This window comes from Gordonia sp. 852002-50395_SCH5434458 (assembly GCF_001665905.1).
Classification (GTDB): domain Bacteria; phylum Actinomycetota; class Actinomycetes; order Mycobacteriales; family Mycobacteriaceae; genus Gordonia; species Gordonia jacobaea.
In genome coordinates this window covers 1-56,704 of the sequence record NZ_LZTC01000021.1, presented here as the reverse complement: position 1 = coordinate 56,704, position 56,704 = coordinate 1, and the positions used below count along the sequence as shown (strand labels likewise).

Here is a 56,704-nt window from a genome sequence, read left to right as displayed (position 1 = left end):
AGGTCGCTACAGTAGAAACCGCCCACGGGTGGGGAATTTCAGTGAGCACACCTGGGGAACTTTCTTGAGCCTCGTCAAGACCGCGATGATGTGCTGGCGACCGGTGATGACCTGATTCAGGTACCCGATATAGGGCACCGAGTACCAGACCTTGCCCTTGATCTGCACGGCGCGAGCGGGAGCGGGATCGGTTGTCGGGTTGTTGTCGCCCTTCATCGTGAACAATCTCTCGCCCCGGCCGTCCTGGCCGACGCCGACGATGCGGTGGGTCACCACGTCGGGCTGACCGGAGCGCAGCTGATAGGTGATGACGTCTCCGGTATGCAGTGTCGCGGGGTCGACGGTCTTTGCCACCACGAGCGTTCCCGGTGGCATATGCGGCCGCATCGACGACGTCATGATGGTGTACGGAGTGGTCCCCGCGAGACGCGGGACGACGACGACTGCCGCCAACAGACTGACGGCGGCGAACAGAAGGAGCCAGCTCAGGATCAGTCTGAGCATGCCCAGTGGACCAGAGCCGGAGTCGACGTCCTGGTCCGAATCGGGTTGGTCGGTGTCGCGGCGGAGCGTCGAAGGTGATTCGACACGTGACGAATGTGTTTCATCGGTGATGGACATCGTTCTCTCCGCTTACATATCGGATACTGACTGGTCGTGGGTGGGGACTGACCGGGCAGAACGCAATTGTGCGTTCTGCCCGGTCAGTCCTGCAGCGCGATCCCTCCCCAGTTCGCGCGCCGCGGAAGCGGATTTTGCCAAAGGCAGAACCCGCGAGTCTCAGGACTGGTTGGGTGCTTGTACCTGATCGAGGTGCAGGCTGATGTTGTTCAGGTTGAGCGTGTCGGTCTGGCTCGCGTTGGTCGCAGATGCGAACGGAAGTTTGAGCGTGACCACCACGGTGTAGGCCGACGCCCCGCCCGTCGGGCTGATGGCCAGCGACGTTCCACTCTGGGTGATATCGGTCGCCGATGCGTCGCCGCTCTTCTTGGCCGAGATGGTCTTTGTTGTTTCTGAGGCAAGAGATCCGGACGACGTGAATGCCGTTGTATCCGCGTAGAGTTTCGCCTTCAGGTTGTCACCGGTCGCGTTGATATTCACGGTCGTGGTGTACGTGAGAGTGTCACCCGGAACGAACTTGAATGACGTCGGATTGATGGCACCGTTCTGGTCGGTCCATGTTCCCGTGTCTTTGTTCATCGAGAGCTGGCCCGAACTGATGGTCGAGCCGCCGATCGCCGTGCTGTCGTTCCAGTATGCGAGCGAGCCGAGCCCGCCGAGAAGAAGAACTGCCGCGCCCCCCGCAGCAACTGCGCCCTTGGTCTGTTTCTTCATTGTTGCTCTCTGCATCGATTGGTCACCTCGGGGATTCCGTGGTGTGGTGATGCTTTTCTAGCCTGCTGGTGCCAGTTGCACAACCAATGGTTGTCTATCGAGCCTCAAGCTCAACTTGATTACAGGTGTTCACTGACCGCCCAGTAGGGCGACCCGGGGCGCTCGGTGAAGGTGCATGTTTCCGCAGATCATCGGCGCTAAATCGCTTTCATTCGCCGAAGTTTGCGATTAATGATGTCGAATGGGTATGGCATTGAATGTTGTCGCATAGATGTGATGCAGATCATGAACGGTGTGTCCGATTTACCCATTCACGCACGTGAGCGGCCATCGATGTGGATTTAATAATTGATGAAAGTCGCAAGCCGTTTGCCGTATCTGCGAGCGTCTGCGGATTAGTGGAACGCCTTTGGTGGGTACCGCGTGATGGCGAACACGAAAGCGCGAATTGATTAGTTCTGGCGTACGATCCATTGCCGAAAGCCGCAGACCACAGAATCCAAGTAGCGCTTTCGGGGGAGAATAAAATGAAAAAGCATGGCGTACGAAGCTCGGGGGAGTTTCTGACCGCGCGGTCAGGAAAGCTGTTCGTGTTCTTATTGTCGGTCGCTTTGGCGACGGTGGTCTCTGTCGTTGCCGGGATCGTCGGTGGCGGGGCACAGGGCGACGCGTCGCCGCCTCCGGCGTCGAATCGGATAGATTTCCACACCGCGGTGAAGGGCGACGATGTGGTGCTGACGGTTGGTTCCGGTGCTCTGCGAGTGGCAGGTGATCAGATTCAGATCGTCGACCGGAACGGCAAGGTGGCCGCCAGTGCGCCACTGAAATATGAAGTGGCGCAAGATATTTACAAGCTCGGCGTCGAACTTCACAGCAGCGTGGCGCGACTGCACGTCAACCGGTCGTCGATTTCTCGTGCGACGTCGCTCGCGCCGCACCGCGCAGCCGAGACGACGGTTGTGGTCACATCGACGCCGCCAACGTCGGCGACGTCGGACGCGGACGCGCGCGCCGACAAACTGGATAAGGCGATCACTCGGATGGGGACTGAATTGTCACTCGGAATGGCCATCGGAACGTCGGTTGGCACGATTCTCGGTGGTGTTCTCGGCTGTCTTATCGGGCTGACCGCAGGTATCGTCGGATGTTTGCCGGGGCTCATGTCGGGTGCGACAGCCGGTGCCGTCGCTGGATCGGTGGTCATCGGCGGGGCCGCGATCGTCGTGTCGGCGATCGTCTTCGGGATGACGATGAGCGAGCCGAGGCCGAAGGCGGAGCAGTCACCGCGGCCGACTACTCAGGTGCCGACAGCAGCACCCTCGTCTGGGGCGACCTCGTCTCGCTAGCCGACGAGCCACGCATTCGGTGCGCAGACGAGTGGGACGTCGGCCCCGAGGGCACGCAAGACGATCGACGTCGCGCGGGGCGAATAGCTCATCGAGAAATGATCGGACGTGTCCTGGGGGCAGCCGTCCTGCAGCGTGATGTTGCGGGTGTTCTTGGTGCCCGTGGGGAAGAACGTGCTGGAGTAGGGGGTGGTGACCTCGTCGTAGCGGGTGCCGACGATCGTGTATCGGATGTCGCCGAGGGCGTAGACACCGCCGCTGTTGAGTGTCTTCAGAAATGGCGAGTTGTAGATCTGCTGGGTGCCCGAGACCCCGACGCCGAGTGCGAGGGGTCCCAGGATGTCGACACCGAGATCGTTGATGGTACGTCCGAGTGCGCCGATGCCATTGAGTGTTGTGCCGTTGTTGGTTGCACCGAGAGTCACGACATTGGCGACCTTGGCCGCGCCGCCGTCGAATCGCAGGTACTGGCGGGTCGAGATGCCGCCCATCGAGTGGCCGACCATGCTGACTTTGGCTGCGCCGGTCGACGCGAGGACCTTGTCGACGAAGGTCTTGATCTGGTTTGCCGATTTCACGATGTCGCCGGTGCCGTACACGCCGGGGAATGCCGCTGCTACGCCACCGCCTTGAGAGGGCGGCTGTATTCCGTAGTCGAGTGCGTAGACGCAGAAGCCTGCCTGCCGGAGCGCGGGGGAGATCATCGACCAGTTGCTGTAGGCGTTCTCCCACGTTCCGTGGACCAGCACGACGGGATTGCGGCCGGCCTGGGGTTTGCACGACCAGTCATTCGCACCGGCGGGCGCCACGTTGGGGTTCGACAGGCTGTGCGCGAAAGCCGCGGGGAACGTAGTCTGCTTCGGCCCGTTGCCGGTGGGGATGAGCCAGCGACTCTCGCCGTTGAGCAGGAAGGTCTCGGCGCGGGCCGGGGTGGGCGAGGCATCGGAGATGTAGTCGGCGAGCTGTTGCTGCGGGGCGGCCGACGCGATACCTGCGGAGTTCGCGGCAAGCGAGATACACGCGGCGACCGCGGCGACAGCCGTCGTCAGCAGGCGGGTTCGGGAACGACGTCGATGAGACGATGTGGTCACGTGCGAACCTCTCAGCCAGGTGTTGCCGGTCATAGCGCAGGCGAGTGGAGCGTAGCTCACCGGTCACGATCCCTGACTCCCACCGGTTCCCAGCCTCGGCGTGACGTGCGGTCACCTGGGGTGGGCAGTCGGTCGCGACTGCGGTACACGATGTACGGCCGGAACAGGTAGTGCACCGGAGCGGTGAACATGTGCACGAGACGGGTGAACGGGACGAGTGCGAACAGGGTCAGACCGATCAGGACGTGCACATGGAAGCGCAGCGGTGCTGCCTCCATTGCGCGAATGTCGGGTTGCAGCACGAAGATCGACCGAAACCACGGCGAGACAGTCTGGCGATAGTTGACCCCGGGTCCACTGGGATCGACTGCACCGACAACTGTGATGTAGGTTCCCGCGATCAGCGCGCATACCAAGACCAGATACATCAGCTTGTCGTTGCGGGTCGTCGCCATGAACACCGGGCCGGTGGTGCGACGTCGATAGATGAGCAGGCCGACGCCGAGCAGAGTCGCTGCCGCGGCGAGGAGACCGAAAAAGCCTGCGCCCCAGTGGTACATCGTCTCGGAGACGCCGAGTGCGTCGGTCCAGGACTGTGGGATGACCAGACCGACCGCGTGTCCGACGATGACCACGAGGATTCCGTAGTGGAACATCGGCGAGGCAATCCGCAGTAGCCGCGACTCGTAGAGCTCCGATGATCGTGTGGTCCACCCGAACTTGTCGTAGCGGTAGCGCCAGATCGTGCCGCCGATGAGTATGAGCAGTACGAGATAAGGCAGTACGCCCCACAGGAAGACGTCCATCACGGCTCACCCCTCGCAGGTGTCGCAGTCAGCGGCAGTAGGCGCGAATCGTAGGGCTCGAGGCCAACGGCCTCGACGCCGAGCGCCGGCGTCATCGCGCGCGCAGCCTGTCGGTCTACCGGCGATTCACCGGGCAGCGTCGAGCAGATCGCCGTGAGCACAGCGGTGTACGGAGATCGACGGTCGCGCAACGCGAATCGGATCAACTCGAGCGCTGGGCGATACTTCTCCAGCATCTCTTGTCCCGCGTCAGCGTCGACACGCGCCGCGAACTCCAGGACGATCGGCAGGTGGTCGGGCAACTCGCCGTGGAGGTCGACGACAAAGCCGCTGCTCCGATAGAGCGCTTTGAACTCGCCGAGTGCGGCTCCACGCCGTCGGGTGTCGCCATCGGTCCAGTACGAGAGATACAGCGTGTGCTTGCGTGACAGGTCGAATGTGTCGACGTAGTCGTCGACCAAGGTGGGGAGCGGCGTGGACTCGATATGGTCGACGAAGGTCAGTAGCTCACGAGTGGATGGGTGATCGGGCTGTTCGCATAATGCTCTGCGCAGCAGTGAGCTTCGGTCGATGAACTGATCGTCGGGGTAACTCAGACACCATGAGGAGACCTGCCACGTCACGCGATGATCGGCCGCAGTCGTGCGGCGAGGCCACCTCACGACGACGCCTTCGAGTCGCCGGTGTCGTCGGACGCGCGGCGGTCGGGGAACAGCCCTTCGGGCGAACCGTTACCGTCCCAGTTCAGCAGATTCGTGCGATTCGCGAGGCGATGTGAGCTGGTCGCGGTGTCGGTCGTCTGGCGTTGCTTGAGCGCGTGAAAGGTCTCCACCGACACCGGGGTCGGGGTTCCGCTCGCTTCACCGAAGGGGCCGGACTCGTACATGCCGGGCCCGTCCTCGTAGTCGAGGGAGCACGCCATCTCGTCGAGCTGTTCGGCCTGCTCGAGATGGGCCGTCGGAATCACATACCGCTCTTCGTATTTGGCGATCGCCATCAAGCGGTACATCTCGTAGACCTGCTCTTCGGACATGCCGACAGAGGCGGGGATGTCGGGGTCGGGTTCGCGGCCGAGTGTGATGTCGCGCATGTAGGCGCGCATCGCCGCGAGTTTGCGCAGGACGCCGTCTATTACCGAGGTGTCGCCCGCACTGAACAGTTCGGCGAGGTACTCGACGGGGATTCGCAATGCGTCGATCGCACCGAACAGGGTGCCCGCGTCCTCAGCGTCGTGGCCCTGGCCGCTGAGTAGGTCGACGATCGGCGACAACGGCGGCACGTACCAGACCATTGGCATGGTGCGGTACTCCGGATGCAGCGGCAGCGCGACGCGGAACTCCTTGGCCAGCGCATAAATTGGCGATCGACGTGCCGCATCGAGCCAGTCCTCGGGAATGCCTTCAGCCCGCGCCCCGGCGATCACGTCGGGGTCGTTGGGGTCGAGGAGCAGGTTGAGCTGGGCTTCGTAGAGGTCGGTGTCGTCTGGTGTGGAGGCGGCTTCGGTGACAGCGTCGACGTCGTAGAGAAACAGTCCGAGGTATCGGAGTCTGCCGACGCAGGTCTCGGAGCAGACGGTCGGCTGCCCGACCTCGATACGCGGGTAGCAGAGCGTGCACTTCTCGGCCTTGCCCGTTCGATGGTTGAAGTAGATCTTTTTGTACGGGCAGCCGGTGATGCATTGGCGCCACCCGCGACACCGGTCCTGGTCGACGAGGACGATACCGTCCTCGCTGCGCTTGTAGATCGCCCCGGACGGGCACGACGCCATGCATGAGGGATTCAGGCAGTGCTCGCAGATGCGGGGCAGATAGAACATGAACGTCTGCTCGAAGCTGAACTTGACGGCGTCTTCTGATTCACGACGCAGCTTCTCGACGATCGGATCGAGCGCGCCCAATTCCGGTGCGCCACCGAGGTCGTCGTCCCAGTTCGCCGACCATGTGACCTTCGTGTCGTCACCGGTGAGCAGCGATTTCGGCCGCGCAACAGGGAAATCGTCGCCAAGCGGGGCGTCGATGAGCATCTGGTAGTCGTAGGTCCAGGGCTCGTAGTAGTCGTAGATGGTGGGCTGAACGGGACTCGCGAAGAGCGTCAACAACTTCTGCATCCGGCCGCCTGTGCGCAGCCGCAGCTTTCCCTTGTTGTTCAGATGCCAGCCGCCGCGCCACTTCTCCTGATCCTCGTAGCGTCGCGGATAGCCTTGTCCCGGACGCGTTTCGACGTTGTTGAACCAGACGTACTCGGTGCCCGCCCGATTGGTCCACGCCTGTTTGCACGTGACAGAACAGGTGTGGCAGCCGATGCATTTGTCGAGGTTCATCACCATGCCGACCTGTGCCATGACCCGCATCAGTACGTCACCTCCTGGCTGCGCTTGCGTATCGTCGACACCATGTCACGCTGATTTCCCGCGGGGCCGAAATAGTTGAATGCGTAGGACAATTGGGCGTAGCCGCCGATCAGGTGAGTGGGTTTGACCAGAAGTCGGGTGGCGGAGTTGTGCATTCCGCCGCGACGACCCGTCGCCTCCGATTTCGGGACGTCGATCGTGCGCTCCTGCGCGTGATGAACGTAGACCACACCGGCGGGCATCCGATGGCTGACAATAGCCCTGCACACCACGACGCCGTTGGCGTTGACGCATTCGATCCACTCGTTGTCGTGCACGTCGATGGCTGCGGCATCCGACGGGCTCAGCCACGCGGTTGGACCGCCACGGGACAGTGACAGCATCAAGAGGTTGTCCTGGTACTCCGAATGAATGGACCACTTCGAGTGGGGCGTCAGGTATCGCACGGTGATTTGCTGCTCCCCGTCCGGCCCGAGCCTGGGCTCACCGAACAATCGGTGCATGTCCAAGGGCGGGCGGTACACGGGTAGCGACTCACCGAGGTCGATCATCCAGTCGTGGTCGAGATAGAAGTGCATACGCCCGGTCAGCGTGTGAAACGGCTTGAGCCGCTCTATGTTCACCGTGAACGGGGCATAGCGTCTGCCGCCTTTCTCAGATCCCGACCATTCCGACGAGGTGAACACCGGGACCGGGCCCTGCTGGGTGTCGGCGAAGCTGATCTGCTTGTCGGCGTTGCCCTCGGCCAGTTCGACGAGCGTCGTGCCGACGCGCTTCTGGAGCTTCTCGAAGCCGTTGACGGCCAGAGCCCCGTTGGTGGTACCGGAGAACATCAGGATCGCATCGGCCATCTTGGCATCCGTGTCGATTGCGGGCCTGCCGTCGCCGGCACCCCCGAGCATGACCCCGTTGCGATCCGCGAGGCGCCGTGACTGCTCTGCGATGTCGAAGGTGACGCCCTTGTTGGCGAAGCCGAGTGTGTCGGCCAGCGGCCCTACCGATGCAAGTTTCTCGGCGATCGCGGTGTAGTCGCGTTCGACCACCGTGAACGACGGCATGTTGACACCCGGCCGACCGGGGGATGCCGACATCGCCCAGTCGTCGACGCTGCCCTTGGGTTGCGCGGTCTCGCCGGGGGTGTCGTGTTGCATCGGAGTGGCGACGAGATCGTGGCGCACACCGAGGTGAGTCTTCGCCTGCTCGGACAGTTCGACTGCGAGCAGGTGGAAGAGATCGAAATCGGTCTTGGCCTCCCACGGCGGGTCGATGGCGGGAGAGAAGGCATGGACGAAGGGATGCATGTCGGTCGACGACAGGTCGTTCTTCTCGTACCACGTTGCTGCGGGTAGGACGATGTCGGAAAGAAGGGTCGTCGACGTCATCCGGAAATCTGCCGACAGGAGGAGATCGAGTTTGCCCTCCGGCGCATTCTCGTGCCACCGAACATCGTTGGGGCGTGGGGTATCCGGAGATTCGGCACCCATCACGTTGTTGTGGGTGCCGAGGAGATGTCGCAGGAAGTACTCATTACCCTTCGCCGACGACCCCATCAGGTTCGATCGCCACAGAACCAGCGTGCGTGGCCAGTTCACCTGAGCGTCGACGTCGTTGATCGCAGGTGTCAGTGAGCCGTCGGAAAGATGTTGTGCCACATAGCTCGACGCGGATTCCGCATCGCCACGGTCGACCGCGTCGCGGGCCTCATCGGCGACGTCGAGAGGATTGCGGTCGAACTGCGGATAGAACGGCATCCAGCCGAGCCGTGCCGATTGCGCGATGGCGTCGGCGGTGTGTTCGTGGTCGAGTGTCCCGCGCGATAGCGGAGATGCAAGTGACGCAGCCGAATAGCCGTCGTTGCGCCACTGGTCGGTGTGCATGTACCAGTACGACGTGCCGGTCATGGTGCGAGGCGGTCGGCTCCAGTCGAGTCCGTTGGCCAACGACATCCATCCCGTGATCGGGCGGCATTTCTCCTGCCCAACGTAATGCGCCCAGCCCCCGCCGTTTCGTCCCATGCAGCCGGTCAGGATCAACAGCGAGAGGATGGCCCGATAGGTGGCGTCGCCGTGGAACCACTGGCAGATCCCGGCTCCCATGATGATCATCGATCGTCCGCCCGAATCGACTGCGTTGGTGGCGAATTCGCGCGCAACCCGGATCGCTGCCTCCGCAGGCACGCTGGTGATCTCCGCCTGCCAGGCCGGCGTGTAGGGGGTCGACGCGTCGTCGTAGCCGGACGGCCATTCGCCGGGCATTCCGTCACGATGCACCCCGTATTGCGCGAGCATGAGGTCGAAGACCGTGGTGACCTGGTGGCCGTTGATGACGGTTGTCGGCACACCTCGGCGTAGCACCGAACCGCTGCCATCCGGGGCGTCGAAGGCTGGCAAGGCGATCTCGACGAGTTGCGCGTCGTCGCGACCGAAAAGGGTCAACGCCGGTGTGATTCCCTCGAGGTCGAGGTTCCATCTGCCCTCGCCTGCGGCAGAGCGGCGAAAACCCAGCGAGCCGTTGGGAACCGCGGCTGCTCCGGTCTGCTCGTCGAGTACCACGGTCTTCCACACGGCGTCGGAGTCGTTTTCATCGGCTCCCGCCAACTCATCTGCGGTCAGGAACTTGCCTGCGACGAGTCCGTGTTCGTGTTGCTCGACGTGCACCAGAAAGGGAAGGTCGGAGTAGGAGCGCACGTACTCGTCGAAGAACTCGGTGGTGTTCGCGACGAAGTACTCCGAGAGGATGACGTGCCCCATCGCCATGGCCAGCGCGGCGTCGGTACCTGCTTGTGCCGGTAGCCATTCGTCGGCGAATTTGGTGTTGTCGGCGTAGTCGGGGCTGACCGATACGACTTTGGTGCCGCGATAGCGGACCTCTGCCATCCAATGCGCGTCTGGAGTTCGGGTGACCGGGACGTTGGAGCCCCACATCATCAGATACGACGCATCCCACCAGTCACCGGATTCCGGGACGTCGGTCTGATCGCCGAAGATCTGTGGACTCGCGACGGCAGGTCTGCGTACCAGTCGTAGAACGACGTCATCACCCCGCCGATCAACTGGATGAAGCGAGTCCCCACGCAATGCGACACCATCGACATCGCGGGGATCGGTGAGAAACCGGAGCATCGGTCGGGGCCGTAGGTCTTGATGGTGTGCACGTGGGCGGCAGCAGCCATCTCGATGGCCTCGTCCCAACTCACGCGGACGAGGCCTCCCTTACCTCGAGCCTGCTGATATGACTTGCGGCGCAACGGATCTCCGACGACGTCGGCCCACGCCAGCACGGGATCGCCGGTCTTTTCCTTGGCGGCCCGGTACATTTCGACGAGCACCCCGCGCGCGTACGGGTATCGAACCCGCGTCGGCGAGTACGTGTACCAGGAGAATGCCGCGCCACGTGGGCAGCCGCGGGGCTCGTATTCCGGCCGGTCGGGACCGACCGACGGATAGTCGGTTTCCTGAGTCTCCCAGGTGATGATGCCGTCTTTGACGTACACCTTCCATGAACACGATCCGGTGCAGTTGACGCCGTGGGTCGATCGCACGATCTTGTCGTGGTTCCACCGGTCACGGTAGAAGACGTCGCCCGACCGGCCGCCCTCACGGAAAACGACTCTCCCGTCAGAGGTTTCGTCCCAACGGGTAAAGAATTTGCCGATATTGAGCAGGGCTGTGGCTGCGTCGCCCTGAACTGCAGTAGATCGGGCCATGAATTCACCATACGGATGAAATGGTGCGGGTGTGCGGTTTCGTCGTCGCAGATCCGACGCGGCTCGGCGGAGGTGTCGACGCCCGGCCGGACGTTATCGCCGAGTGCTGCGCGTGTTTCGATTGGGTATAGACATTCGCAATGTGTAGGTCCTTGTGTCACAACGTGAAAGGGTCGGTCAGTGTGAACGTTTCGCGTGCGGTATCGCCCGATTCGCCCACCCGACTTCGACGACGCGTGCCGCATGCGAGCCTCGGGCAGTTCACTTTCGTCATGGCGACCGGCATTGTGTCGACAGCAATCCACAATGCGGCGTCGCTCGGTAGTGGCACATACTCGGCTCTGTCCGATCTCATTTCGGCGATTCTCTTTTTTGCGGCAGTCGTCGGATATGTCGCGTTGACCGTGTTCACCATTGCCGGTTGGTTCACTGGTGCGGGCGTGGTCAACGAGGTGCGGCATGAGATCGCGACCGACGGTTTCACCGTGTTGGCGTTTACCGCGGCGAGCGGGGTGCTTGCGGCGCGATCGTTAGCGGCGGGAAGTACCTGGGCCGCAGTCACATTTGCTGTCGTCGCACTGGTGTCGTGGGTGATCCTCGGCTACACGGCGGTGATCGCCGCGTTTTTCAGCGCCGCACAGTCGCGGGAGCATCCCCCGGCGCCGACGACCCCGCTGCCCTGGACACACGTCAACGGCACCTGGTTTCTGATGGTCGTCGGAACCCAGTCGATTGCCGTCGCATTCGGGGCGCTCGCGGCCAAAGAGCGTGTCGACTGGTATGCGGTCGTTGCCGCACTGTGGTGGGGGACCGGTGTGCTGATACTGGTCGTGATGGCGGTGCTGGTCGCCGCGCGACTGATCATCATCGGCCTGTCGGCGGACGACGAGGTCGCCCCCTACTGGGTGTTCATGGGTGCAGGGGCGATTTCGGTGCTCGCCGGTGCAGAGGTTCTCGGGGCGGGCGCCATGCAGCGGCTGGTCTCGCACGACGTCGTCGGAACGCTGTGTTTGATGGGTTGGATCTTCGGGACCTGGTTGATACCGCTGCTCGTCGCACTGATGATCTGGCACGCGCGTAGGCCGGGTACGCATTCGGGATTTCGCACCGCGTTGTGGTCGATCGTGTTCCCCATCGGCATGTGGGGCGTGGCCAGCAGACAGTTGGGGATCGCCTGGCAGGTCTCGTGGATCAAGACCATGGGTACCTGGGAGGCGTGGCTGGCGCTGCTGATCTGGGTGATCGTCTTCGTCGGGATGCTGCGATGGTGGTGGCGATGGCTCTCGGCACGACGTTCGGAGGCTAGTTCGCCAGCACGGTGAGGAGTACCGCAGAGTCCTCGTTGGCGCGGAGATTGTGTCGGGCGTCGGGAATGGTGATGAGGTCGCCGGTCATGCCGTGCCATTCGTCGTCGCCCGCGGTGAGCGTCACGTCGCCGCGGAGCACCTGAAGCGTCGCTTCGCCTGGGCTCTGGTGCTCGCCGAGTTCGGTGGAGGCCGCCAATGCGATGACGGTTTGGCGAAGGTGCCGCGCCGAGTTGCCGTGCAGCGTGTGCCCGGCGCGGCGACTGTGCGCGTCGCGCGCCGTGGCGATGAGTTCGTCGACGAGGGCTGGAAGTCGCGTGGTGTCCATGTCTCACGATGGCACGCCACGCCCGGCGGTGGGTGGCATTGGAGGCCGCGCCACCGCGGACTCGGCAGATGCTCATGCGGCCCTAGTCCAGGGACGCGCGCGCGATGGCGATCACCTCGTCCTCGGTGGGCGGACTCTTCGGGTGGTAACTCAGACACAGCCGGGTGTCGACTTTGACGAAACGGCCGCCGTCGACCGCGGTGTAGAACGTTCCGGTCGATAGTCGGCCGACGTCGGGGATCGGACTTCCCTTGCTGTTTGCCAACTCCTTGGCAGCTTCGATCTGGTTCGGGTGGTTCAATCTTCCGAAGAGCTGAGTCGACGCGTTGCCGCTGACGCGGCCGTGGATACCCTTCGGGGCCTGAGTCGCAAAGATCAACCCCAATCCGTACTTGCGCGCCTGCGAAGCCAGCGCCAACGTGCTGTGCGTCGCCGTCGTGACGCCCTGCGACGGTGCGTAGTTCTGCGCCTCGTCCATCACCAAGATGCCGCCAAGGGGGCGATCGGAGGCAGGGTGCTTCTTGATCCACGCGAACAACGACATCTGCAGTTGCCCGACGAAGTTCGCGACGCGCGACTCGCTTCCGAGTCCCGCGAGGTTGATGACCGACACGCGGGCGCGATAGCCCGGCGATGGGGTGAGCAGCAGACCCGGGTCGGCAGGTGTCGCGGCTTCGTCCAGCAACGGGTCGTTGGCCATCGACGCCTTCAGATTCTCCGCCAAATCGATCGCGAGGCGCGGAGCGTCTGCGAGATTCGACACCCCGTCGGGTAGTTCGGACAGCAAGGCGACGAAGGACGGCAGGCTTCCACCGCCGCGACGACCGAAGTACACCATCGCCTGTCGCAACACCGCCTCGTAGCGTGATGCGCGCGCGCCGCGTTCGGAGGGGCGCGCCTTGGGGAGGAGCGCGCCGACGGCAGAGTCGACCGCCGCGAAAAACTCGTCGGAATCGGTTTCCAGCGAGGCGAATTCGGGCAGCGGACGAAAGCTCAACGGTCGACCGGAGCGCCGCCCGGGGGTGAACACAACAACCTCTGTGTCGGCGAAATAGCGGTCGGCCGCGGCGCGGTCGGTTGGACTCCATTCCCGCGTGCCTTCAGGCCAGGGCATCCCGAGTCGTGCGAGGTCGTTGTTGATGTCCAGGACTATCGACGAAACACCCTGCAGAGCTGCCTCTTCGACGATGCGTCGAATGAGTACGGTCTTTCCGGAGCCGGAACCCGCGAAGATGGCGGCATGCTTGCGGAGCGACTCCAGCGGAGCCTCAACTGGTTCGCCGTCGACTGATCGAACACCGATCGGCAGCACGTCGACTGCGCGGTGTTCACCGGACGAACGGAACTCGGTGGCAACAGGACTCGCCTCGTCAGGCGTGATCGCTACCGCGCAGGAAGCGGCGTCGGTCTCGGCTGCGTGGGCTCCCGATGATGCACCCTGCGGCGTCTCCACCTTCGGCGTCTCGACCTCCGTGGCGAGGGCCTTGGTCAATCCGGGTGTGAGAATCTCTGCGAGGAAGCCGATCTCGGCTGCCGGTGCACGATCGACGATCCAGTCGTGCAACTGCGCTGGTCGCTCGGAACGCAACTGCGCCAATGCCATGAGTCGTCGGATGTCGTCGTCTGTCCAGGCGATCACCCGACCGCCGCGGCGATGCAGTTCGTCGACCAACTGTGCGGTTTTGGGTCCGGTGGGCCACGGCTGGCGCCTGAGCACCACCAGGGTGCGCTCGACCTCGCCGAGGCTAAGTCCCGAGGCGATGTTGGCGTTGGTGAGGCGGGACTGGACCGCGCGGGGGTGTGTGGCGGCAAGCGCGCGGAAGCTCCACGATTCTTCGGACTCTGTCGCGGGGTCGATGACATGACTGATTCGCCCGTGCAGCAAGGCTTTTGCCCCCGGCTTGGGGTCCTGATACCAATTGCCTGCCCCGCTGGGTAGGGCTTCGATCCACGCGCCGAGTCCGGCCTGCAGCAAATCAGGGACGACGACATCCTCTGTGGCGTGGTCAAGGGCGGCGGCAGGGTTGGCTTGCTCGATCAACTCGCGATACCGCTTCTCGATCGCGCCGACATCTGTTGTCGCCGAATGCGTATCGCTCACGGAGGGGATGTCGGTCGACTGCTCACGAGCATTGTCGGTGGCTGGGCGCGTCGGGGTGTCGGTGTCGTTCAACGTTGTGATCGTCGTGAACGTGCCGCTGCGCAGCATCGCCGCAACCTGCCGGTCGACGGCCATCATGAGTTCGCGCGGGGTGTATCGCTGTGCATCGGCGAGCGCTACGTCGTCGACAGGCCAATGTGTTTGGGGTGGTGTGAAGTCGATCTCGGCGAAGCCGGGTGCGAAACGTTTGGCGAGGAGCTCACGCGCGAAGTCGTCCGACGACGGCCGCTGCAGCATCGGTGGCTTTCGGAAGCGCTCGACTGCGGAGCGCATCACCCTGCTCTCCAGATGTTCCCAGGCCGCCGTGATGCTCGAGACAACAGTTGCCGTCCGACTCATGTTCTCGCGCAACGCCATCAAACCGTGAGCCACCTGATTGACCACTGAGTTCTCGTCCGCGGCGGTCGACCATCCCGCTTCGATGAGCGTGTCGATCTGGTCGACGCCCAGTACTGCCGCGGCATCGAACGCGACGATGCGGGAGATGTTTTGGACCATCTCTTGGTAGCCGAGCGTCGCGTTGCGGATACCCCACTCGGCCAACTCGTCTGCGTCGTCGACATCGAGGTGTAGAAACGCCTCGCCGAGGTCTCTGGCGTCGTAGTCCTGTGACGCTGTCAGTACCAGCGCCCGCAAGATGTGCTGCGACCGTCGGCGATGGGGATGGTTTCGATACACGCCCGCCACGAACTCTTCGAGTGCAGAAGCGGTGAGCGTCGCCTCACCGACGACTGCTGCACGCGTCGACTCCGACACGTCGGCTTCTCGGGCAAGGTGGTCGAGAAGTTGTGCGAGCTGGGTTGGATGTGTCGGGCTGGGGCGATTGAGACTCTCGAGCACCGCGACCGTGACCGACTTCCAGAAGTCGCTGCCGTCGAGCAATCTCACCAAGAAGAAGTAGCCGCCCCGCTCCTGCACGCGCTGACGGATCTGTCCGAGAAGGTGCGTCTTGCCCGAGCCCGCTACGCCGCGGATCACCACGCCGATGGGGCTGGCTGACTTCGACCGCTGAGCGTCGGCGAAGCTACGCATCGTCTCGTCGGCGACCTGCTCGTGCAAGCCGGCGACGTGGTAGGTGCCTGACGTGCCCCACACGTCGTCGGGGGTGTCGGCCCAGTCGAGTCGGATCGACTCGAGTGCCTCGCGAATGTCGTTGTCCATCAGTCCTCCTCGACTGCGAACAGGTGGCACGGTTGTGTGCCGACCACAACGGCCGCAGCTCGGTCGGTCTCGCTGAGACGGGCCCGGTCGTCCTGAGGGATCAGACTGATACCCGGGCGGTCCTGCAATTCGAGGATCGCGGCGTTGAACTCGGAATGGCCGACGTCGGGTAGCGCGGAACGGAGTGCCGCGACGTCGACGAGCGCACCGCGCTGATGAGCCAACGACTCGTATGTGGCAATGATGCGGGCGCCGATGTTCGCGGCCTTCGACGACGCGGGCGGCGCGGCCTCGACGACGGGGCGCGGACGGCCGAAGACTTCGTACAGTCGGAAGTCTTCGGCGTCGAGATGACGCCCGATTGCGTTGAGGACGGCATACAGCGCGCGGATCGGGGGCAACGAGCGGTCCGGAGGCCCTGCACGCAATTCGTCTGCACACCAAGCCCATCCGCGGTCGGTGAGCGAGTGGTAGAGCGCATTGCGCTCGCCTTTGCGCGACTCGATCAGGCCGTGTTCGGTCAACTTCTGTCGTCCGGGCTTGTCGAGGTTGGGGCCCAGCTCGCGTAGGCGAGGAGTCGACAACTCCGTGGACTCCGCCATGAGGACGAAGAGCACCGCGCTTTGGCTCGGTGTCAGCTTCGGGTGGTCCACTGTGACTCCTTCAGATCAGGTCCAGGCGCAGTAGGCGAGCTGGGTGTCGGATGGTGATGGGTGAGGACTTCGTGCAGCTCCGCGACGACTGACGACGTGTCGCCGAGAACCTGTTCGTTGGTGTAGCGGAGTACCACGTAGCCGTGCCGCTGCAGCATATTGTCGCGGCGGCGGTCACGGGCGTACTTGTCGGCTCGACGATGGTCGGGGCCGTCGACCTCGACAATGACTCGCGCATCCGGCCATAGGACGTCGACTATCGCGACTCCCGACAATGCGGCGAGATCGGTGGGGCAACGATTCCAGCGACGCCCGGCTGCCCAATCATGTTGGGACAGAACATATTCGAGTGCCTGCTCTGCCGCGCTGTGCGGAGCTGGAGCGCCCGTCGGCCGGGAGACGATCAGAGTCGGTCGCAGCGGGTCGGTCGGGACGGGAACGGTTGATGAGGCGACCCCGAGGCGCAGCACAGGTACTCGGCGCACCACGGGCAATGCGTCGGCGGTGAGCCAGACGGTCATGTTGGCATGCTCCGCGAGCCACGCACATGCCGACGCCGCGGTGCGCTGCGCATCATCGGGCAGCGCGCTACTTGCCCGCACGGCGAGCACCACCTCGGGGCGACCATAGAAGTGGCGTAGCAATGCGACGAGCACGGCCGCGCGTTGTTCAGGAATTGCGGATGGCGTCGTGCGTTCGTTCGCGGCGCCCGCCCGCGCGAGCGGTACCACCACGGCAGTCGACAGGCCGACGTCGGCGCACAACTGCCGGGCCAGCGTCTCTGCGTCGTCGACGTCGAGTCGCTCACCGGATGACCTGCCAGGTAGCCAGGCCGGGAACAATGTGATCAGCGCCGATTCGAGCGCCTCGAGGATCTCGGTGGCGACCTGCCGTGCGCTCCGTTCATCGGGGCCGCGGTAGTCCAAGATCACCGGCAGTTCCGGTGCTACGGCGTCAGCGAGGTCGTCGATTGCCGGGCCGTACACGTCCGCGAGGCGGACGACCCGTCCGGGACGGATCGCGTGGCCGACCGGCGGTGGCGTATCACTGTCGGCGTGAGTCATCGGACGTGAATATAGCTCCCGCGACCGACGGGTGTGCGGCGGCGGTGCGGTGCGTGACAGCGGCGATCAGCCGGCCGCCCGCTCGACGGTGAGGAGGCTCTCGGCGCTGTGTTCGGCGTGGTAGGCCGCTTCGCCGCCGCGGACACCGAACAGCCGCTTGCTCCAGATGAGCCAGACGACCGCGGCGACGTTGACGGCGAGCAGCAACACCTTGAACACGGTCACCTTCTCGACGAGTTCGTACACCTCGAGCGGGATGAAGATGCTGGTGACGATCACCGCGAAGTACTCGCCCCAGCGTTTGGCGAACCACAGGCCGTACGCCTCGACGAACTGGCTGATTCCGTAGGCGAGCAGCGCGCAGCCGACGAGCACGATGGTCGCGCTCGACAAGGTGGTCGCCTTCTCGATCCACTGCACGACCTTGGAATCGTCGATGTTCCAACCGATCTGGTCGGCGATCGGTTTGAGCAGCGGCATCTCGGCGTCGAACTTCTCGTGCAGCGTCTGTTGACTGTTGCGCAGTTCGATCACGAATATGCCTGCGATGACGAGAAAGATCCCGCGGATCAGGCGCTCGACGGCGAGCAGTCGCATGATGATCAGGTCGCGCAGCAACCGACCACGCGGAACCTCCGGGGCATGGTCGGCGGGCCCGCTGTTGCGAGGTGAGCCGAGGGCGTAATCGCCGCAACGCAGGCATCGCCACGCGTCGCCGGCGCTGGTCTCGGTGTGCAGATGATCGGCGAGATCGGGCTCGTCGGGGCGGTAGGTCTCGTGACCGCGCAGGCCGCAGGAGATCAGTTCCCAATTCACCGAAGCAGCCTAGCCGTCGACGGCAGGTGGGTCACGACGCCGCGGCGATCTCACCCGGTTGACCGACCTCGCGCGTCGTATCGCCGCTTACTCCGACGCTCGCCGCGTACAGCAGGTCGCGGAAGTCGCCGACGACCGGACGCTCGGATGACCACACCATCCGAATCCAGGAGGTGTGCGGCGTGATGTCGAGATCTACCGCGACGAGCTGGCCGGCAGCCGACGTGGCGCCAACGGCGAACTTCGGGGCCATCACCACCCCGAGGCCGTTGGCAGCCCAACTGAAGGCGACAACAAGGCTCGGCATGGGTTCCATCGGTTCGGGCAGCATGTTCTCGACGCCGAGGTGTGTCGCGCATCGTCGTGGGCCGCTCAGGATGTGTTCGCCGACAAGGTCGGCGATGGTGAGGCGCTCGTGTCGAGCAAGCGAATGGCCCGATGCCATCGCGATTGCCGTGGTGACGGGGACCAGGTCGGCGTAGGAGACGTCTGTGCGCTGAGTCGCGGGCAGGAGCCAACGGTCGGCCGCGTCGTCGTGCATGTCGAGTACGAGTCCGACGTCGGCGCTCCCAGACGCCACCGCGTCGACGACGCACGTCGGGTCAATGAGGGTGTCCACGGCGACGGTTCCACCGGGGACCCGGTTGCCGAACTCGCGCAGAATGCCGGGGATCTGCGTGGCGACCATGTGTTCGGTGCTCGCGATACGCAGGGGCGTGGCCGTGGCTGCAATGGTGACCGAACGACCGAGTCTGGCCCAGCGGTCGAGGAACTCGGGGCCCTGGGCGGCCAGTACGAGTCCGGCGTCGGTCAGGCGCATACCGCTCGGCGAGCGGTGATAGAGCTGCACACCGAGGTCGCGTTCGAGCACCCTGATCTGTTGCGACACCGACGACGGGGCCAGGTCGAGGGCGGCCGCGGTGCCGAGGACGGTGCGATGCTCGGCGACCGCGAGAAAGGTCCGTACGTGTCGAATCTCCATGACTGCTACTCCTCGTTTGGGGCCGGGAGGCATGACGCATCGGATGGTGTTCGGAAAAACCGCACACCGACTGCATCTATTCCGGTCGATCGACGTCGGGTGTCGGCAGCATCCTGATGCCGTGCCAACGACAACTCGCGAACCCTCCAGATCCCGACGCCGCTCGGGCGAGGTCATGCGCGGTCGCACCCTCAGCAACGTCGGTGTCTCACTCGGCTACCTGTTGGTGCTGGTCGACTCGACGGTCCTCAACGTCGCGCTGCCGGACATCGCCAGGTCACTGGGTGGCAGTGTTGCGGGACAACAGTGGGTCGTCAGCGCCTACCTGGTCACCTTCGGTGCGCTGTTGCTGAGTTCCGGGGCGATCGCCGATCGCTACGGCGCGCTGCGCACGTACCGGGTGGGCGTTCTCGCGTTCGTGCTCACGTCGGTGTTGTGCGCTCTCGCTCCGACGTTGCTGATCCTCATCATCCTGCGCGCATTCCAGGGCGCTGCCGCGGCACTCATCCCGGGGACGACGCTGGCACTGATCGGGAGGATGAATCCCGAACCAGCCGACCGGCATCGCGCCATCGGGCTCTACGCACTGGTCACCGGGTGCGGTTTCGCGGCAGGACCGACCGTCGGTGGAATCCTCATCGCCGCAGGCGGATGGCGGTGGATCTTCTTGATCAACGTGCCGGTGGGAATTCTCGCGCTGGCCTGGAGTCGATACTTTCCGGCTGACTCGAGGGCACGCGACCGTGGTGCGCGACTCGATATGCGCGGACAGCTACTCGCGGTGGTGTTCTTCGCGCTCGTGGTCGTCGTCATCATCGAAACGGGGGAGCGATCCTCGATCGCGGCGTGGGCGCTGATCCCGACGGTGTGCGCGGCCGGACTGCTCTACTGGTCGGATCGACGAAGCGCCGCCCCGGCGATTCCCGTGCGTCTGCTCCGTATTCCGTCGATCCTGCGAGGAACGTTGTTCGGCTTCACGATTCAGGTGGTGATGGCGTCGACGCTGTTTGTCGCGAGTCTGTATCTGATCAACGCACGCGGGCTGTCGCCATTGGGTGCGGGACTCGTCCTCATCGCCTACACGTTCGGGCCATGTGTCCTCGGCCCGGTTGTGGGGCGCGTGGTCGCCGCGCGTGGGCCGCAGTTGCCGGCGTTGCTGGGCCAGTCCGCGGCTGTGGTGGGTTCTGTCGCGATCGCGGTGGTGATGTTCGTAGGCGGACCACTGTGGGCGCTGATCGTGACGATGCTGGTCGCCGGAACGGCGTTACCGCTGGTGATCGTGCCGATGACCGGGCTCATCGTCGCGGGTGCTCCCGCGGGATCCGCGGGTACGGCAGGCGGCTTGTTCAGCGCGTCGCGTCAGCTCGGAGGGGCCTTTGGTGTCGCGGCACTCGGCGCGGTGTTGGCGTCGGTTGGCGGAGCCGACGGCGCCGGGTGGGCGATGATGGGTGCGGCCGTCGTGGCGGGGATGGCGCTGCTGGGTATGGTCGTGCGTCCGCATCGAACGCGGTGACTCAGGACCGCTGCGGGCATCGATTTGGGTCTGGCCAGCCGATTCTCTACACTAGAACGGTTGCCTGTGCACCTTCGCGTGTCCGCACTCGGGTCACGGCTACAACTGAATAGTCTCCGGTGCTGGCGAAATGCCTAGGGCACCGGCGGCGAGAACCTATTCACTATCCACTTCGTGGAAGGCCCACCGCAGGTCACAGGAGAAATCCTGATGATCGGCGCTGCATGGGAACCGCTACGAGAAAGGTTGACGGTCAACCATGACCATGACTGACCCGATCGCAGACTTCTTGACACGTCTGCGTAACGCCAATTCGGCGTTCCATGACGAGGTGACCCTCCCGTCGTCGAAGCTCAAGGTGAACATCGCCGAGATCTTGAAGCGCGAGGGCTACATCACCGATTACCGCACCGAAGATGCGGAGGTCGGAAAGAACCTCGTCGTCGCCCTCAAGTACGGCCCCAGCCGTGAGCGCTCCATCGCAGGACTGCGCCGCGTGTCCAAGCCGGGTCTGCGGGTGTACGCAAAGTCCACCAACCTGCCCAAGGTCCTGGGCGGCCTCGGCGTGGCCATCATCTCCACGTCGTCCGGTCTGCTCACCGATCGCCAGGCAGCCAACCAGGGCGTGGGCGGCGAAGTCCTCGCCTACGTCTGGTAAGGGGAGGTAAGCACAATGTCGCGTATCGGTAAGAATCCGATCGAGATCCCCGCGGGCGTCACCGTCTCCATCGACGGACAGACGGTCACCGTGAAGGGACCCAAGGGCGAGCTGAGCCACGTTGTCACCAGCCCCATTCAGGTGGCGCAGGAAGACAACACCATCGTGGTGACCCGCCCCAACGACGAGCGTCGTAACCGTGCATTGCACGGTCTGAACCGCTCGCTGGTTGCCAACCTGGTCGACGGCGTCACCAAGGGCTACACCACGAAGATGGAAATCTTCGGTGTCGGCTACCGCGTCGCAGCCAAGGGTCGCGACCTCGAGTTCGCGCTCGGTTACAGCCATCCCGTGCCGATCGAGGCTCCCGAGGGCATCACTTTTGCCGTCGAGTCGCCCACCAAGTTCTCGGTGTCGGGTATCGACAAGCAGCAAGTCGGCCAGATCTCGGCGAACATCCGCCGCCTGCGTCGTCCCGACCCGTACAAGGGCAAGGGCATTCGCTACGAGGGTGAGCAGATCCGTCGCAAGGTCGGAAAGACGGGTAAGTAAGCCATGAGTGATACAGCAACCAAAACTGTCCGCAAGCCCATCGGCAAGGACGTGTCGACCCGACGTCGCACCGCGACCGGCAATCGTCACTTCCGCCTTCGCAAGAAGGTCAGCGGAACGCCGCAGCGTCCGCGTCTGGCCGTCAAGCGCAGCAGCCGTCACATCCACGTGCAGCTGATCGACGACCTCGCGGGCAACACCCTCGCAGCAGCGTCGACCATCGAGGCTGACGTGCGTGCATCCGGTGGCGACAAGTCGGCACAGGCCCGTCGCGTCGGCGAACTGATCGCCGCTCGCGCCAAGGCCGCAGGTGTCGAGGCCGTCGTCTTCGACCGTGGTGGCAAGAACTACCACGGCCGTATCGCCGCGCTCGCCGACGCCGCCCGTGAGGGAGGCCTGCAGTTCTGATGATGACCAGCAACAACAGCAAGACCAACATGACCGGAGGGAACCTCTGATGCCCGGACGTCAGCGTGACGGCGGAAACGGACCCGCCGGTAACGACAACAACAACCAGGGCGGCAACGACCGCCGCGGTGGCCGCGATCGTCGTAACGACCGCGGACGCGATCGTGACCAGGAGCGCAACCAGCTCGAGCGCGTCGTCACCATCAACCGTGTGTCCAAGGTGGTCAAGGGTGGACGTCGGTTCTCCTTCACCGCTCTCGTGGTCGTCGGCGACGGCCAGGGCATGGTCGGTGTCGGCTACGGCAAGGCCAAGGAAGTTCCGGCCGCGATCCAGAAGGGCGTCGAAGAGGCTCGTAAGAACTTCTTCCGCGTTCCGCTGATCGCAGGCACCGTGACCCACCCGGTTCAGGGTGAGGCTGCTGCCGGTGTCGTGATGCTGCGTCCGGCCAGCCCCGGTACCGGTGTCATCGCCGGTGGCGCGGTGCGTGCCGTGCTCGAGTGCGCGGGCGTGCACGACGTGCTCGCCAAGAGCCTCGGCTCCGACAACGCGATCAACGTGGTCCACGCGACCGTGGCCGCACTCAAGATGCTGCAGCGTCCCGAAGAGGTCGCCGCACGTCGCGGTCTGCCGATCGAAGATGTGGCGCCGGCCGGTATGCTCCGGGCGCGCGCAGGCCAGGGAGTGTAAGACATGGCACAGCTGAAGATCACCCAGGTGAAGGGCACCATCGGTGCCAAGAGCAACCAGCGTGACAGCCTGCGGACCCTTGGACTCAGGGGCATCCGCCAGACCGTCACCCGCGAGGACACCCCGATCAACCGCGGTTTGATCAACGTGGTTGCACACCTCGTGACAGTCGAAGAGGTTTAAGAGCAATGACCATCAAACTCCATCACCTTCGCCCCGCTCCGGGCGCGAAGACCGAGAAGACCCGTGTGGGTCGCGGTGAGGGGTCCAAGGGTAAGACCGCCGGTCGCGGCACCAAGGGCACCAAGGCACGCAAGAACGTGCCTGCAGCCTTCGAGGGCGGCCAGATGCCGATCCACATGCGGTTGCCGAAGCTCAAGGGCTTCACCAACCCCAACCGGGTCGAGTACCAGGTCGTCAACGTCGGCGACATCGCCAAGCTGTTCCCGCAGGGCGGCACCATCGGCGTCGACGAGCTCGTCGCTGCCGGTGCGGTTCGCAAGAACCAGCTGGTGAAGGTCCTCGGCGACGGTGAGCTGAGCGTCGCGGTCAACGTGACCGCGAACAAGTTCACGGCGTCGGCCAAGGAAAAGATCGCCGCTGCCGGTGGCAGCACCATCGAACTGTAAGAAAGTTCGTTTCTGACCACAGCGGACGGCAGCACTGTTCTGCCGTCCGCTGTGGTGCCAGCGGGCTGGTTCGTCGAACTCGGCGGTGTGCGTGCACTCGCAACGCGCGTCGAGTCGGGCGAGCCGGCCGAAAACTTCAGGTGGAGCGGTCCCGGAGAAGTGCCGGTCGTGGCAGCCGGTAGAGTTTCTGGCGTTGCCGCACAACGCAACCACCGATCAACGTCGATTGCCGAGCACGTGGGGTGGGGTCCGCCTGGGCCCCCGAACAACCCGAGCGTGGTCGTTCCTAGGAGGAGTTAGTGCTTTCCCCCCTCGTCGCGGCCATTCGGACGCCCGATCTGAGGAAGAAGATCCTCTTCGTCATCGGCATCATTGTGCTGTATCGCCTGGGCGCGACGGTCCCGTCGCCCGGCGTCGACTACAAGACCGTGCACGCCTGCATCGACCGCATCAACAGCGGTGGCGGCAATCAGGTCTACTCGCTGATCAACCTGTTCTCCGGTGGAGCGCTGCTGCAGCTCTCGGTGTTCGCGATCGGCATCATGCCCTACATCACCGCGAGCATCATCGTGCAGCTGCTCACCGTGGTCATCCCGCGGTTCGAGCAACTCCGCAAGGAGGGCCAGTCCGGTCAGGCCAAGATGACGCAGTACACCCGCTACCTCACGGTGGCGCTGGCACTGCTCCAGTCGACCGGCATCGTCGCGCTCGCCGACCGCGGCACCCTGCTCCCGCAGGAGTGCGGCAACGTTCTCACCGATCAGTCGATCTTCGGTCTGTCGATCATCGTGCTCGTCATGACCGCAGGCGCCTGCCTCGTCATGTGGTTCGGCGAGCTGATCACCGAGCGCGGCATCGGCAACGGAATGTCGCTGCTGATCTTCGCGGGCATCGCCGCTCGCATCCCCGCCGAGGGTCGCGCGATCCTCACCAGCCGTGGCGGCTTGGTCTTCGGTCTCGTGTGCCTCGCGGCGCTGATCATCATCGCGGGCGTGGTCTTCATCGAGCAGGGCCAGCGTCGAATCCCGGTGCAGTACGCCAAGCGGATGGTCGGCCGGAAGATGTACGGCGGGTCGTCGACCTATCTGCCGCTGAAGGTCAACCAGGCCGGCGTCATCCCCGTGATCTTCGCGTCGTCGCTGCTGTATCTGCCGCAGTTGATCGTGCAGCTGACCAAGAGTTCCGACGGCACCGAGTCGGGCTGGCAATCGTGGGTCTCGCGGTACCTCGCCGACCCGAGTAGCTGGGTGTACATCCTGGTCTACTTCGCCATGATCATCTTCTTCACGTACTTCTACGTCGCTGTCACCTTCAATCCCGAAGAGCGCGCCGACGACATGAAGAAGTACGGAGGGTTCATCCCGGGTATCCGTCCCGGCCAGCCGACGGCTGATTACCTGGGCTACGTACTGAGCCGCATCACGCTCCCGGGTTCGATCTATCTGGGTATCATCGCTGTACTGCCCAACCTCTTCCTCGAGATCGGTAACAGCGGGGGAGTGCAGAACCTGCCATTTGGGGGCACCGCCGTGTTGATCATGGTCGGCGTGGGTCTGGACACGGTGAAGCAGATCAACAGTCAATTGATGCAACGCAAGTACGAAGGATTCCTGAAGTGAGACTTGTTTTTCTCGGCCCCCCCGGCGCTGGTAAAGGGACTCAGGCGGAACTGCTGTCGGAAACGCTCGGCATTCCGCACATCTCCACCGGTGACCTGTTCCGCGCCAACATCTCTCAGGGCACTGCCATCGGCATCGAGGCCAAGAAATACCTCGACGCAGGCGACCTGGTGCCACCGGAGATCACCGTCGACATGGTCCGCGCACGGCTCAACGAGCCCGACGCGTCGAAGGGCTTCATCCTCGACGGCTTCCCCCGTTCGATCGAGCAGGCCGAGGCGCTCAACTCGATCCTGGCCGACCTCGACACGAAGCTCGACGCTGTCGTCTCGTTTGTCGTCGACCCCGACGTCGTCGTCGAACGGATGCTCGCGCGTGGTCGCGCCGACGACACCGAAGACGTGATCCGTAACCGCATGGCGGTGTACGACAAAGAAACCGCGCCGCTGCTCGAGTACTACGGTGACCAGGTCAAGACCGTCGACGCCGTCGGCGAGGTCGACGAAGTGCACCAGCGTGTGCTGAGCGCGCTCGGCGTCAAGGTCTCTTAGGTATCGATCTGCGATGAGGCTCCGTAAGACCAAACGTGTTCCGTTCCGCAGCCCTGGCGAGCTCGACGCCATGGCTGCGGCGGGAGCCGTTGTGGGGGAGGCGCTCGTCGCGGTTCGCGACGCAGCTAAGGCCGGGGTGAGCACCCTCGAGCTCGACGAGGTGGCCGAGTCGGTGATCCGCGGCGCGGGTGCGGTCCCGTCGTTCAAGGGTTATCACGGGTTCACCGGCTCGATCTGCAGCTCCGTCAACGACGTTGTGGTGCATGGCATCCCGTCGTCGACCGTTGTGCTCGCCGAGGGAGATCTCGTCTCGATCGACTGCGGCGCCATTCTCGACGGCTGGCATGGCGACTCCGCATGGACCTTCGGGGTCGGCGAACTCTCGCAGGCCGACCAGGACCTCTCGGACGCGACACGACTGTCGATGGAGGCGGGCATCGCGGCAATGGTCGACGGCGCGCGCCTCACCGATATCTCGCATGCCATCGAGACCGGAACCCACAAGGCGGAGAAGACCTTTGGCCGCGGCTTCGGCATCGTCGACGGTTACGGCGGGCACGGCATCGGGCGCGAAATGCACCTCGACCCGTTCCTCCCGAACGAGGGCGATCCCGGGCACGGTCCGTTGTTGGTGATCGGCTCGACGCTGGCGATTGAGCCCATGCTCACGCTCGGCACCACCGACACCACCGAGCTCCCCGACGGCTGGACCGTCGTCACCGACGACGGCTCTTGCGCGGCCCACTGGGAGCACACCGTCGCCGTCACCGCCGACGGCCCGCGCATCTTGACGCAGCGCCCGGCCTGACTCTTCCGGCTGGCCCGTTCTTCCGTCGCCCATTCTTTCCGGTTGCCCAGACGCTCGGTTTCCGCGCCTGTGGGCAACCGCAAGTAGGCCCGGGTTCGGGCGCGTTCATGTTCCATTCATGAGACGTGGTCCACGTGACACCTTCCGGACGTCGACGGGCAATCATCTCGTTCGCAATCCGTAAGATCGGGGCTGAATACTGCCCGGGTGTCGTCAGTCAACGAGCGGGTGCTTCCGTCGTCGCGCGCCCGGTCGTGGCGTAGCTACGCGCTGTTCATCGCGCTTGTAGCGCCCAATCTGGTGCTGCTCGGTGTCTTCACGTATCGCCCGCTCATCGAGAACATCCGAATGTCGTTCTACGACTGGAACATCTCGTCGCCCGGCGCCGACTTCATCGGCGTCTCGAACTACACGGAATGGTTCACGCGCGCCGACACCTGGACCATCGTCGTCAACACCGTGATCTTCACCGTTGTGGCGGTGGCGGGCAGTATGGCGCTGGGACTCGCGTTGGCGCTGTTGCTCGACCGGAAGCTGCGTGGCCGAAACCTGTTGCGATCCATTGTGTTTGCGCCGTTCGTACTCTCCGGTGCCGCGGTGGGAATCGCGTTTCAGTTCGTGTTCGATCCGAGCTTCGGCTTGATCAACGACCTGATGCACCGCCTGCACCTCGGGTCGGCACCGGACTTCTACCAGCAACCACACTGGGCGCTGTTCATGGTCACGGTGACCTATGTGTGGAAGAACCTGGGCTACGCGTTCGTGATCTACCTCGCCGCGTTGCAGGGGAAGCGAATCGACCTCGACGAGGCAGCGGCGATCGACGGGGCCAGCCGCTTCACCTACTTCCGTCGCGTCCTGCTGCCGCAGCTGCGTCCGACGACGTTCTTCCTCTCGATCACAGTGCTGCTCAACTCATTACAGGTCTTCGACATCATCAACGTGATGACCCGTGGAGGCCCGCTCGGCAACGGCACCACGACGATGGTCTACCAGGTCTACGAGGAGACGTTCCGGAATTTCCGCGCCGGCTACGGTGCGACGGTCGCAACGATCATGTTCGTCGTGCTGCTCGTTGTGACCGTCGTGCAGGTACGCGTGATGGATCGGGCACAGGCATGAGCGACGTCGTCGTGGCGGAGTCCACGACATCGGACAACGCGTCGTCGACGAGTCCCGTTGGTGTCGAGCAGCGCGCAGCGGCGTACGCACGGCGCAAACGCGTTGCGACGGTGTTCGGTTACCTCGCGATGGTCGTCGTGGTGCTGCTGGTCGCGCTTCCGCTCGTGTGGATTCTGTTGGCGTCGTTCAAGGATCGGTCGGAGATCTACGTACAGCCCGCCGTGTGGTGGCCGTCTGTGTGGCATCCGGAGAACTACCGCGAGGCGACGACGTCGGTTCCGTTCTGGGACTTCATGCGGAACTCGTTGATCGTGACGTCGATCCTGGGCGTCGTGAAGTTCGCGCTCGGCGTGCTGAGCGCGTATGGGCTTGTGTTCCTACGGTTTCCGTTCAAGAACGTGGTGTTCATCGTGATCATTGCCGCGCTGATGGTGCCGAACCAGATCACGTCGATCACGAACTATGCGTTCGTCGCACAGCTCGGACTGCGCAATACGTTCCTCGGCATCATCCTGCCGCTGGCGGGCGTCGCCTTCGGAACGTTCCTGATGCGCAACCACTTTCTGTCGATACCGCACGAGATCATCGAAGCCGCCCGTATGGACGGCGCCGGGCACTTCCGGCTGCTGACCCGTGTGGTGTTGCCTCTGTCGATCCCGACGATGGTTGCCTTTGCGCTCATCACGCTCGTCAACGAGTGGAACGAATACCTCTGGCCGTTCCTGATGGCCGACGACTACACCGTCGCCACGCTGCCCGTCGGGCTGACGCAGTTGCAGAACAACGACGGCCTGACGAACTGGGGCCCGGTGATGGCCGCGACGGTGCTCGCGATGCTGCCGATGCTCGTCGTCTTCCTGCTCCTGCAGCGCCACATGATCAAGGGCCTGACCTCCGGGGCGGTGAAGGGGTGATCTCGACAAGCTCGATCAGCGAGGTGAGCTCGATCAGCGGGGTGAGCTTGATCAGCGAGGTGAGCTCGATCAGCGCAGGTGTCGAAACCACCTGCGCGACAGGCAGAGAACGATAACCAGTGGGGAACAGGAGCACACGAATGCACGAGTTGTCTCGCCGCGGTTTTCTCGCGGCAGGTGTCACGTTGGCGGCGGGCCTGGCGGTATCGGCCTGCGCGGGATCGGGGAGTTCGGAGGGGTCCGACGGCGGGGGTGACGCAAACAACCTGACCTTCTGGTCGAACCATCCGGGCAAGTCGACGGCCGTCGAGAAGGAGTTGATCTCGCGCTTCGAGAAGGCCACCCCGGGCATCAAGGTCCAATTGGTCGACGCCGGAAAGAACTACGAAGAAGCCGCGCAGAAGCTCAACGCCGCACTCTCGGGCGGATCGTTACCGGACATCATCATCCTGTCTGACGTGTGGTGGTTCAACTTCGCGCTCATCGGTGCGATCGCTCCGCTCGACGACCTCTTCGGCCAGGCGGGTGTCAACACCTCCGACTACGTCGATTCGCTTGTGGGCGACTACAAGTGGAACAACAAGACGTGGGCGCTGCCGTACGCGAGGTCGACGCCGCTGTTCTACTACAACGCCGACGTCTGGAAGCAGGCGGGACTGCCGGCTCGCGGGCCGCAGAGTTGGCAGGAGTTCGACGAGTGGGGTCCGCGTATCCAGGGTGTCGTCGGTGGCGGTAAGCAGGCGCACGGCTGGGGCAATGCTGTTGATTACCTCGGGTGGACGTTCCAAGGTCCCACCTGGACCTTCGGTGGTGCCTACTCCGACGAGTGGAACCTGAAGTTCACCGATCCCAAGACGATCGAAGCCGCCAACTACTTGAGCGAGTCGATCAACACCAAGCGATACGCGAAGATATCCAACGACATCGCAGGCGATTTCAGCGCCGGCATCATCGCTTCGACAGTGGCGTCGACCGGCGACCTGTCGGGAATCACCAAGAATGCCAAGTTCAACTTCGGCACAGCGTTCCTGCCTGCTCCCGACGGGACGATCGGTTGCCCGACCGGTGGTGCCGGCCTGGCGATCCCGGCACGGATCTCCGACGCGCGAAAGATCAACGCGCTGAAGTTCATCAACTTCATCACCGACACCGACAACACGGCGTACTTCTCGCAGAACGTCGGGTACATGCCGGTCCGGAAGTCGGCGCTGAGCGACCCGTCGATGGTGGCCTTCCTCGACAAGAACCCCAACTTCAAGACGGCGATCGATCAGTTGCCGAAGACCAAGCCGCAGAACTACGCTCGCGTCTTTGTGCCCGGCGGCGACAAGATCATCGGTACGGGGTACGAGAAGATCGGACTGCAGAACGCCGATGTGAACGACACCATGGCCGACGTGAACAAGCAGATCCAACAGATCTACGACACCCAGATCAAGCCGAAGCTGCCGAAATGATCAGCAGCACAGGCGATATGGACAAGGCCACCATCGACGCACCCACTGTCGACTCGCCCAATATCGACTCGGCGGGAGTGTGACGTGGCGGTAGTGACCTTCGACGGAGCGACGCGTCGGTTCAGTCCCGAGGCGTCGCCGGCCGTCGACCATCTCGACCTCGAGGTGGCAGACGGAGAGTTCATGGTGCTCGTCGGGCCGTCGGGGTGTGGCAAGTCGACGACGCTGCGCATGCTCGCAGGCCTCGAGTCGGTGGAGGCGGGGTCTATCAGCATCGATGGACATGACGTTGTCGGTCTCGAACCGAAATCCCGTGACGTGGCGATGGTGTTTCAGAACTACGCGCTGTACCCCAACATGACGGTCGCGCAGAACATGGGATTCGCGCTACGCAACGCGGGAATGTCCAAGGACGGCACGGCAACCCGCGTCAGCGAGGTCGCCGCGATGCTCGAACTCGAGGATCTCCTCGAACGCAAACCGTCTAAACTGTCCGGCGGTCAGCGTCAGCGAGTGGCAATGGGACGAGCGATCGTGCGGCGCCCCAAGGTGTTCTGCATGGACGAGCCGCTGTCGAATCTCGACGCCAAACTGCGTGTGAGTACTCGCGCGCAAATCGCTGCACTCCAGCGTGAATTGGGTACGACGACGCTCTACGTCACGCACGATCAGGTCGAGGCCATGACGATGGGCGATCGTGTTGCCGTGCTGCGCAAGGGGATTCTGCAACAGGTCGGTAGTCCGCGCGAAATCTACGCGCATCCGGCAAACACGTTCGTCGCCGGGTTCATGGGTTCGCCTCAGATGTGTCTGATCGACGTCGAGATCGACGCGGGCCGTGCGCATCTCGGCGACGCCGAGATCGCCGTTCCTCGTTCGGCGCCACAGCGACTCGTCGTCGGGCTGCGGGCCGAGTCGTGGCAGGTCACCGGTCCGGGGACGCTGGGTTCGTTGACGGCGCGGATCGAACTGGTCGAGGAACTCGGGTCAGAGCAATTCGTCTACTGCTCGGCCGACGTCGCCGTTCGAGACGGACGGATCGTCGTCCGTGTCGACCACAGGCGCGAGTTCACAGTCGGCGAGTCGCTCGGTCTGATCCCGGATGCAGGCGAATTGCACTGGTTCGACGCGGAGTCCGGTGTTCGTCTTTGACGCTTCGACGGTGCGCGTGCCTCAGCGGGCCGCAAGCGACGAGATCAGTGCGTCGATGGGCACCATGCCTGAGTAGTTGCCGTTCTCGTCGCAGCACACGAGTGGATCGAACCGGCTGGGCAGCGGTCGGGTCATGGCGCGTCGCAACACTTCTCGACGACCGGCAGCGCGATTCACGCGCATGGTGCTGTGCCGCACGATATCTCGCGGACCATGGCGGGCCGCGAGACTGATCGGACGCGTGCCGGGGTCGAGAAGTGCGATCGCCGCGACCTCCGGTTCGGCGTCGAACATTGTGCGCAGCACCGAATCGTCGGAGTCGGCGGGTGCGGTACGGCCGGCTTCGATGAAGGGCGCCACGGTCTCTCTCGATTCGCACAGATCGCGCGTGCGACTCTTGAGTAGCGGATCGATTCCATTCATCGCCTCATCGGGTCTTCCCAGCAGATACCCCTGTCCCAGTGGCACTCCGAGCTGGCGCAACCGATGGAGGTCTTCGGCGGTCTCGATACCCTCGGCGATCAACCAGGCGTCGATGCGGCTGGTGAACTCGCCGAACATCTCGACGAGCGCCGACTTTGCCGGGTCACGGTGCAGGTCCGCAACCAGCGAACCGTCGAGCTTCACGAAATCGGGGTGCAGCGTCAGGATGTGATGCATGCTGGCATATCCCGCGCCGGCGTCGTCCACAGCAACAAACCCGCCGAGTTCACGCACTCGCGCGATGGCTGCAGCGACCTGGTCGTAGTCGGTGACGATGGAGTGTTCGGTCAGCTCGAAGACCATGCGGTCAAGCGGCCGGTGCTCGAGCAATCTCTGTATGCGATCGGTAAGCAACACGTCGGGGGAGATGTTCACCGACAGGAACGCCCGACGTGGCAGCGTGGCTCTCGACGACAGTACCTTCTCGAGGACGAGTGCACTGAGTTCGGCCTCTTGCCCGCGCAGCCGCCGCGAACCACTGATCGGGGCCCACCGGGCGTTGCGCCGAGAACCTGCTCAGCGCCTCGTAGCCGACGACCCGCAACTGAGGTAGATGGGCGATGGGCTGAAATACCACCTTGGGAGCCTGCGCCGAATGAATCAGCGCATCCACCTCACGCTCGAGTTCCGACTCGATCCGCGCACTCATGCGCTCCGTGCGGACCCGATCAGAGGAACTCACTGATCGACGATCACTTCACGGACGCGAGCGACGGTGTCTGGGGGCACGTCGTCGATCCCGTGATCGTCGGCGGCATGCTCGACGACAAGCTCCACAATCTCGGCCTCGGTCGTGGCTTCGAAAGTCGCGTCGCAATCCGGGATGACCGCACCGCACCAGAAGCTCTTCATGACGTCTCTTTCCGTGTAGTCGCTATCGAAGTGGTCGCAATCGAGAATTCTTCATCGGGGTTCGCGTCGTTACACGAGACGCGATCGGCGCCGCTGTAGAGAACCATCGACTCCCCTCGAACGAACCCGGCGAGGGTCAGGCCGTGCTGCTCTGCAAGGTCGACGGCCAGCGACGACGGCGCCGAGACCGCCGACAACATCGGAACGCCCGCCATGATCGCCTTCTGCACCAACTCGAAGCTCGCGCGCCCGGACACCTGAAGGATCTGGCCACGCAGGGGCAGCAGATCGTGCGCCAGGGCCCACCCGATGACCTTGTCGACGGCATTGTGGCGCCCGACGTCCTCGCGGACCACCCGCAGTTCGCCAGTGCGACCGTCGAACAGTGCTGCCGCATGCAAGCCGCCGGTCTTCGCGAAGACCTTCTGGTGTTCGCGGAGCCGACCGGGCAGATCGAGTACGGCATCGGCGTCGACGATCAGCGGGTCGTCGGAGACGTCGAAATGCGAACGCGTGATGACGGATTCGATGCTGTCCTTACCGCACACCCCACACGCGCTCGAAATCGTGAAGTCGCGCGAGAGCGACGGATCGGGCGACGCGACACCCGGCGCGAGCGCGACGTCGAGCACGTTGTACGAATTCAACCCATCGCTCCCGGCGCCGGGCAGATTAGGCCCGCTCGCGGCGCTCCCGGCGCCGGGCTGACTCGGCCCGCTCGCTGCGCTCCCGGCGCCGGCACAGTAGCGGGCCGTGGCGAGGTCCTCCGCGCGGACCAGCACACCCTCGGAGACGAGGAATCCCGACGCGAGTTCGACATCGTGTCCCGGGGTCCGCATCGTGACCGCGAGCCGTTCGCCGTTGACGCGCATCTCCAACGGCTCTTCGACGGCCAACACGTCGACGCGCGTTGTCGGCTGCGCGCCGCGACGAACGCGGGTAACGCGACGTCGTGCTGTGATTCGGCCCATGTAAACCACGGTATCGGTTGCCGTACGACTCGCCCACCCGAGGAGAGGCCGCCGCCGGGCTCTCAGACGTCGACGATGAGGGTCACCGGACCGTCGTTGACCAGCGAGACCTCCATGTGCGCGCCGAAACGGCCCGTCGCGACGGTCGCTCCGGCGGTACGCAGTTCCGCGACCACGGCGTCGACGAGCGGTTCGGCGACCGCGCCGGGTGCGGCGGCATTCCAGGAGGGGCGTCGACCCTTGGCGGTGTTGGCGTACAGGGTGAACTGGCTGATCACCAGGATCGGAGCGTCGAGGTCTGCGGCAGAACTCTCACGCCCGTCCGGACCGTCGAGGATGCGTAGCCGCCAGATCTTGTCGGCGAGTTTCGTCGCGTGCGCCGGAGTGTCGTCGTGGGTGACCCCGACGAGCGCGACGAGACCGAAGCCGCCGGGAGCGATGTCGAGTTGACCGACCGTCTCGCCGTCGACGGTCACCTTCGCCTGGGTTGCTCGTTGGATCACTGCGCGCATGCCGACCAGCATCACAGATCGGGCGCACCCGCCCGCTGGTGGGCGAGTGCGTCGGACATCAGATGAAGATCTGGTGACGACTTCGACGCGTCGGAATACCGGCGAGCGAAGATGAGGTTCGCTGTGAACATGACCGCTTCATCCAGGGCAGAGCAATCGAAGGCCGCGCAGACCAAGGCAGAACACATCGCCAAGTTCGGCACCTACGGCGCGTGGGGTTGGTTCAAGCAGTTCTCGCCCGACGAGGCCCGCGAGATCGAGAAGCTCGGCTACGGGACCATCTGGCTCGGCGGGTCGCCCAAGAATCTGCACCCTGTTCGCACGATCCTCGAGGCGACCGAGCACATCACCGTCGCCACCGGCATCGTGAACATCTGGAACTCCGTCCCGTACGTCATCGCCGGTGAATTCCACGCACTCGAGCGCGATTTTCCCGGCCGCTTCTACCTCGGTGTCGGTGCCGGGCATCCGGAGGCGACGTCGGAGTACACGACGCCGTTCAAGGCTGTCGGACGCTACCTCGACGCTCTGGACGGCAAGCAGGTTCCCCCTGATCGTCGACTGCTCGCCGCACTCGGGCCGCGCATGCTGCGGATGTCGGCCGAGCGGTCACTGGGCGCCCACCCCTACCTGACGACTCCCGAGCACACCGCCGAGGCCAGGAAGATCCTCGGACCCGACGCCCTGCTCGCCCCGGAGCACAAGGTGGTGTTGACCGAGGACGCCGACGAGGCACGTGCCGTCGGTCGCCCACCCGTCGACCAGCCCTACCTGCATCTGAGCAACTACACCAGGAACCTCAAGCGCCTCGGATACACCGATGAGGACATCGCCGACGGAGGCAGCGACGCGTTGATCGACGCACTCGTCGCACATGGCACTCCCGCGCAGGTGAAAGCCCGACTCGACGAGCACCTTGCGGCCGGTGCCAATCACGTGACGATCCAGGTACTCGGATCGGAGACGCCCGTCGAACAATTGGCCGCAATCATCGCTGCGTAGAAGTGCGCGCGGCGGTGATAATGACTCATGCCTCTTTTGTTCGACGACGAGCAGCACGACGAGTTCGGTACCTGGGCGCTGGCCTACATCCCTTACGGTGGCGCCGATTTCGGTGAGATAGCCGCTGTCGCGGCGCAGGTGGGAGACGGAGACGATTCCGCCTTCTATCAGGCGTGGGTCAACTTCGCCGATCGGTTGGTCGACGAAGCGGACGCCGCAGTCGCTGCGGGACATACGGATTCGGCTCGAGAGTTGTACCTGCGTGCCAGTGCGTACTACGCGTCGGCATATCACCCGCTCTACGGTGCGCCAACGGATCCGCGACTGATTGCCGCGTTCGACAAGCAGACCGCCGCGTTCGACGCGGGCCTTGCCCTCGGGCCTCATCCGGTATCGCCGATGCGCATTCCCTACGAGGACACCACCCTGCCCGCGTATCTGATCCCGGCACCCGGACATGAAACCGAGCAGCGGCCGACCATCATCTTCACCAACGGATACGACGCCACGATCACCGACATGTACTTCGCGTCGGCGGTGGCGGCGCTACGCCGCGGTTACCACTGCGTGTTGTTCGACGGCCCCGGACAGGGGGAGATGCTCTATTCGCAGGGCGTCCCGATGCGGCCGGACTGGGAGTCCGTGGTGTCTCCTGTCGTCGATGTGATTGCGGCGCAGGACATCGTCGACGCCGAGTCGATCGTGCTGTCCGGTTGGAGTCTCGGTGGCTTCCTCGCGCCTCGCGCCGCGACGCGGGAGCGGCGGCTGGCCGCGGTGATCGCCGACCCTGCCGCATCGAGTGTCGGCGACAGCGTGCGGGCGTTCGCAACGGCGATGGGTGCACCCCCCGAGGCCCTGGACCATCCCGACGAGATCGCGCAGGAGATCATCGACAAGATGACCGCGATCGTCGAGTCGAACCCGGTGATGAACTGGCGCGTCGTCAAACGCGGATACTGGGTCAACGGCGTGTCCGACATGCGTGGCTTCATCGAGGCCAGCCTGAGTTACACCCTGCCCGACGACGCCACCATCACCTGCCCGGTGCTGGCAACGTCTGCGGAGAACGACATCTTGGGTGCGGGTGCCGCGGCGTTCGTCGACCGGATCGGTGACAAGGCCACGCTGATGACGTTCACCGCAGCCGAGGGCGCGGGGGAACACTGCGAGATGACCAACCGCACGCTGCTGAACCGCCGGGCGCTCGACTGGCTCGACGACACCCTCAGCGCGCGCGGATAGCCGTGCTACTGCACCGGTTCCTTGAGCACCATCGAAATCAGCCAACTGACGATCGAGATCACCAGCGCGCCGAAAATCGCGGCCCAGAAGAAGCTGTCGACCTGCAGCCCCCAGTGCGTCGTGTTGTGCGTGATCCACGAGGTGATCTCGAGCATGAACGCATTGATCACGATGTGGATCAGGCCGAGGGTGAGGATGTACAGCGGTATCGAGAAGAGCTGCACGATCGGCTTGATGAAGGCGTTCACCACACCGAAGATCAGGGCGACGAGCACCACGATGCCGAATTTTTCCCAGCCCGACGCATTGTCGGGGAACTGAAAGCTCAGGCCGGGCACGATCAGAGTGGCCACCCAGAGCGCGACGCCCGAGAGCGCCGACTGGAGCAGAAATGCACGCATGTACTAGATCTTGCCAAATTCGGACAGGTTGGCGCGCGGTGTACGACAGATCGGTGATGCACCCCTAGTGGTGGATGCCCTTTTGGCTCACCCGATCTGATCGCGGCGCGCGGTGACGAGGGTGCGGATGGCGTCGTCGGATGGGGGATCAGACGGCTGGAACCGAATGGTGCCCTTGTCCATGTCGAAGCCCTCGAGTTCCGGTGCCGCTGTCGAGACCGCTTCGGGGCTGAACGGATAGATGCCGATGTGCTTTTTGGCTCGCATCACCGACAGGAGCGGCTTGCCGTGGTAGGTCAGGGCGGGCATGCCGTAGCCCTTGCCCTGCTCGGCGTCGGGGACGACCTCGCAGGCGGTTGCGTAGATGTGCTCGATCACTGCGCGGTCGGTGTCGTCGTCGAGTTCGGTCAGATAGTCGTCGATGGTGCCCATGCCTCAGCGTGACACGTCGCCATGCTTGATCGCGTGACTACCAGGACAATTCGGGGACCTGGTCGGCCGTGACCTTGTTCAGCTCGTCGAGTTGTTTGCGCTGCTCGGCTTCCTTCGCGGCCTTGGCGTCGTCCGTACCGGTTGCCGGAGCGTCGGCGTCACCATGCGATTCCGTCTTGTGGACGTGAGGGCGTCGTGGCTTCCCGCTCGGGATGATCGAGCCCGCTCCCGCGAGCATCGGGAACTCCTCCTCGGCTTCTTTGTCGAGATCTGCTTCGACGTCGCTGGCCTTGGGGGCGGCCCGCAGCGATTTCCACAGCAGCACGAGTAGTCCCGCGATCAGCACGGCGAGCACGATGGTCGACGCCGCGAGACTCGGCAGCTGGGTGAGGCCGTAGACCGCGGCCGCGACGATCGCCGCGGCCGGCATGGTGACCACCCATGCCACCACCATCTTTCGGAACACCGCCCAGTCGACCGTGCTGTTGCGGTTGGTGGTGCCGACTCCTGCGACCGCGCCTGCGACCGTGTGGGTTGTCGATACCGGCGCGCCGAGGGCCGTCGAGCCGAAGAGTGCGATCGCGGCACCCGTCTCGGCGCAGAAACCGCTGACCGGGCGTAGTCGGGTGATGCCGGTGCCCATCGTCCGGACGATGCGCCAGCCGCCTGACAGTGTTCCGAGCGCGATGAACAGGTAGCAGCCGAGGGCCACCCAATCGGGCACCGGCAGTGACGAACCGGTCTGGGTGAGGTGGCCGGTCGAGACGAGGAGGCCCGCGACGACGCCCATCGTCTTCTGGGCGTCGTTGCCGCCGTGTGCAAGCGAGATGGCTCCCGACGATGCGAGCTGGAACCATCGGAAGAGTTTCTCCGTGCGCAGGACGGGTGCGCGGAAGAGCGCTGCGCGCAGGATGAGCATGAGCGCACCGCCGAGTAACAGACCAGCGAGTGGCGAGATCACGATGAACGCCGCGGTCTTCTCGACACTCGACGCCTTGATCGCGTCGATGCCACCCTTGACCAGCGCGGCGCCGACGAGGCCGCCGATGAGGGCGTGCGACGACGACGTCGGAATGCCGAAGTGCCACGAGAGGAAGTTCCAGATGACCGCGGCGAGCAGTGCGGCGAAGACGACGGCAACGCTGTAGTACTGCGCCTTCACCGTCTCTCCGACGGTGTCCGCGACCGCGGTCCCGATCAGGAAGAAGGCGAGGAAGTTCCAGCCGGCCGCCCACACAACCGCGACCTTGGGCTTGAGGACGTGCGTCGCGACCACGGTGGCGATGGAGTTCGCCGAATCGTGGAATCCGTTCGTGAAGTCGAACAGCGCCGCAAGCGCGATGATGCCGACCACTGCAAGTGTTGTGAGGTCCACTCAATCCAGAGTGATAGCCGGTGGATGCCAGATGGGCTCTCCGGACGACTCGTGCGCAACTCTTCGGAGTGTGTTCATCCCACGGTCACCCCGTCGGGCGAAATGTCGGAGTCGCGTCGGACCGGCTTCCCGGGTTCGGGCCAGACGGCACGGGTTTGGACTGTTAGGCCAGTTCGCGTAGGATTGAACGTCGGTGCGCTTGTCGTGCCGGTATGCGCATGCCATCTACCCGGTGAGCGCGGCCGGAGACATCGCCGCCAGGCCCTCGCTCTCGGAGCGGGTGCCAACACACTAACGGATAAACACTGATTCAACCGGGCAGTGGGGTGAATCGTTCGTCCGGGCACTTGTTGCCCTGCGAGCGGATCGCGACACCGCCGAGGATCGCGGAGGACATGGCGAAGAAAGACGGGGCCATCGAGGTCGAGGGACGGGTTATCGAACCCCTGCCCAATGCGATGTTTCGCATTGAGTTGGAGAACGGTCACAAGGTTCTCGCCCACATCAGCGGCAAGATGCGGCAGCACTACATCCGCATCCTGCCCGAGGATCGGGTCGTCGTGGAACTCTCGCCGTACGACCTCGGTCGCGGGCGCATCGTTTACCGCTACAAGTAAGACTTCCCGGCCGAGACCGGTCCGGGACAACCCTCGTGTGGTGCGGCCGTTCGGTCGTGCCCGCGGGCGACAACAGGAGAGATTGACGTGAAGGTTCAGCCGAGCGTCAAGCCGATCTGTGAAAAGTGCAAAGTGATCCGCCGTAACGGCCGGGTCATGGTGATCTGCGAGAACCTGCGCCACAAGCAGCGTCAGGGCTGATCACTCCCACGGTCGTACGACCGTGGAGCACCCCACCAGATCGCTTGGTGAAACACACAACTGAATACACACACCAGAGCTGAGCAGAACTTGTGAAGCCCTCCCAGCACCAGCGGCGACAGACGCGTCACCGCCTACCTCCGGACTGTGTCACGCGGACCACCGCGCGACACCGCGAAGCGAGTGCAACTCGCTTCGTGCAGAGGCCGGAGCCCCTCGCAGAGTAGGGGACGGACCGGGAGAAGACCTCTGAAAAGTAAAGGAAATCCGCCACATGGCACGTGTTGCTGGTGTCGATCTTCCCCGCGAGAAGCGGCTCGAGATCGCACTGACCTACATCTACGGAGTTGGGCGTACCACCTCCAAGGAGATCCTTGCGGGCACCGGGCTGAGCCCCGACCTGCGCGCCAAGGACCTCACCGACGCAGACGTCACAAAGCTGCGTGAGTACATCGAAGGCTCGGTGAAGGTCGAGGGTGACCTGCGCCGCGAGGTGCAGGCCGATATCCGTCGCAAGATCGAGATCGGCTGCTACCAGGGTCTGCGCCACCGTCGTGGCCTGCCCGTCCGTGGACAGCGCACCAAGACCAATGCCCGTACTCGTAAGGGCCCGAAGAAGACCATCGCCGGGAAGAAGAAGTAATGCCTCCGAAGTCACGTAGCGCAGGCCCCAAGAAGGGCGCACGCCGTCGCGATAAAAAGAACGTCCCGCACGGCAACGCACACATCAAGTCGACGTTCAACAACACCATCGTGTCGATCACCGACCCCAACGGCAATGTCATCAGCTGGGCATCGTCGGGTCACGTCGGCTTCAAGGGCTCGCGCAAGAGCACCCCGTTCGCGGCTCAGCTCGCGGCCGAGAACGCTGCGCGCAAGGCCCAGGAGCACGGCGTCAAGAAGGTCGACGTGTTCGTCAAGGGACCGGGTTCGGGTCGCGAGACCGCCATCCGGTCGCTGCAGGCAGCCGGCCTCGAAGTCGGCACCATTTCCGATGTCACCCCGCAGCCGCACAACGGTTGCCGTCCGCCCAAGCGGCGTCGGGTCTAGCGGGAAAGGGAGGAAGAGAAAACATGGCTCGTTATACCGGCCCCGCAACAAAGAAGTCCCGTCGTCTGCGTGTCGACCTCATCGGAGGCGACCAGGCGTTCGAGCGTCGCCCCTACCCGCCCGGCCAGCACGGCCGCTCGCGGATCAAGGAGAGCGAATACCTGCAGCAGCTGCAGGAGAAGCAGAAGGCACGCTTCACCTACGGAGTGATGGAGAAGCAGTTCCGTCGCTACTACGAGGAGGCCAATCGTCGTAACGGCAAGACCGGCGACGAGCTGCTGCGCATCCTCGAGACCCGTCTCGACAACGTTGTCTACCGCGCAGGTTTGGCACGTACCCGTCGTCAGGCACGTCAGCTGGTCACCCACGGTCACTTCACCGTCAACGGTGTGCGCGTGGATGTCCCCAGCTACCGCGTCAGCCAGTACGACATCATCGACGTCCGCCCGAAGTCGCTGCAGACCACTCCGTTCCAGATCGCCGAGGAGCTCGTCGGCGATCGTCCGGTTCCGGGCTGGCTGCAGGTGGTTCCTTCGACGCTGCGCATCCTCGTGCACAACGTGCCCGAGCGCGCTCAGATCGAGGTTCCGCTCACCGAGCAGCTCATCGTCGAGTTCTACAGCAAGTAAAACCAAGCAGCACAAGCTGTTTCGGTCCACTTCTAGGCCGTCAAATAGCGGTCGGCCACAAGGAGAAATCAAGAAATGCTCATCTCACAGCGACCAACCCTCACCGAGGAGATCATCGCCGACGACCGGTCGAAGTTCGTCATCGAACCGCTCGAGCCGGGCTTTGGCTACACCCTCGGTAACTCGCTGCGTCGTACCCTGCTCAGCTCGATTCCGGGTGCTGCGATCACCAGCATCCGCATCGACGGAGTTCTGCACGAGTTCACCACCGTCCCCGGCGTGAAGGAAGATGTCACCGACATCATCCTGAACCTCAAGGGCCTCGTGGTGAGCTCCGAAGAGGACGAGCCGGTCACCATGTATGTGCGTAAGCAGGGTCCGGGCACCGTCACCGGTGCTGACATCGTGCCGCCCGCAGGCGTCACCGTGCACAACCCGGATCTGCACATCGCCACCCTGAACGACAAGGGCAAGCTCGAGATCGAGCTCGTCGTCGAGCGGGGCCGTGGATACGTGCCTGCCGTGCAGAACAAGGCGTCGGGAGCCGAGATCGGCCGTATTCCGGTCGACTCGATCTACTCGCCGGTGCTGAAGGTCACCTACAAGGTGGAGGCCACCCGCGTCGAGCAGCGCACCGACTTCGACCGTTTGGTGCTCGACGTCGAGACCAAGAACTCGATCAGCGCTCGTGACGCCCTGGCGTCCGCGGGTAAGACCCTGGTCGAGCTGTTTGGTCTGGCTCGGGAGCTCAACGTCGAGGCTGAGGGAATCGAGATCGGGCCGTCGCCTGCGGAGGCTGACCACATCGCGTCGTTCAGCCTGCCGATCGAGGATCTGGATCTGACCGTCCGTTCGTACAACTGCCTCAAGCGCGAAGGTGTTCACACCGTCGGCGAGCTGGTTGCACGTACCGAGTCGGATCTGCTCGACATCCGCAACTTCGGTCAGAAGTCGATCGACGAGGTGAAGGTCAAGCTGCACACCCTGGGTCTGTCGCTGAAGGACAGCCCGGCCAGCTTCGATCCGTCGCAGGTCGCCGGTTACGACCCGGCAACCGGAACGTGGTCGGACGACGCGTCTTTCGACGCTGACTCCGGTGAGGATTTCGCGGAGACCGAGCAGCTCTAGTCGCTGCGACTGCCAAACCTGACTCGTCGAGCGATCGTCGGGTCCTCCTAGGAGAAGACAATGCCCAAGCCCACCAAGGGTGCCCGCCTCGGCGGGTCGGCCAGCCACCAGAAGGCGATGTTGGCGAATCTCGCCACCTCGCTCTTCGAGCACGGCCGCATCACCACCACCGAAGCAAAGGCCAAGCGCCTGCGCCCGTACGCGGAAAAGATCATCACCCACGCCAAGGCCGGCAAGCTGGCCAACCGTCGTGAGGTCATGAAGGACATCCGCGACAAGGACGTCGTCCACACGCTGTTCGCCGAGATCGGCCCGTTCTTCGCGGACCGTCCGGGCGGCTACACACGCATCATCAAGACGATCAACCGCAAGGGCGACAACGCCCCCATGGCCGTGATCGAGCTGGTGCGCGAGAACACCGCGTCGACCGAGGCCACCCGCGCCACCCGTGTCGCCGCGTCGAAGAAGGCCGCTGACGAGAAGGCCGCTGCTCCGGCAGCCGAGGCCGACAACGTCGTCGAGGCCGTCGCCGACGAGGCAACCCCGGCACAGGTCGAGAACGCCGAGGCCGTCGCCGAGGCTGTCGACGATGAGTCGACGGCTGCCACCGCACCGGAGGCCGAAGCTGCTGACGCCGACGTCGACGGTGACAAGGCCGACGACAAGTAGGTCGGACGGCTGAACACGCCAGACATGAACGGACCCGCCACCTCACCAGGTGGCGGGTCCGTTCGTCTGCGTTTCGACATCGGCTACGACGGAACCGATTTCGCGGGCTGGGCGCGACAGATCGATCAGCGCACGGTGTGTGAGGTCGTCGAGACGGCGTTGTCGACGGTGCTGCGGGTACCGGTCCGGCTGACCGTCGCCGGACGGACGGACGCGGGCGTCCACGCCACCGGTCAGGTCGCGCACGCCGACATTCCCGTGTCGGCACTCGACACGCGCTCAATAGACGGCGACCCCGGGCGCCTCGTCGGACGACTCGCCAAGATGCTTCCCGACGATGTGCGCGTGAAGCAGGCTGCGTCGGTCAGTGACCACTTCGACGCACGGTTCTCGGCGTTGCGGCGTCACTACCGGTACCGACTGTCCGACGCGGCATTCGGTGCCGAACCGGTCCTCGCGCGCACCACCGCCGCATGGCGACGGCCGCTCGACGTGGAAGCGATGAACGCGGCGTCGTCGGCGTTGGTGGGGCTCAACGACTTTGCCGCCTTTTGTCGACGCCGCGAAGGCGCTACGACGATCCGCGATCTGCAACGGTTCTCGTGGTCACGTGACGCCGACGGCGTGCTGATCGGCGAGGTCAGCGCCGATGCGTTCTGCTGGTCGATGGTGCGTTCGCTCGTCGGTGCGGTGGCGTCGGTGGGGGATGGTCGACGCGATGTCGACTGGTGCCGAGCGCTTCTCGGCGAGCGTGAACGCAGCGCGAAGGTGCCTGTCGCCGAGGCGCGGGGCCTGTGTCTCGTCGGCGTCGACTATCCGGCGGCCGACGAGCTGGCAGCGCGCAATGCGATCACCCGCGACGTCCGGGTCGCGACAACCGAAGGCGCACAAGGATGTTGCGGCGACCAGTGATGAGAACGGCGGTATGCGTCGATGGGTGAGCGTCGTCCCGAGGCGGTCGACAAGGCAATCGCCCGACTGCAGGGGGCTGCCGCCGCAGAGAAGATCGAGTATGGCCGGTTATCAGAGAACGAGGTGGCGTTGCGGGCAGACGGGGTGTCGAGCCTTGTGACGTTCGAGCCGGGTGCCCACGCGTTTCGGCGCGAGGGACTCGGTGGACTGCGCCGCCGATCGACTGGTGCCGGCGACCGATTTCCGGGCGCCGGCAGGTTTCCGTTGAGCGACAGCGATTCCGGGGTGGGCTTCGGAATGACGAGGTCGACGATCCTTGCCGGACGCGGATTGGAGTTGTCGACCGCGCTGGTGAGAGAGGCTGCTACCGGAAAATGGGAGCCGCAGCCCACGAACCGTGTGGGCTTTCTTGTCTACGACGAGTTGGTGTTGCATGGCTGGCACCAGCGGTGCAGCAGGCAGACACTCGCACTGATTGCGTGTGTGGCTCTTGTGCTCATCGTGGTGATCGCCGTGCTTGCCGTGGCGCTTCTCGTCTGAGTCCGAGCTGCTTGCTGCTTGTCTGGTTGTCTGGCCGTCTGGTTGTCTGGGCCGTTACGCCGAATATGCGAGTGTCTGCGCGTAGTTGACGCGCGCCCCGAGGTCGGCGACGGCCGCCCGTGAGGTCACCGGGATCGCGGTGGTGTGGGCGACTGGTCCAGCAGACACGGTGATCTGCACGAACCCGATGGTGCGCTCCTCCTTCACCAGAAGAAACAGCAGGCCGAGTCCGCAGAACAGTACGGCCGTCACGATTCCCACGATGAGGGCCCACTGCGGGATCTCGTTGGTGGTGCGTGACATATCGATGAAGCTCCACCGCGACCCGGCCAGTGGTGCGTTGCCCGCGGGTGTGATGACTTGGCTGCGCGTGCAGTGGATGTCGCCGATCGAGACGAGGATGGGATCGCTCGGCGGCGGTGCCGCAGCATAGCTTCCCGGGGCAGGCGTCGGCGGCAACTCGACGTCGCTCCAGGCAGGGCCGGGTGAGTCGGGCCCGCGAGGTTTCGACGGATCGGGGTTCGGCGCGTCCGGATAGCTCACTGTGTCACCGTCCTCAAGGGGGTCACCGTCGTCACTGGGTCGCGGTCCTCACTGGCTGCCATTGCACAGCAACGGCAGCGTCGTCAGGGCGTCAAGATCGGAGTTTGTAGCCGTTCGAGTCGCGGACGCTGCCGGTGAACATCATGATGGCGTCGACGAGGACCCAGATCCCGACCGCGGGCAGGATGAAGAAGCCGATGAACAGGAACGTCGTGATCCACCCGACCATCGTCAGCACGAGCTGTGCGACGCCGATGCCGGTATATCCGAGGTAGAACCGTCCCGCGCCGAAACCGCCGAGGAACAGTTGGAGCAGGCCCGCCGTGACCTTGGACTTGTTCGAGAGGGGCTCACCGGTGAAGGGGTCGCGCCCGTACGGGGCCATCGCATCCGCGGCGCCGGGGTATCCGGCTTGCATCCCGTATCCGGGGGCCGCATATCCCTGAGCGCCGTACCCCTGGGCGCCATATCCCTGAGCCCCGTAGGTCGGTGAACCGGGGGTTCCGTTCTCGTACGGGAGCGGCAGGAACTGGTCGCCGGAGGCGGCGGGGCCGAACGGTGATGGAGCGCCGTAGGGCGAAGAACCGTAGGGCTGCTCGTTGCCGCGGGCATCCGGGTTCGAATTGTCGGGATAGCTCATGGCGCCAATACTCGCATGGACCTCCGACAGGTGTCGCCACCCGGGTCAACGAATGGGCGTATGTCGTTCGGTCGGCTGACCTCAGGTTGCGCTGCGCTCGTCGTCGATGGCGTCGAACACTGCCTCGACGGTCTGCTCGTCGCCAACGATGTCGGAGCTCTTGCGGCCCTCGGTCATCAGCCTGCGCCAGACCTGGGAGTCGAACTCCATGGGTTCGTTGCGTTCGAGGAACTCCATGACGACCTGCACGAAGCGTTCCGGGTCGTCGTGGAAGGGGAAGTGGCCCGAGCCGTGGAACGTCGACATCTCGCTGTGGCCGATCGCCGAATTCGCGAGCAGGGCGTGTTCGTAGGGGATGACGGTGTCGTCGTCGCCCCAGACAATCAAAACGGGCAGGTACTCGGTCAAATAACATCGGTCGAGCATCGTGATCGATTGCCCTCGCCAGTCGACCACTGCCCGCAGGGTGCGGAGAAATGCCGCCGATGCGGTGGGTGCCGCGAGATCGCCGAGGACTCGAAGCAGATCCTCGTGGTCGTTGAGCATGCGCTTAGGTGACAGATCATGCGGGAGGTCGGGGATTCCCGGAGGCGTCGGCGTTGCGGCGATCACGCTGACACCTAAACGGAGTGCAGGCAGCACTCCCGGAACCCGTAGAGCTGTGAGTGCGCTGTTGACCAGTGGCAACGTCACCAGCCTCAGGGCGGGGTTGACCTCCCGGCTGACACCGCCCGCGGCGACAAGGACGAGTCGCTCGACAAACCGGGGGAACTGGTAGCAGAACTGCATTGCGACGCCGCCGCCCAGCGAGTGCCCGACGACGGTGACCTTGCTGATGCCGAGCACCACGAGCAGGTCGCGCATGCCGTTTGCGAACGCCGGGACGGAGTAGTCGGCGCGCGGCTTGTCCGATCGTCCATGCCCCAGTAGGTCGGGTGCGATGACCGTGTAGTGCTGGGCGAGCATGGGGATGACTTCGTTCCAGGTGGACGAGTTATCGCCGATGCCGTGGATGAGAAGCAGTGCCGGTCCGCTCCCCGCGATCCGATATGCCCGTCGGTAGCCGTGGATGACCTTGTATTCGATGCGCATTTCAGTGTCGGAGACCGGGCGTAGATTGGCAGACGACGAGCCACCGGAACGTTTGATTCCGCCGACTCGGGTCGGGGCTTCTGACACGACTAACTCCTCGCGTGATCACAACGGCGTGATGTCTGGGCTGGCGGCGTGTGACCCCAACTCCTCGCGTGATCACAACGGCGTGATGTCTCGGCTGGCGGCATGTGACCACAACGCCTTACCTCCGAGTAAACACCTGATAGGCGTTGTCTGCCCACCATGTTGCAGCGAGTTAACGTGAGCGCAAACGAGTGGGTTCGACCACATCGCTGGCGCCCGGGTGTCGATAGGCTTGCGGGTAATGAATCCGTTCGACCTCGACGCGTTTCTGACCACGGGCGGGCTCGTCGGACTGTGCCTGCTGATCTTCATCGAAACGGGCCTGCTCATCGGTTTCGTATTCCCCGGCGACTCGATTCTGTTCACCGCGGGCGTCCTTGCGGCTCAGCCGGAACCTTTCGCCCCGCTCTGGCTGTTGTGTGTGCTGGTTCCGTTGGCCGCGATCCTCGGCGACCAGTGTGGATTCCTGATCGGTCGACGGCTCGGCCGCGGAGTGCTCGAGGGCCGTCTGATGCGCACAATCGGACCGACCTACATCGAGCGGACGCACCGCTTCTTCGACAGGTTCGGTCCGCTGACCGTGTTCTTCGGTCGGTTCATCGGGATCGTGCGCACATTGACCCCGCTTGTCGCGGGCTTCAGCGGGATGCGCCACTCGGTGTTCACGTTCTTCAGCGTTCTCGGCAGCATCGTCTGGGCGGCGGGCATCATCGTCCTCGGCTACTTCCTCGGGTCCGTGCCGATCATCCGCGATCACCTCGAACTGATCATCGTCGCGTCGGTGCTGACCGTGGTGGTGCCCACACTCATCGAGGGCGCCCGACGGTGGCGCGCAGTGCGTCGGCTGAAGGGGGTCGACGCAGTCGGGGCCGGTGGCGACGAGCGGGTCGGCGACGCTGAGGGTGGCGGTTCTGGGACCGGCAGTTGTGAGACCGGCAGTTCTGAGGGTGGCGGTTCTGAGGGTGACACCCCAGCCGGCGACGGCCATGAGGGTGGCGACTCGGACGTCGATGGACTGGGCGCGGGCTGCTCGGGAGAGTCGTAGAACTAGCATCGCGGGATCGCACACTCGATGCGCTCGCAGATGTTTACGCGTTTGTTCGTCGCGAAACGTAAAAATCCGACAGAATGACTTATCCACAAGCAAGCGTCGGGGTATCGCCGGGAGGCCCACCGGGTGGCAATATCTCAACGCACAACGCGCTTGACGAGTGAGGTCAGCAGCGCGGCCGGTGGGGTCATGCACAGTGGGGTCATATACGGAGGGGTCAGGGGGATGCGGGATCAGATGTCAGTCCAGCAGAACAATTTCGGGCAGCAGAACGATTTCGGGCAGCGCAACGACTTCGGGTCGACGAGCGACCACGAGTCGCAAGCGCAGGTTCCCGCAGCATTTCGAATGTCCTCTGCGCGATCACGATCCGGCGCGATCACGGTGGTGACCACACCGCAAGGTCTGCCGACGCGCGTCCGCATTGATCGATCGCAGCTCGAGAAGAGGCCTGACGTCCTCGCCGACGAGATCCTGCGGCTCTGCAGGCAATCGGCGATGGCCGCCGGTATCCGTTGGCGCGACGAGCTTCTCGAGGCCGGGGCGTCGCGCGACGTCGTCGATGCAATGGGCTTGCCGACCACCGACGACCTCTCCCGCGCCGAGCAACTCGACGACGAGCGCGACGACGTCCCGGCGTCGTGGCTGCGCCGGGTGTGAGGCGAAGACGATGACGGGTGCAATGGACGAACTCGAAGCGCGCGCACGGGCTCAACTGGGTCACCTTGCCGACTTCGGCGACCGGCTGGCCGCGTTGAGCGTGCGGGAGAGTTCGCCGGACGGACTGGTGACGGCGGAGGTCGACGGCAGTGGGGCGCTGACCGGTCTGTGGTTGGGAGAAGGCGCCAACGATCTCGGCGAGGTGCGGCTGGGCGAACAGATCGTCGCGACAGCACTTCTCGGTGCCCAACGTGCGTTCGCCGCACGTGCGGCGCTCACCGAAGAGTTCACCGCGGTCTTCGCCGAGCAGCTCGAGAGCCGATGACCGACACCGACGCAACGTCGGGAAATTCGATGGAACCTTTCGGGCGCAGGGCGCGTCAGATCCCCAAAGCTCGAAGAACCGCTCAAGCACAGATAGCCGCTCAAGCACAGAGAACCGTAAACCTGCAATCGCTCATCAACGAGGGGACCACATGGACAACGTGACGGTGACACCTGAAGTGCTGGAAGGCTTTGCGGCAACCAACGTGGCGATCGGCACCGCGGTAGGCGCGGCGGGCACGATCGACGCAGCGGCGAACACCGCTGCGATGATCGGGGTGTTCGGGCTCATCGGTCAAGAGTTCCTGGCGGCTTTCATCACCGCTCAGGCCAACCACTTGGTCGGGGTCGGGAGCCTCGCGGCCGTCCACGCATCGACTGCCGCGAGCACGGTGGCCGCACTCGCTGAATTCGACGCCAACGACGCGGCCGGTGCGGCAGCAATTCGGTCGGTGCTGTGAGCTCGCCGCAACCCGCCACGGGTGGGCCACATCTGCCCGACGCGATCGACACGTCGATGCCCGATGTTCCCGCGGTCAACAACATGTCGATCCAGGACATGATCGACGCCACGCCTCTCGGGCCGATCCTCGATAGGCCCGTTGGTGAGGTACTCGCCGGACTCGGCCTGCCGCAGATTCCACAAGTCCCGGCGCTACCGCCCATGCCGGGACTTCCGCCGCTGCCGACGATAGACATCGGCATGCTGCTCAAGCCGATCACCGATCTCCTGGGCGGATTCGGAACCGGCAACCTGGCCGGCGCACCGGTCGACCCGTCGATGCTCTTCGAGAGCTTGTCGACGGTGCTCGACACCGCGATGTCCACCGCCACACAGGCTCTCGGTGTGCTCGATACCTTGTGGGCGGGCCAGGCGTCGCTGGGTGCGACGACCAAAACGGCGCAGGCGAGCGCCGACAGTGCCGCGCTGTCGACCCAGGGCGGGGTGATGTCGATCGACATCCAAGCCGCAGCGGGGATCGTGGCGGCGGGCCTCGCGACCGTGCAGGGGATCATCGCGGCGACGATCGGCAAGATCGCGGTGCTCGGGCCGGGCCTTGTGACGCCGGTCGGGCAGGGCGCCGCGGTCGCATTCGCTACCGAGGGTCTTGCCGAGGCGACTGCCGCGGTCGCAGTGACTCGGGCCCAATTGCTCGGCCCGACAACGCAAATGGTCGTCAACGGGGCCCCTGTCAACGTGACCGCCCCGCCGACGGTCGCAACATCGGCAGCGCAGTCGCCGTTCGCGCTGGCCAGTTCGATCCTCGAGGCGGTCTCGCCCCTCGTCTCCACCGCGACACAACTGCCCTCTGCGTTGATGGCTCCTGTCAGCGAGATGCTCGGTATCGCCTCCGGCGACGGCGTCGACGCCGCACGTCTCGACCACGTCGCCGCCGGTGACGATCCCGATCTCGCAGGACCGCGCGGGGGATCGGGCGACGCCGCTGTCGGCGCGGCTGGGATGGGTGCCGGGGCTCTGGGTATGGGGGTTGGTGGTCTGGGTGCGGCGTCGGCGCCTCTCGGGGCCGCACGGGCGGGCATGTCTGCCGGGATCGGGAGCACCGAGCCTGCGTCGTTGACGCCGTCGCAGACAACTCGAACCGCCGGTACGACAACGACTCCCGTGCCGGCGTCAATGGCCCCGATGATGGCGGCGGGCGCGGCGCGCGGCGCAGCGGATGCCGCGGAGCACCACGAGATTCCTGACTACCTCGTCACCGAAGAACACGGTATGGAGGTGGTTGGCGAGTCGCACGAGGTGGCTCCCTCCGTGATCGGTGATCAACCTGCGCAACCCGAGTCATCGCCGACACCGGATATCCAACTTCGCCTCTTGTGGCACGACTCCGAACTGGAGACCGAGCCGCAGAGTTGATCCGTCCTCTCGCCAACGACCACTGTCCGAGACACCTGGAGGTGTGCCATGCCGGATCCGAAACTCAGCGTCGACCCCGACGAACTGATCACTGCCGCAAGAGATCTCGACCGATTGGCCGATCGAATTGAGGGCTCGGTGATCGGTACCGCCGATCGGCGGACGGTTGCCACGGCTGGTCGCGACGAGGTGTCAGTCGCGGTCGCGGGTTCCTTCGACGCCGTCGCGCGCGGGTTCGACGCCGACGCCGCGTCGGGAGTCCTCGAACTACGCAAAATCGCTGCCACATTGCGCGCCCAGGCGACACGGGTCGTCGACGCCGACGACGCGGTCGCACGCGGACTGCGTATCTGAGTCGGGCTGCGAAGCCGCACGTCAAGACATCGAGTACGACAAGAGCTGCCGGCGAATACCGCTGCAGTTGAATACCGCTGTAGCAGTCAAGCTCTCGACAGGAAGGAGGAGTGCAGTGACCGGTTTCACCGGCGTCATCTGGGACGCACGTACCACTGATCGGCTCGTGTCCGATCTCGCGTCCGGTGTCGGTCCTGCGCCCTTGATCGAGGCGGGAGGTGCATGGAGTGCTGTCGCGAGCGAGATGGGCGACGCCGCAGTCGAATACGGCACCATCCTGGCGCGGATGGGGGGATCGTGGGCATCCACCCACGCAAGCGAGGCGCTCGATCGACTGACCGCGTTGGGTGGCTGGTTTGCCGATGCCGCGGCGACCGCGGCGTCGAACGCTGTTCTCGCGCAGGAGCAGGGTGCGGCAGCAACAGTTGCGAGGCTGGCGATGCCCGCCGCCGGAGAGGTGGATCTGGTCGACGGACTGAGCGATCTCGCGAGGTCGGTGAGTGCGGTCGCGCCTGTCATCACGGGCGCTGCCGCCCACGCCGAGCGCGCCCGACACGACCAGCGCATGCGCGCGGCCCGCGTGATGGAGGCATACGAACAGGCTGCGACGCCCTCAGCGCAGCCGTGGCATGTCGAGGATCGCGCGCCGCTGCTGGTCTCCGACGCGGCACTGCTTGCCGAGCAGTCGGCGGCGAGCGCTGCTCGCAGCGCAGCGGACGCCGCGAACGTCGAGCCCCACACGGTGACAACAACAAACGCGACGACACGGCTGGCCGGGGGTGGATCGCCGTTCGGGCCAATGGTGCCGCCGCCGGTCACGGCCGGATACGCGGCGACGACCCTCGCGGCGGCCCCGCAGGCCACGGCGGCCGCTACGCCGACACCTACATCACGACCGATGCCATCGGAGTCGATGCCACCGCCCGTCGCCCCGTCGGTGGCTGCGACGACCGAGCAGCGTGTGACGCGAACAGTAGCGGTAGCCGCCGATCGCGGCGAACCGGTATGTGGCGCCGGGATCGCTCACGAGCCGCCTGCCACCTGGGCAGCCGCAGGCGTTGCGGTCTCCTCGCAGGTGACGATCGACTCCGGCGTTGAATCGGGCTCGCCGACAATAGATCCCGCCTATCTCGAGCAGACCCTTCGGCTCGGGGAGGTGTCGACGCGATGATCTGGACAGCGACGCGAGGTGGACGAGTGGATGTCGCGACTCTACGCCGGGTCGGTGCGCGGTTCGGTGTGACCACCTGGCCGGTCGTGCTCGACCTCCTCGCCATCGACGACGATGCCGAGCGTGCGCGCGCCGCACACTCCGCGGCCGACGCCCGCATCGCCGAGCTTCGACTCGTCGATGACGTGGGCGATCCCGTGCCATGGCTTGCGACCGCACTGCGGGTACTCGCGCTGCCCGACCGAGAGTTGGAGATCCGCACATTCACCGAATCCGACACCGTCCGTGCGTGTCTCGCGCGTCGCGACGATCACCACGTCTTCGCCGTGAGGAGCGGCGACACCATCGACATCACGGGCGTCGAGCTTCCTGACGTCGCCGCGGTCTCGGCGCTGGTACGTCGACACTGCACAGATCGCGGAGACGATGACAGGAGCGATCGGGGCATAGCGGACCAGAAACCCATAGCGCGCCCGGAACCCTTGGAGTTCGGTGCGCTCGCGTGTCCGTGCGACGAACTCGCAGATCGTCTCGGGCGTTGTCTGGCTACCGCTGAGGTCGCGCGAACACTGACGCGATTGGGTATGCCACCGGGCGATTCCGGCGCTGTGGCACGTGCTTTCGCGACGATTGAGCGTCGCATCGAAGTTGTCGCGGTCTCGCGCCGCGACGGAATGCTCACGCAATCCCCGGGAGCGCTCGGCGTCATCGACACAGCGCGAGGTCGAATTGTTGCCGGTCCCAGTAGATCTCCCGACGGCAGGGTGTGGACCACGCTGTCGCCGGGTTCGGGTCATCGCATCGGTCAGGCCGTGGGTCTGCTGATCGAGACCCTTCCCGACGGCTGGTGGCCCCGGTGACGTCCGGGCCACTCGTTCGGGAAGCGACGTCGGAACCGATTCCGAACGTCGTGCACACCAACGGTATCTGAGTCGCGGATACCGCGAGGCACCGTGATCGGTGCTCAACCACAGGAGGATCAGGATGCTCAATCTCGGTGACAACGGCGGGGGAGCGGTCAAGGTCGACGTCGAATCGGCAATGGCCACAACGAAATCGGTTGCGGGGGTGGTCGCCGACATGCAGGAGACCATCGGTCGCATCGCACGGGCATCGTCGAACGGCGCCGCGTCGTGGCAGGGCAAGGCGTCGGCGGCCTTCACCGATACCCACGCCGACTGGAACTCGTCGGCGCTGGCGTTGCACAACGCGCTCGACGACATTCGGAACAAGCTCAGCAGCGGCTTCACCGGATACGAGGACAACGATGCTCAGGTCGCGGGTGGTTTCCAGCCCGGAGGAGTGCGGATCTGAAGCAGGTTCTCACGATCAATCAGACTCGGGCACAACCACATTCACGCTCGACACATTCACGCTCGACACATTCACGCTCGGGAGCATTCGGTTCGAGCGATCAGAAGGGAATACAGACATGGGACAGATCGAATACAACTTTGCAGGTCTCGGCGATCTCAGCGGCAATCTCCAGTCGGAGTTCACGCGGCTGAGCGACCTCGCCGACGAACTCAAGCGGCAGGTCCACTCGCTCGACGCGATCTGGACGTCGGACATCGCCAAGGCGTCGTACGAGCAGGCGCAGGCGAATTGGGACCGCATCTTCCTTCAGTCGCGCGATCAACTGTTCGGCCTGCACCGCGGCGTGCAGAACGCGTCGAACACGATGTCGGAGCTCGACGGCGCGATCGGGCGCGGTTTCGGCTCCATCTGAATGTGACGTCCCGAATGGGGGCGGGGCGGGGTGGGGCCTGCGGTTGTGCCTGCGTGGTCCCATACCCGTCCGCGCGAAACGCCGGCATGTTCGTTCCGGGGTAGTCGGTTAGAGTCTCAGGCGACAAGAATGACCGGCGATGCCTGTGCGGCGGGCGGCAATGACGTCGATGGAAGGACAACACGGTGTCGGCAGAAGGTTCCAAGAAGGCAATTCTCGCGGCACTCGCGGCCAACGCCGGTATCGCCGTGGCCAAGTTCGTCGGATTCGCGATCACCGGGTCCTCGTCGATGCTCGCGGAGGGTGTGCACTCCGTCGCCGACACCAGCAATCAGGGGCTGTTGTTGCTCGGGCAGAAGCGCGCAAGCCAGGAGGCCGACCAGCTTCATCCGTTCGGTTATGGGCGCGCCCGGTACTTCTATTCGTTCGTTGTGGCGTTGGTGATCTTCACGCTCGGTTCTATGTTCGCGATCTATGAGGGCATCGAAAAGATCACCCACGCAAACGATCACGGACTCGAGTCGCCGATCGTCGCGATCGTGATCCTGCTTGTCGCCATCTGCCTCGAGGGCTACAGCTTCACGACGGCCATGCGTGAATCGCGCCCGCTCAAGGGCGGTGCGTCGTGGTGGCGATTCATCCGCAACTCGCGGAATCCGGAACTCCCGGTGGTTCTCCTCGAAGACACGGGCGCGTTGATCGGTCTTCTACTGGCGCTGCTCGGCGTCGGGTTGACCATGATCACCGGCAATGCGGTGTGGGACGGTATCGGAACGCTGGCGATCGGCGTTCTGCTCGGCGTGATCGCGATCGTGCTGATCGTCGAGATGAAGAGCCTTCTGATCGGAGAGGGTGCGACGGTGGAGGAAGAGGTCGCTCTCCGCGAAGCGCTCGAGTCCGATGGGGTCGATCGCGTCATTCACATGAAGACCCAGTACCTCGGGCCCGACGAGCTCCTCGTGGCCGCCAAGATCGCGATCCCGGCCGGGACAGATGTGGTGGCGGTCGCGCATATCATCGACGACGCCGAGGCGAGAATCCGTACGGCCGTGCCACAAGCGAGGATCATCTATCTCGAACCCGACATTGATCGGGGCTCGGCGCAGCCCGCCGCAGATCGGGCCGACATGTCTTCGCGTTAAAGCCCTCACACCACCCGCGCAGTCGGTAGCGTGTGAATCCGCGATAACCGGAACGCCGGTTGCGTGAGCACACTGTCGAGTCGGGGGATCACAAGTCACTCCGACCCTGCGTCGGTCGAGAAGACGGACGACGCGTCGACGATGCTGACCTGACACTGCTGACCAGAAATGCAGGGAGAAGCGCTGATGGCCAACGCGTTCACACGCACCAAGTCTGTCGAGCAGTCGATGGCCGACACCGACGAGCCCGATCACAGACTTCGCAAGGATCTGACGTGGCGGGACCTGATCGTCTTCGGCGTCTCGGTCGTGATCGGTGCAGGTATCTTCACGATCACCGTGTCGACTGCCGGCGACAAAGCGGGTCCCGCGATCTCCCTGTCGTTCATCATGGCCGCCATCACGTGCGCACTGGCGGCGCTCTGTTATGCCGAGTTCGCCTCGACAGTTCCCGTCGCGGGGTCCGCATACACCTTCGGCTATGCGACATTCGGTGAGTTCCTTGCCTGGATTCTCGGCTGGGATCTGATCCTCGAGTTCGCGGTCGGTGCGGCCGTGGTGTCGAAGGGGTGGTCGAGCTACCTCGGCAGCGTGTTCGGCTTCTCCGGCGGGACCGTCGACGTCGGCTCACACACCATCGACTGGGGCGCGATTCTCATCGTCGCGGTTGTGACAACACTGCTCGCTCTGGGCACCAAACTGTCGTCGCGTGTCAGCGCAGTGATCACCGCGATCAAAGTCGGCGTCGTGCTGCTCGTCATCATCGTCGGCTTCTTCTACATCAAGACGGCCAACTACCACCCCTTCGTGCCGCCTGCGGAACACGCAGCAGGTGAAAAGGCTTCTGTTGATTCGACGCTCTTCTCGCTGATCACCGGAGGAGGCGACTCGTCCTACGGGTGGTACGGCGTGCTCGCCGCGGCGTCGATCGTGTTCTTCGCGTTCATCGGATTCGACGTCGTCGCCACCACCGCGGAGGAGACCCGCAATCCGCGCAAGGACGTTCCGAGAGGCATCCTCGGGTCGCTGCTGATCGTCACAGTGCTCTACGTGCTGGTCACGATCGTCGTCACCGGCATGGCGAACTACAAACAGCTCGCGAGCAGCGGCGGTGACTCGAAGAACCTCGCCGACGTCTTCGCGTTGAACGGGGTCACCTGGGCGGAGAAGGTGATCGCCATCGGCGCGCTGGCAGGCTTGACGACGGTTGTCATGGTGCTGATGCTCGGCCAGTCACGCGTCGCCTTCGCGATGTGCCGCGACGGTCTGCTGCCGCGCGGGTTGGCCAAGACGAGTCCGCGGTTCGGAACGCCTGTGCGGTTGACCGTGCTGATCGGTGTTGTGGTCGCCGTGGTCGCGGGCTTCTTCCCGATCAACAAGCTCGAGGAGATGGTCAACGTCGGAACGCTCTTCGCGTTCATCGTCGTCGCCGCGGGTGTGCTGGTCCTGCGTCGGACAAGACCCGACCTCGAACGCGGGTTCACCGTGCCGGGAGGACCGATCATTCCGGTGCTCGCGATTCTGGCGTGCCTATGGCTGATGCTGAATCTGTCGGCGCTGACCTGGATCCGATTCGTGATCTGGATGGCCATCGGCGTGCTGATCTACGTGCTCTACGGAATGCGCCATTCGATGGTTGGCCGTCGCGAGCGCGGCGAGGTCGAGGGCGTCGCCTCAGACAAGCATCTGTGAGCGTCGCCTCGCCGGGGCTCGCGCGGCACCGTGTCGCCGCTCGACGTGTGGCCAGCCATGGCCTTGTCTGCGGTATTAGCCTCGGGCTTTCATGCTGATTTCGTGTCGTAAACGAAGATTGGTGCCCTGACCTGGGATAATTCGACTTGCGAA

General features: G+C 64.4%; 60 protein-coding genes and 2 pseudogenes. 39 read left to right on the top strand and 23 right to left on the bottom strand.

The annotated features are described in order from the left end of the window. Positions 1–6: 6 nt before the first annotated feature. Together A5785_RS04825 and A5785_RS04820 are read right to left on the bottom strand one after the other, a co-directional pair. Entirely contained in the window at positions 7–621 is a 615-nt protein-coding gene (locus A5785_RS04825) for a signal peptidase I (protein ID WP_231895424.1), read from the bottom strand. A 159-nt stretch (positions 622–780) separates the two neighbouring features. After that, positions 781–1,350, bottom strand: a complete 570-nt coding sequence (locus tag A5785_RS04820) for an alternate-type signal peptide domain-containing protein (protein WP_082933578.1) — start codon at positions 1,348–1,350, stop codon at positions 781–783. Between the two features lie 512 nt (positions 1,351–1,862). Between A5785_RS04820 and A5785_RS04815 the strand changes: the two genes are divergently transcribed. After that, positions 1,863–2,681, top strand: coding sequence for a hypothetical protein (locus tag A5785_RS04815; RefSeq protein WP_005208402.1), 819 nt, complete (start codon positions 1,863–1,865; stop codon positions 2,679–2,681). Here the strand turns inward: A5785_RS04815 and A5785_RS23880 are convergent. The 5 genes and pseudogenes from A5785_RS23880 to A5785_RS04790 form a co-directional block, all read right to left on the bottom strand. Next, positions 2,678–3,805 (bottom strand): esterase/lipase family protein, encoded by a 1,128-nt coding sequence (locus A5785_RS23880; protein WP_051994085.1) that lies wholly within the window; start codon positions 3,803–3,805, stop codon positions 2,678–2,680. The genes A5785_RS04815 and A5785_RS23880 overlap by 4 nt on opposite strands. Positions 3,806–3,828: 23 nt before the next feature. Next, positions 3,829–4,578, bottom strand: coding sequence for a respiratory nitrate reductase subunit gamma (gene narI, locus A5785_RS04805; RefSeq protein ID WP_039856783.1), 750 nt, complete (start codon positions 4,576–4,578; stop codon positions 3,829–3,831). After that, complete coding sequence (gene narJ, locus A5785_RS04800) at positions 4,578–5,240, bottom strand: nitrate reductase molybdenum cofactor assembly chaperone (protein ID WP_039856781.1); 663 nt, start codon at positions 5,238–5,240, stop codon at positions 4,578–4,580. Before narJ ends, narI begins: the two co-directional genes overlap by 1 nt. Beyond that, complete coding sequence (narH, locus tag A5785_RS04795; RefSeq protein WP_005208398.1) at positions 5,237–6,928, bottom strand: nitrate reductase subunit beta; 1,692 nt, start codon at positions 6,926–6,928, stop codon at positions 5,237–5,239. The genes narJ and narH overlap by 4 nt, the downstream gene beginning before the upstream one ends. After that, positions 6,928–10,634 (bottom strand): annotated as a pseudogene (locus tag A5785_RS04790) (nitrate reductase subunit alpha). Before A5785_RS04790 ends, narH begins: the two are co-directional and overlap by 1 nt. 140 nt (positions 10,635–10,774) lie before the next feature. Here A5785_RS04790 and A5785_RS04785 point away from each other — a divergent pair. Then, entirely contained in the window at positions 10,775–11,956 is a 1,182-nt protein-coding gene (locus A5785_RS04785) for a tellurite resistance/C4-dicarboxylate transporter family protein (RefSeq protein ID WP_269449589.1), read from the top strand. On the opposite strand, the gene A5785_RS04780 is transcribed toward A5785_RS04785, so the two are convergent. The 6 genes from A5785_RS04780 to A5785_RS04755 all read right to left on the bottom strand — a co-directional run bounded on the left by A5785_RS04780 (position 11,937) and on the right by A5785_RS04755 (position 19,103). Beyond that, positions 11,937–12,266, bottom strand: a complete 330-nt coding sequence (locus A5785_RS04780; RefSeq protein WP_064864750.1) for a cupin domain-containing protein — start codon at positions 12,264–12,266, stop codon at positions 11,937–11,939. The two genes, A5785_RS04785 and A5785_RS04780, sit on opposite strands and share 20 nt — an antisense overlap. An 82-nt stretch (positions 12,267–12,348) precedes the next feature. Beyond that, positions 12,349–15,588, bottom strand: coding sequence for a helicase HerA domain-containing protein (locus A5785_RS04775; protein WP_064864748.1), 3,240 nt, complete (start codon positions 15,586–15,588; stop codon positions 12,349–12,351). Continuing rightward, on the bottom strand, positions 15,588–16,241 hold the full coding sequence (locus A5785_RS04770; RefSeq protein ID WP_082946530.1) for a MarR family transcriptional regulator: 654 nt from the start codon (positions 16,239–16,241) through the stop codon (positions 15,588–15,590). The genes A5785_RS04775 and A5785_RS04770 overlap by 1 nt, the downstream gene beginning before the upstream one ends. Then, positions 16,223–17,305: a DUF559 domain-containing protein gene (locus A5785_RS04765; RefSeq protein ID WP_064864746.1), complete on the bottom strand. Its 1,083-nt coding sequence runs from the start codon at positions 17,303–17,305 to the stop codon at positions 16,223–16,225. The genes A5785_RS04770 and A5785_RS04765 overlap by 19 nt, the downstream gene beginning before the upstream one ends. Before the next feature lie 66 nt (positions 17,306–17,371). Next, positions 17,372–18,121, bottom strand: a complete 750-nt coding sequence (locus A5785_RS04760) for a DUF2127 domain-containing protein (RefSeq protein WP_064864744.1) — start codon at positions 18,119–18,121, stop codon at positions 17,372–17,374. 31 nt (positions 18,122–18,152) lie between these two features. Continuing rightward, entirely contained in the window at positions 18,153–19,103 is a 951-nt protein-coding gene (locus A5785_RS04755) for a LysR family transcriptional regulator (protein WP_064864743.1), read from the bottom strand. A gap of 121 nt (positions 19,104–19,224) precedes the next feature. Between A5785_RS04755 and A5785_RS04750 the strand changes: the two genes are divergently transcribed. The 14 genes from A5785_RS04750 to A5785_RS04685 all read left to right on the top strand — a co-directional run bounded on the left by A5785_RS04750 (position 19,225) and on the right by A5785_RS04685 (position 31,174). Then, positions 19,225–20,616 (top strand): MFS transporter, encoded by a 1,392-nt coding sequence (locus tag A5785_RS04750; protein ID WP_197500795.1) that lies wholly within the window; start codon positions 19,225–19,227, stop codon positions 20,614–20,616. A 259-nt stretch (positions 20,617–20,875) separates the two neighbouring features. Then, the gene (rpsH, locus tag A5785_RS04745) at positions 20,876–21,274 is read left to right on the top strand and encodes a 30S ribosomal protein S8 (RefSeq protein WP_005208388.1); all 399 of its coding nucleotides are present in this window, start codon (positions 20,876–20,878) and stop codon (positions 21,272–21,274) included. 15 nt (positions 21,275–21,289) lie between these two features. Beyond that, entirely contained in the window at positions 21,290–21,826 is a 537-nt protein-coding gene (rplF, locus tag A5785_RS04740) for a 50S ribosomal protein L6 (protein WP_005208387.1), read from the top strand. A 3-nt stretch (positions 21,827–21,829) separates the two neighbouring features. Further along, positions 21,830–22,234 (top strand): 50S ribosomal protein L18, encoded by a 405-nt coding sequence (rplR, locus tag A5785_RS04735; protein WP_005208386.1) that lies wholly within the window; start codon positions 21,830–21,832, stop codon positions 22,232–22,234. Positions 22,235–22,283: 49 nt separating this feature from the next. Next, positions 22,284–22,922: a 30S ribosomal protein S5 gene (gene rpsE / locus A5785_RS04730; RefSeq protein WP_064864741.1), complete on the top strand. Its 639-nt coding sequence runs from the start codon at positions 22,284–22,286 to the stop codon at positions 22,920–22,922. A 3-nt stretch (positions 22,923–22,925) separates the two neighbouring features. After that, positions 22,926–23,105 (top strand): 50S ribosomal protein L30, encoded by a 180-nt coding sequence (gene rpmD, locus A5785_RS04725; RefSeq protein WP_005208385.1) that lies wholly within the window; start codon positions 22,926–22,928, stop codon positions 23,103–23,105. Positions 23,106–23,110: 5 nt separating this feature from the next. Further along, entirely contained in the window at positions 23,111–23,551 is a 441-nt protein-coding gene (gene rplO, locus A5785_RS04720) for a 50S ribosomal protein L15 (protein WP_005208384.1), read from the top strand. A 299-nt stretch (positions 23,552–23,850) separates the two neighbouring features. Next, positions 23,851–25,170: a preprotein translocase subunit SecY gene (gene secY, locus A5785_RS04715; protein ID WP_064862191.1), complete on the top strand. Its 1,320-nt coding sequence runs from the start codon at positions 23,851–23,853 to the stop codon at positions 25,168–25,170. Beyond that, entirely contained in the window at positions 25,167–25,721 is a 555-nt protein-coding gene (locus tag A5785_RS04710; RefSeq protein ID WP_005208382.1) for an adenylate kinase, read from the top strand. Before secY ends, A5785_RS04710 begins: the two co-directional genes overlap by 4 nt. Positions 25,722–25,734: 13 nt before the next feature. After that, positions 25,735–26,529, top strand: coding sequence for a type I methionyl aminopeptidase (gene map / locus A5785_RS04705; RefSeq protein ID WP_005208381.1), 795 nt, complete (start codon positions 25,735–25,737; stop codon positions 26,527–26,529). A 207-nt stretch (positions 26,530–26,736) separates the two neighbouring features. Further along, complete coding sequence (locus A5785_RS04700; RefSeq protein ID WP_005208380.1) at positions 26,737–27,651, top strand: carbohydrate ABC transporter permease; 915 nt, start codon at positions 26,737–26,739, stop codon at positions 27,649–27,651. 128 nt (positions 27,652–27,779) lie between these two features. Next, entirely contained in the window at positions 27,780–28,565 is a 786-nt protein-coding gene (locus A5785_RS04695; protein WP_231894511.1) for a carbohydrate ABC transporter permease, read from the top strand. 140 nt (positions 28,566–28,705) lie between these two features. After that, positions 28,706–30,022 carry an ABC transporter substrate-binding protein gene (locus tag A5785_RS04690; protein WP_064864739.1) on the top strand — a complete coding sequence of 439 codons (1,317 nt, stop codon included), beginning with the start codon at positions 28,706–28,708 and terminating at the stop codon, positions 30,020–30,022. An 84-nt stretch (positions 30,023–30,106) separates the two neighbouring features. Then, entirely contained in the window at positions 30,107–31,174 is a 1,068-nt protein-coding gene (locus A5785_RS04685; RefSeq protein ID WP_005207969.1) for an ABC transporter ATP-binding protein, read from the top strand. Positions 31,175–31,195: 21 nt separating this feature from the next. Here A5785_RS04685 and A5785_RS04680 read toward each other — a convergent pair whose 3' ends face one another. From A5785_RS04680 to dtd, 4 genes are all read right to left on the bottom strand, one after another. Then, positions 31,196–32,056 (bottom strand): EAL domain-containing protein, encoded by an 861-nt coding sequence (locus A5785_RS04680; RefSeq protein ID WP_231895425.1) that lies wholly within the window; start codon positions 32,054–32,056, stop codon positions 31,196–31,198. Positions 32,057–32,335: 279 nt separating this feature from the next. Beyond that, complete coding sequence (locus tag A5785_RS04675) at positions 32,336–32,509, bottom strand: DUF1059 domain-containing protein (protein ID WP_005207971.1); 174 nt, start codon at positions 32,507–32,509, stop codon at positions 32,336–32,338. Continuing rightward, a complete protein-coding gene (gene fdhD / locus A5785_RS04670) occupies positions 32,506–33,480 on the bottom strand; it encodes a formate dehydrogenase accessory sulfurtransferase FdhD (protein ID WP_039856653.1) in 975 nt (324 codons plus the stop codon). The genes A5785_RS04675 and fdhD overlap by 4 nt, the downstream gene beginning before the upstream one ends. A 62-nt stretch (positions 33,481–33,542) precedes the next feature. Continuing rightward, positions 33,543–33,992: a D-aminoacyl-tRNA deacylase gene (gene dtd, locus A5785_RS04665; RefSeq protein WP_039856660.1), complete on the bottom strand. Its 450-nt coding sequence runs from the start codon at positions 33,990–33,992 to the stop codon at positions 33,543–33,545. A gap of 129 nt (positions 33,993–34,121) precedes the next feature. Here dtd and A5785_RS04660 point away from each other — a divergent pair, with 129 nt between their 5' ends. Together A5785_RS04660 and A5785_RS04655 are read left to right on the top strand one after the other, a co-directional pair. Then, complete coding sequence (locus A5785_RS04660) at positions 34,122–34,994, top strand: LLM class F420-dependent oxidoreductase (RefSeq protein ID WP_064864737.1); 873 nt, start codon at positions 34,122–34,124, stop codon at positions 34,992–34,994. A gap of 27 nt (positions 34,995–35,021) precedes the next feature. After that, positions 35,022–36,236, top strand: coding sequence for an alpha/beta hydrolase family protein (locus A5785_RS04655; protein WP_064864735.1), 1,215 nt, complete (start codon positions 35,022–35,024; stop codon positions 36,234–36,236). Between the two features lie 5 nt (positions 36,237–36,241). Here A5785_RS04655 and A5785_RS04650 read toward each other — a convergent pair whose 3' ends face one another. The 3 genes from A5785_RS04650 to A5785_RS04640 all read right to left on the bottom strand — a co-directional run bounded on the left by A5785_RS04650 (position 36,242) and on the right by A5785_RS04640 (position 38,444). Further along, positions 36,242–36,637, bottom strand: a complete 396-nt coding sequence (locus A5785_RS04650; protein WP_064864733.1) for a phage holin family protein — start codon at positions 36,635–36,637, stop codon at positions 36,242–36,244. Between the two features lie 87 nt (positions 36,638–36,724). After that, positions 36,725–37,069 (bottom strand): iron chaperone, encoded by a 345-nt coding sequence (locus tag A5785_RS04645; protein WP_064864731.1) that lies wholly within the window; start codon positions 37,067–37,069, stop codon positions 36,725–36,727. Positions 37,070–37,106: 37 nt separating this feature from the next. Further along, complete coding sequence (locus tag A5785_RS04640; protein ID WP_064864729.1) at positions 37,107–38,444, bottom strand: inorganic phosphate transporter; 1,338 nt, start codon at positions 38,442–38,444, stop codon at positions 37,107–37,109. Between the two features lie 395 nt (positions 38,445–38,839). Here A5785_RS04640 and infA point away from each other — a divergent pair, with 395 nt between their 5' ends. The 9 genes from infA (at position 38,840) to A5785_RS04600 (ending at position 44,190) form a co-directional block, all read left to right on the top strand. Next, positions 38,840–39,061: a translation initiation factor IF-1 gene (gene infA, locus A5785_RS04635; protein WP_005170487.1), complete on the top strand. Its 222-nt coding sequence runs from the start codon at positions 38,840–38,842 to the stop codon at positions 39,059–39,061. An 87-nt stretch (positions 39,062–39,148) separates the two neighbouring features. Beyond that, positions 39,149–39,262, top strand: coding sequence for a 50S ribosomal protein L36 (gene rpmJ / locus A5785_RS22800; protein WP_005207978.1), 114 nt, complete (start codon positions 39,149–39,151; stop codon positions 39,260–39,262). 274 nt (positions 39,263–39,536) lie between these two features. After that, a complete protein-coding gene (gene rpsM / locus A5785_RS04630; RefSeq protein WP_005207979.1) occupies positions 39,537–39,905 on the top strand; it encodes a 30S ribosomal protein S13 in 369 nt (122 codons plus the stop codon). Next, positions 39,905–40,312, top strand: coding sequence for a 30S ribosomal protein S11 (gene rpsK, locus A5785_RS04625; RefSeq protein WP_005207980.1), 408 nt, complete (start codon positions 39,905–39,907; stop codon positions 40,310–40,312). The genes rpsM and rpsK overlap by 1 nt, the downstream gene beginning before the upstream one ends. Positions 40,313–40,335: 23 nt before the next feature. Further along, complete coding sequence (gene rpsD / locus A5785_RS04620) at positions 40,336–40,941, top strand: 30S ribosomal protein S4 (RefSeq protein WP_064864727.1); 606 nt, start codon at positions 40,336–40,338, stop codon at positions 40,939–40,941. A 75-nt stretch (positions 40,942–41,016) separates the two neighbouring features. Continuing rightward, positions 41,017–42,069 carry a DNA-directed RNA polymerase subunit alpha gene (locus A5785_RS04615; RefSeq protein WP_005207982.1) on the top strand — a complete coding sequence of 351 codons (1,053 nt, stop codon included), beginning with the start codon at positions 41,017–41,019 and terminating at the stop codon, positions 42,067–42,069. 60 nt (positions 42,070–42,129) lie between these two features. Further along, positions 42,130–42,738 (top strand): 50S ribosomal protein L17, encoded by a 609-nt coding sequence (gene rplQ / locus A5785_RS04610; RefSeq protein ID WP_005207983.1) that lies wholly within the window; start codon positions 42,130–42,132, stop codon positions 42,736–42,738. Between the two features lie 24 nt (positions 42,739–42,762). Further along, complete coding sequence (gene truA / locus A5785_RS04605; protein WP_064864725.1) at positions 42,763–43,650, top strand: tRNA pseudouridine(38-40) synthase TruA; 888 nt, start codon at positions 42,763–42,765, stop codon at positions 43,648–43,650. Positions 43,651–43,671: 21 nt separating this feature from the next. Then, positions 43,672–44,190, top strand: a complete 519-nt coding sequence (locus tag A5785_RS04600) for a hypothetical protein (RefSeq protein ID WP_064864723.1) — start codon at positions 43,672–43,674, stop codon at positions 44,188–44,190. A 54-nt stretch (positions 44,191–44,244) separates the two neighbouring features. Here A5785_RS04600 and A5785_RS04595 read toward each other — a convergent pair whose 3' ends face one another. From A5785_RS04595 to A5785_RS04585, 3 genes are all read right to left on the bottom strand, one after another. Beyond that, positions 44,245–44,733 (bottom strand): hypothetical protein, encoded by a 489-nt coding sequence (locus tag A5785_RS04595; RefSeq protein WP_064864721.1) that lies wholly within the window; start codon positions 44,731–44,733, stop codon positions 44,245–44,247. A gap of 91 nt (positions 44,734–44,824) precedes the next feature. After that, positions 44,825–45,373, bottom strand: coding sequence for a TM2 domain-containing protein (locus A5785_RS04590; RefSeq protein WP_064864719.1), 549 nt, complete (start codon positions 45,371–45,373; stop codon positions 44,825–44,827). 81 nt (positions 45,374–45,454) lie between these two features. Beyond that, complete coding sequence (locus tag A5785_RS04585) at positions 45,455–46,465, bottom strand: alpha/beta fold hydrolase (RefSeq protein ID WP_210734281.1); 1,011 nt, start codon at positions 46,463–46,465, stop codon at positions 45,455–45,457. Positions 46,466–46,793: 328 nt separating this feature from the next. On the opposite strand from A5785_RS04585, the pseudogene A5785_RS04580 reads away from it, so the two are divergent. From A5785_RS04580 to A5785_RS04525, 12 genes and pseudogenes are all read left to right on the top strand, one after another. Next, positions 46,794–47,396, top strand: a pseudogene (locus tag A5785_RS04580) (DedA family protein); the annotation flags it as partial. Between the two features lie 555 nt (positions 47,397–47,951). After that, positions 47,952–48,263 (top strand): hypothetical protein, encoded by a 312-nt coding sequence (locus A5785_RS04575; protein ID WP_051994049.1) that lies wholly within the window; start codon positions 47,952–47,954, stop codon positions 48,261–48,263. Positions 48,264–48,273: 10 nt separating this feature from the next. Then, positions 48,274–48,588 (top strand): YbaB/EbfC family nucleoid-associated protein, encoded by a 315-nt coding sequence (locus A5785_RS04570; protein WP_082933568.1) that lies wholly within the window; start codon positions 48,274–48,276, stop codon positions 48,586–48,588. A 151-nt stretch (positions 48,589–48,739) separates the two neighbouring features. Continuing rightward, entirely contained in the window at positions 48,740–49,048 is a 309-nt protein-coding gene (locus A5785_RS04565; RefSeq protein ID WP_005207992.1) for a type VII secretion target, read from the top strand. Continuing rightward, positions 49,045–50,463 carry a hypothetical protein gene (locus A5785_RS04560; protein ID WP_387316751.1) on the top strand — a complete coding sequence of 473 codons (1,419 nt, stop codon included), beginning with the start codon at positions 49,045–49,047 and terminating at the stop codon, positions 50,461–50,463. The genes A5785_RS04565 and A5785_RS04560 overlap by 4 nt, the downstream gene beginning before the upstream one ends. A 48-nt stretch (positions 50,464–50,511) precedes the next feature. After that, a complete protein-coding gene (locus tag A5785_RS04555; RefSeq protein ID WP_064862053.1) occupies positions 50,512–50,817 on the top strand; it encodes a PE family protein in 306 nt (101 codons plus the stop codon). Positions 50,818–50,932: 115 nt separating this feature from the next. Continuing rightward, positions 50,933–51,988 (top strand): PPE domain-containing protein, encoded by a 1,056-nt coding sequence (locus A5785_RS04550; protein ID WP_064864717.1) that lies wholly within the window; start codon positions 50,933–50,935, stop codon positions 51,986–51,988. Continuing rightward, positions 51,985–52,848 (top strand): ESX secretion-associated protein EspG, encoded by an 864-nt coding sequence (locus A5785_RS04545; protein ID WP_064862051.1) that lies wholly within the window; start codon positions 51,985–51,987, stop codon positions 52,846–52,848. The genes A5785_RS04550 and A5785_RS04545 overlap by 4 nt, the downstream gene beginning before the upstream one ends. 124 nt (positions 52,849–52,972) lie before the next feature. Beyond that, entirely contained in the window at positions 52,973–53,302 is a 330-nt protein-coding gene (locus tag A5785_RS04540; RefSeq protein WP_005207997.1) for a WXG100 family type VII secretion target, read from the top strand. Between the two features lie 118 nt (positions 53,303–53,420). Beyond that, positions 53,421–53,717 (top strand): WXG100 family type VII secretion target, encoded by a 297-nt coding sequence (locus tag A5785_RS04535; protein ID WP_005207998.1) that lies wholly within the window; start codon positions 53,421–53,423, stop codon positions 53,715–53,717. A 185-nt stretch (positions 53,718–53,902) separates the two neighbouring features. Further along, positions 53,903–54,859: a cation diffusion facilitator family transporter gene (locus A5785_RS04530; protein WP_005207999.1), complete on the top strand. Its 957-nt coding sequence runs from the start codon at positions 53,903–53,905 to the stop codon at positions 54,857–54,859. A 186-nt stretch (positions 54,860–55,045) separates the two neighbouring features. Then, positions 55,046–56,551 carry an APC family permease gene (locus A5785_RS04525; RefSeq protein WP_039856666.1) on the top strand — a complete coding sequence of 502 codons (1,506 nt, stop codon included), beginning with the start codon at positions 55,046–55,048 and terminating at the stop codon, positions 56,549–56,551. Positions 56,552–56,704: the final 153 nt, after the last annotated feature.

Coding starts and splice junctions, on each gene's coding strand:
- A5785_RS04825 (WP_231895424.1), bottom strand. CDS start 621: ATGTCCATCACCGATGAAACACATTCGTCACGTGTCGAATCACCTTCG.
- A5785_RS04820 (WP_082933578.1), bottom strand. CDS start 1,350: ATGCAGAGAGCAACAATGAAGAAACAGACCAAGGGCGCAGTTGCTGCG.
- A5785_RS04815 (WP_005208402.1), top strand. CDS start 1,863: ATGAAAAAGCATGGCGTACGAAGCTCGGGGGAGTTTCTGACCGCGCGG.
- A5785_RS23880 (WP_051994085.1), bottom strand. CDS start 3,805: ATGACCGGCAACACCTGGCTGAGAGGTTCGCACGTGACCACATCGTCT.
- narI (WP_039856783.1), bottom strand. CDS start 4,578: ATGGACGTCTTCCTGTGGGGCGTACTGCCTTATCTCGTACTGCTCATA.
- narH (WP_005208398.1), bottom strand. CDS start 6,928: ATGCGGGTCATGGCACAGGTCGGCATGGTGATGAACCTCGACAAATGC.
- A5785_RS04785 (WP_269449589.1), top strand. CDS start 10,775: ATGTGTAGGTCCTTGTGTCACAACGTGAAAGGGTCGGTCAGTGTGAAC.
- A5785_RS04780 (WP_064864750.1), bottom strand. CDS start 12,266: ATGGACACCACGCGACTTCCAGCCCTCGTCGACGAACTCATCGCCACG.
- A5785_RS04775 (WP_064864748.1), bottom strand. CDS start 15,588: ATGGACAACGACATTCGCGAGGCACTCGAGTCGATCCGACTCGACTGG.
- A5785_RS04765 (WP_064864746.1), bottom strand. CDS start 17,305: ATGACTCACGCCGACAGTGATACGCCACCGCCGGTCGGCCACGCGATC.
- A5785_RS04755 (WP_064864743.1), bottom strand. CDS start 19,103: ATGGAGATTCGACACGTACGGACCTTTCTCGCGGTCGCCGAGCATCGC.
- rpsH (WP_005208388.1), top strand. CDS start 20,876: ATGACCATGACTGACCCGATCGCAGACTTCTTGACACGTCTGCGTAAC.
- rplF (WP_005208387.1), top strand. CDS start 21,290: ATGTCGCGTATCGGTAAGAATCCGATCGAGATCCCCGCGGGCGTCACC.
- rplR (WP_005208386.1), top strand. CDS start 21,830: ATGAGTGATACAGCAACCAAAACTGTCCGCAAGCCCATCGGCAAGGAC.
- rpsE (WP_064864741.1), top strand. CDS start 22,284: ATGCCCGGACGTCAGCGTGACGGCGGAAACGGACCCGCCGGTAACGAC.
- rpmD (WP_005208385.1), top strand. CDS start 22,926: ATGGCACAGCTGAAGATCACCCAGGTGAAGGGCACCATCGGTGCCAAG.
- rplO (WP_005208384.1), top strand. CDS start 23,111: ATGACCATCAAACTCCATCACCTTCGCCCCGCTCCGGGCGCGAAGACC.
- map (WP_005208381.1), top strand. CDS start 25,735: ATGAGGCTCCGTAAGACCAAACGTGTTCCGTTCCGCAGCCCTGGCGAG.
- A5785_RS04695 (WP_231894511.1), top strand. CDS start 27,780: ATGGTCGTCGTGGTGCTGCTGGTCGCGCTTCCGCTCGTGTGGATTCTG.
- A5785_RS04690 (WP_064864739.1), top strand. CDS start 28,706: ATGCACGAGTTGTCTCGCCGCGGTTTTCTCGCGGCAGGTGTCACGTTG.
- A5785_RS04675 (WP_005207971.1), bottom strand. CDS start 32,509: ATGAAGAGCTTCTGGTGCGGTGCGGTCATCCCGGATTGCGACGCGACT.
- fdhD (WP_039856653.1), bottom strand. CDS start 33,480: ATGGGCCGAATCACAGCACGACGTCGCGTTACCCGCGTTCGTCGCGGC.
- dtd (WP_039856660.1), bottom strand. CDS start 33,992: ATGCGCGCAGTGATCCAACGAGCAACCCAGGCGAAGGTGACCGTCGAC.
- A5785_RS04660 (WP_064864737.1), top strand. CDS start 34,122: ATGACCGCTTCATCCAGGGCAGAGCAATCGAAGGCCGCGCAGACCAAG.
- A5785_RS04655 (WP_064864735.1), top strand. CDS start 35,022: ATGCCTCTTTTGTTCGACGACGAGCAGCACGACGAGTTCGGTACCTGG.
- A5785_RS04650 (WP_064864733.1), bottom strand. CDS start 36,637: ATGCGTGCATTTCTGCTCCAGTCGGCGCTCTCGGGCGTCGCGCTCTGG.
- A5785_RS04645 (WP_064864731.1), bottom strand. CDS start 37,069: ATGGGCACCATCGACGACTATCTGACCGAACTCGACGACGACACCGAC.
- infA (WP_005170487.1), top strand. CDS start 38,840: ATGGCGAAGAAAGACGGGGCCATCGAGGTCGAGGGACGGGTTATCGAA.
- rpsM (WP_005207979.1), top strand. CDS start 39,537: ATGGCACGTGTTGCTGGTGTCGATCTTCCCCGCGAGAAGCGGCTCGAG.
- rpsK (WP_005207980.1), top strand. CDS start 39,905: ATGCCTCCGAAGTCACGTAGCGCAGGCCCCAAGAAGGGCGCACGCCGT.
- rpsD (WP_064864727.1), top strand. CDS start 40,336: ATGGCTCGTTATACCGGCCCCGCAACAAAGAAGTCCCGTCGTCTGCGT.
- A5785_RS04615 (WP_005207982.1), top strand. CDS start 41,017: ATGCTCATCTCACAGCGACCAACCCTCACCGAGGAGATCATCGCCGAC.
- rplQ (WP_005207983.1), top strand. CDS start 42,130: ATGCCCAAGCCCACCAAGGGTGCCCGCCTCGGCGGGTCGGCCAGCCAC.
- truA (WP_064864725.1), top strand. CDS start 42,763: ATGAACGGACCCGCCACCTCACCAGGTGGCGGGTCCGTTCGTCTGCGT.
- A5785_RS04600 (WP_064864723.1), top strand. CDS start 43,672: ATGGGTGAGCGTCGTCCCGAGGCGGTCGACAAGGCAATCGCCCGACTG.
- A5785_RS04590 (WP_064864719.1), bottom strand. CDS start 45,373: ATGAGCTATCCCGACAATTCGAACCCGGATGCCCGCGGCAACGAGCAG.
- A5785_RS04585 (WP_210734281.1), bottom strand. CDS start 46,465: ATGCGCATCGAATACAAGGTCATCCACGGCTACCGACGGGCATATCGG.
- A5785_RS04575 (WP_051994049.1), top strand. CDS start 47,952: ATGTCCTCTGCGCGATCACGATCCGGCGCGATCACGGTGGTGACCACA.
- A5785_RS04570 (WP_082933568.1), top strand. CDS start 48,274: ATGACGGGTGCAATGGACGAACTCGAAGCGCGCGCACGGGCTCAACTG.
- A5785_RS04565 (WP_005207992.1), top strand. CDS start 48,740: ATGGACAACGTGACGGTGACACCTGAAGTGCTGGAAGGCTTTGCGGCA.
- A5785_RS04555 (WP_064862053.1), top strand. CDS start 50,512: ATGCCGGATCCGAAACTCAGCGTCGACCCCGACGAACTGATCACTGCC.
- A5785_RS04545 (WP_064862051.1), top strand. CDS start 51,985: ATGATCTGGACAGCGACGCGAGGTGGACGAGTGGATGTCGCGACTCTA.
- A5785_RS04540 (WP_005207997.1), top strand. CDS start 52,973: ATGCTCAATCTCGGTGACAACGGCGGGGGAGCGGTCAAGGTCGACGTC.
- A5785_RS04535 (WP_005207998.1), top strand. CDS start 53,421: ATGGGACAGATCGAATACAACTTTGCAGGTCTCGGCGATCTCAGCGGC.
- A5785_RS04525 (WP_039856666.1), top strand. CDS start 55,046: ATGGCCAACGCGTTCACACGCACCAAGTCTGTCGAGCAGTCGATGGCC.